Source organism: Vulcanococcus sp. DEBay_Sum29NL08_54, from assembly GCF_017859255.1.
Taxonomy (GTDB): Bacteria; Cyanobacteriota; Cyanobacteriia; order PCC-6307; family Cyanobiaceae; genus Vulcanococcus.
In genome coordinates this window covers 1-54,285 of the sequence record NZ_JAFMNJ010000003.1, presented here as the reverse complement: position 1 = coordinate 54,285, position 54,285 = coordinate 1, and the positions used below count along the sequence as shown (strand labels likewise).

The window sequence follows — 54,285 nt, the reverse complement described above, 5'->3', positions numbered from 1 at the left end:
GCCGCTTGTGGGGTGGCGCCCCTTCACATCAACATGTCTAGATCAGATCTCCGGTTCGGTCAGCATGAGCGGCGACGCGACTCCGTTTCCCCAGGACTCCGCCCCGGCCCCAGCTGAGGCCGCGGCAGCGCCAGAAGCCACTCCTGCAGTGGATTCGGCCCCAGCTGAGGTGGCGGCTGAGCCCAGCGCCGATCCCGAACAGCGGGTCCGGGAACTGGAGGCCGAGCTGACGGCTCTGAAGGCCGAGCACGAGAGCGTCCGCAGTCAGTACATGCGGATTGCGGCGGACTTCGACAACTTCCGTAAGCGCCAGAGCCGCGATCAAGAGGACCAGCGCACCCTGATCGCCTGCTCCACCCTGAGCGAGATCCTGCCGGTGGTGGACAACTTCGAGCGGGCCCGCCAGCAGCTGGATCCCCAGGCCGAGGAGGCCCAGGCCATCCACCGCAGCTACCAGGGGCTCTACAAGCAACTGGTCGATGTGTTCAAGCAGTTGGGCGTCTCACCGATGCGGGTTGAAGGCGAGCCCTTCGATCCCACCCTCCATGAGGCGGTTCTGCGGGAACCCAGCGACGAGCACGCCGAGGACCTGGTGATCGCTGAACTGCAGCGGGGCTATCACCTGAACGATCGCGTGCTGCGGCACGCCCTGGTCAAAGTCTCGATGGGTCCAGGCCCCAGTGGTGATGCCGCACCGGCCAGCTCCACGGATGACGCTGCACCCTCCGAAGAGGGCTGAGCATGGCCGATTTTTATGACCTCCTTGGGGTCAGCCGCGACGCTGATGCGGACACGCTGAAGCGGTCCTATCGCCGCCTGGCGCGTCAGTACCACCCGGACATCAACAAAGATCCCGGCGCGGAAGACAAGTTCAAGGAGATCGGCCGCGCCTATGAGGTGCTGAGCGATCCCCAGACCCGGGCCCGCTACGACCAGTTCGGCGAAGCCGGCTTGGGCGGCGCCGCGGGGATGCCCGACATGGGCGACATGGGCGGCTTCGCTGACCTGTTCGAAACCTTCTTCAGCGGTTTCGGCGGGGGCATGGGCGGCCCCTCCGCCGGTGGTGCCCGTCGCCGCGGTCCCCGCCAGGGCGATGACCTGCGGTTTGACCTGACCATCAGCTTCAGCGAAGCGGTTTTTGGTCAAGAGAAGGAAATTCAGATCCGTCACCTGGAGACCTGCAACAGCTGCAGTGGCTCCGGGGCGAAGAGCGGCAGCGGTCCCACCAGCTGCGGCACCTGTGGTGGTGCGGGCCAGGTTCGCCGCGCGACGCGGACGCCCTTTGGCAGCTTCACCCAGGTGGCGCCCTGTCCCACCTGTGAAGGAACCGGCCAGGTGATTGCCGATCCCTGTGGCGCCTGCGGCGGCCAGGGCCTGCAGCAGGTTCGCAAAAAGCTGCGCATCAATATCCCTGCGGGTGTCGACACCGGCACGCGGCTACGGGTGGCCGACGAGGGCAACGCCGGACAGCGGGGCGGCCCCGCCGGCGACCTCTACGTCTTCCTGACGGTTCAGTCCCACCCGAGCCTCCGCCGCGACGGGATCAACATCCACTCCGAGGTGACGGTCAACTACCTCCAGGCGATCCTCGGCGACACCATTGAGGTGGAGACCGTCGATGGTCCTGAGCAGTTGGAGATTCCGGCAGGCACCCAGCCCGGAGCGGTCCTGACCCTGACGGGTAAGGGTGTTCCGAAGCTGGGCAATCCCGTGGCGCGCGGCAACCACCTGATCCAGATCAAGGTGCAGCTCCCCACCAAGGTCAACCGCGAGGAGCGTGAACTGCTCGAGCAGTTGGCGGGGCACCACACGGCCAAGGGGCAGAAGCACCCCCACAAGAGCGGGCTGTTTGGCGGTTTGTTTGGCTAGGTCAGTGATGACCCAGCTCGACCTGCGCGGTACCCCCTGCCCGCTCAATTTCATTCGCACCAAACTGGCCCTCGAGAAGCTGTCCGCAGGCGAGTGGCTTCAGGTTGATTTGGATGCCGGAGAGCCCGAGCAGATGGTGGCCAGCGGCTTGCGGGAGGCCGGACATCGCGTTGAGCTGGAGGCCTTGGAACCCGGGGCGGTGCGTTTGTTGATCTGTCGCTGTGGCTGAAGCCCTGGTGATGGCCCTTGAGGCCAACTTCTGCCGGGTGCAACTGGATCGGCCTGGCCCCGGAGGGGTGGACCAACTGCTCTGTGTGCGCCGCACGCGGCTGGGCAAGACCGGACAGCAGATCTGCGTTGGAGATCGGGTCGAGGTGGAGGGCATCGACTGGCCGGAAGCCCGGGCGGCGATTGCGGCGGTGGCCCCCCGCAGCAGCCTGCTGGAGCGTCCTGCTGTGGCGAACTGCAGCCGGGTTGTTGTGGTGGTGGCGTTGGCTCAGCCGGAGTTGGATCCACTGCAACTCACCCGTTTTTTGCTGACGGCGGAGCGCACGGGTGTGGCGGTGGAGCTGGTTCTCACCAAGGCGGACCTGCTGAGCGCATCGGAACAAGAGCAGTGGCGTGAACGGCTCACGGCTTGGGGGTATGTCCCCCAGCTGGTCTCCTCCCAGAGTGGGCTTGGTCTGGCTGCGCTGCGGGAGCGTCTGGCGCAACCGGGGGTCTCAGTGCTGTGTGGCCCATCGGGGGTGGGCAAGAGCAGCTTGATCAACGCCCTGTTGCCGCAGCTGCGTTTGCGGGTGAGTGCCGTCTCAGGCCGCCTGCAGCGGGGACGGCACACCACGCGGCATGTGGAACTGTTCCCGGTGGAGCCCGGTGCACTGCTGGCGGATTCACCGGGCTTCAACCGCCCGTCCTTGCCGGCGGAGCCCACGGAGCTGGGGAGCCTCTTCCCGGAAATTCGGCAGCGGCTCGAGAGCTCGGCCTGTCAGTTCAAAAATTGCTTGCATCAGGGCGATCCGGGCTGCGCCGTCGGCAGCGATTGGGATCGCCATGGTCTGTATCTCAACTGCCTGGAGTCCGTGCAGCAGCAGGTGGCGCGCCAACCCCGCCCCCGCAGTGGCGGCCTGAAGCAGCGGGGAGGAAAGCAGGAGCCCCTGCTCGATCAGCGCCTGCGTCAGAGCTCAAGGCGCCGCTTGCGGCAGGAGGAGCCCGACGAGGAGGGCTAGGCCTAGCCCATGCCGGGCAGGTTCAGGTTGAGCCCGCCGGTGAGCTCTTCCATCCGCTCTTTCATGGTCCCGGTGGAGTTGTCGTAGGCCGAGCGCAGGGCCTCGAGGGTGGCGTTTTCCGTTGTGGAGGCGCCCTCGGCGAGCAGGGCAGGGTCGAGGCGGACCTTCAGGGGCTGCTGGTTACCCGAGAGCCAAACGCTGGCCCGGCCGCAGCTGCTTTGCCCCTCGATTTCCATCGCATCCAGCTCCTCCTGGAGCTTCGCGGCGTCCTGTTGGATCTGCTGGGCCTTCTTGAAGGCTTCGGTGAGCTGGCCGAAATTGGGGAGACCGAAACCGGCCATGCCTGCACTGTTGAAGTGGGCGCAGGCTACGCCGCCAGGGCGAGGTCTTCGAAGCGTCCCAGCCGTTTCACCTCGGTGTGGAGGGCGATGCTGTGCTGCTCCAGCACCCGCTCTTGGACCAGGGCAATGAGTTGATCAATCTCCCCGGCGCTGGCGCTGCCGGTGTTGACGATGAAGTTGGCGTGGATCGGGGAGATCTGGGCGCCCCCCAGGCTGAATCCCTTGAGGCCGAGGGCTTCGATCAGTTGTCCGGCTTTCTGCGGTTCGGGGTTGCGAAAGACGCTGCCGCAGCTGGGTTGCTGGTAGGGCTGACTGCTGGTTCTGCTGTGGAGGTTGGCGCTGGTGCGCTGGCTGACGCTGCGGGGATCGTGGCCGGGGGAGAGGCGAAAGCGAGCCGAGAGGACCACCAGGGGTTCCGCTTGAAGGCGGCTATGGCGGTAGTCAAAGTCCAGTGCTGCGGCAGAGATTGTGTGGGTCTGGCTGGGCTGCTCCGGGTCCACCACCGTGACGCTCTCGAGGATGTCGGCGGTGCAGCCCCCTTGGGCGCCTGCATTCATCACCGCCGCGCCTCCCACCGTTCCTGGGATGCCCACGGCCCACTCCAGGCCCGAGAGGCCGGCCCGGGCTGCCCGCCGCGCCAGGGTGGGAATCGGTTCTCCCGCCTGGGCTTCGATCAGGCCGCTGCTGGCCTCCAGGTCAGCCCCTTGGAGGTGGCGGGTGCAGAGGGTGAGTCCCTCCAGTCCTTGATCGCTGACCAGCAGGTTGGAGCCTGCTCCAATGACCCGCTGGATGCAGCCCTGGGATGCAGCCCAGCGCAGCAGGGCCAGTAGCTCGTCCGTTGATTCCGGTTCGGCGAAGTAATCGGCCGCTCCCCCCACTTTCCAGGTGGTGTAGTCGGCCAGAGCAACCGCCGAACGCAGCCCCAGAGGGAGGGAGAGGGCCATCGCTAGGCCACAAGGGGAAGGGCGGCGGCGGGATCGCTGCGGCCTTCCAGGCGACTCCAGAGGCTGTTGACATCACCGGCACCCATGGCCAGCACCAAGTCGCCCGCTTGGCTGGTTTGGCCGATGGCATCCGCCAGGGTCTCCAGGTCATCGAAGGCGCTGACGGGTAGCCCAGGGGAAATCCGCTGGATTTCAGCGGCGAGGGCCGCGCTGGAGATCCCTGGGATCGGCGCTTCGCCAGCCGCATAGAGGGGGGCGATCAGCACCGCATCGGCCTGGCTCAGGGCCTGGGCAAAGTCGCTGAGGAACTCCGCCGTCCGGCTGTAGCGGTGCGGCTGAAAGACGGCTAGGAGCCGTTGGGGCGCCTCTGGCAAAGGGCTGCGCCCACTGCTGACCATCAGGCGGGCCATCGCCAAGGTGGCCTGCACCTCGCTGGGGTGATGGGCGTAGTCGTCGACCACCTGGCGGCCCCACCAATTACCCCGGTAGTCGAAACGGCGTCCAGGGGCCTGGAGGCCCTCCACGGCCCGTTGCAGCTCGGCAAAGGAGACGCCATGGAGACGGCAGGCGGCCATGGCGGCGGTGGCATTGCTCAGGTTGTGGAGCCCGGGCAAGGGCAGCCGGAATTGCCCGAGGGCCTCACCCTGCTCATAGAAGGTGGCCAGGGTGCCGTCGCCATCGAGCTCATCGGCGATAGCCGCGAAGTCCACCCCTTCGCTGCTCTGGATGGACCACCAGTGGTGGGCTTGAAAGTGTTCCCGCAGCACCGGACAGTCGCGGTTGGCCAGCAGCTGTTCGCTGCCTTTGGCGAAGCGCTGGAGGGTGGTGATCAGGGAGGCCAGATCGCTGTAGTGGTCGGTGTGATCCAGCTCGAGGTTGGTGATCACACCAAGCCAGGACTGGAACTTCACCAGGGAGCCATCCGACTCATCCGCTTCCGCCACCAACAAGGGGCCATCGCCATTGCGGCCGTTGCTGGCGAAGGCGGGCACCACCCCACCAATGACGGCCGTGGGGTCGTGGTTGGTGGCGTGCAGCAGGCTGGCCACCAGGGTGCTGGTGGTGGTCTTGCCGTGGCTGCCAGCCACGGAGATCGAGGGCTGGGCGGCAATCAAAGCCGCCAAGACATCTGAGCGGTGCCAGACCTTCAGCCCGGCGCGCTCGGCTTCCAAGAGTTCGGGGTTGTTCGCCGGCACAGCAGAGCTGACGACGACGGCTGGCGGGCAGGAGGTGCCGCTGCGAATGGCGTCGATGGTGGCGGGGCTTTGCTCGCGAAACACCCGGACACCGCGGCTGCGCAGGTTCTGCAGCACGGCGTTGTCCCTGGGGTCGGAGCCGCTGACGCTGTGGCCGCGGTCCGCCAGGATCCCGGCGATGGCAGACATGCCGATGCCGCCAACTCCAATGAAATGGAGAGGTTGGTGGCGATCAAGCGTCAGGACCAATGGCGTATCCAAGCCTGGCCAGAAATTAAGACCGAACGGGTCGCTTGTCCTCTTCTCAAGCACGATTTGAGTGCTTTTGACAGGTGGTGACCTTTTGTCCCCAGATGGGGAGGGTCAGGCAATTTCGGTATGATCGGCGGCCAAATCCTCCTTGCTAGCGGGTTCGCCCGCCATACGCCATGACCCTGAAGGTTGCGATCAACGGATTCGGCCGCATCGGTCGCAACTTCATGCGTTGCTGGCTGAGCCGCGGAAGCAATACCGGCATCGAGATTGTCGGCATCAACGGCTCCGGTGACACCAACACCAACGCCCACCTGCTGAAGTACGACTCGATGCTCGGCCCCCTGCGTAACGCAGAGGTGACCACCACCGAGAACACGATCGTCATCAACGGCAAGACGATCAAGACCTTCTACGACCGCAACCCCGCCAACCTCCCCTGGAAGGAGTGGGGCGTGGATCTGGTGATCGAATCCACCGGTGTCTTCAACGACGACGTCGGCGCCAGCAAGCACTTCGAAGCCGGTGCCAAGAAGGTGATCCTGACCGCCCCTGGTAAGGGTGCCAAGGTCGGCACCTTTGTGGTGGGCGTGAACGCCGATCAGTACCGCCACGAGGATTACGACATCCTCAGCAACGCCAGCTGCACCACCAACTGCATGGCGCCTGTGGTCAAGGTCCTGGATCAGGCCTTCGGCATCGTCAAAGGCACGATGACCACCACCCACAGCTACACCGGTGACCAGCGCATCCTCGATGCCTCCCACCGTGACCTGCGCCGCGCCCGTGCCGCTGCTGTGAACATCGTTCCCACCAGCACCGGTGCAGCCAAGGCCGTGGCTCTGGTCTACCCCGAGGTGAAGGGCAAGCTCAGCGGCATCGCCCTGCGCGTCCCCACCCCCAACGTGTCCGTCGTCGACATGGTGCTCGAGATGAGCCGCGAGACCACCAAAGAGGAGGTCAACGCAGTGCTCAAGGCCGCCTCTGAGAACGGCATGAAGGGCATCATCAAGTACACCGACCTGCCCCTGGTCTCCAGCGACCACGCCGGTACCGATGAGAGCACCATCGTTGACTCCGACCTCACCCTGGTGATGGGCGGCAACATGGTCAAAGTCATCTGCTGGTACGACAACGAGTGGGGCTACAGCCAGCGCGTCGTTGACCTGGCCGAGATCGTTGCCAAGAACTGGAAGTGATCTGAGCGCCCGCTCAACCTCTTTCCATCAGCCGCCCTTCGGGGCGGCTTTTTGATGGTTGTGCGATCAGCTGAAGTGCCGGTAGCCCGGATCGCTCTCCTGAAGGGGCAGCCCGGTTTCGCTCCAGGTCAGGGTTGGGGAGGAGTGCTCCACCAGTTCGCCAATCACCTGGCAGCCCGGTAGTGCAGCGCAGAGCCGCTCGGCCCAGGTCGGCTCCAGGGCGAGGACCAGCTCAAAGTCTTCGCCCCCATTCAGGCACCAGCGCTCTGCATCGGCGAGCGGCGCCATGGCGGGGTCAAGGGGCAGGCCTGTGTGCCGTAGTTGTGCCCCACAGCCACTGGCCTTGGCCAGGTTCAGCAGCGCGCGTTGCAGGCCATCGCTGCTGTCGGTGCCAGCGACTCGCCATGGGCTCCCCTGGGGCTGGCTTGCTTCGAGGGCTGGGATGGCATCGAGCCGGGGGAGCGGCCTTTGGTGGGCTCGAATGGCGCGCTCCCGCAGGGCCTCGGGAATCGCTGCACTGTGCTCGCCTTGCAGCAGCGCTAGCCCCAAGCGGCTGAGGCCATGGGGGCCGGTGCTCAGGAGCCAATCGCCGGGTTGGCCGTCGCCGCGGCGGATGGCGCCAGGCCCCAGCCGGCCAAGGGCCGTGATGGCGAGGAGGCGCTGGCTGCCGCTACTGCAGTCACCGCCGAGCAAGGTGCCGCCAAAACGAGCCAGGGCTTCGGAGAGTCCCTGGTAGACCCCATCGACCCAGCTCCAGGGGGTCGCTCCTGGTGCCACGAGGCCAACCGTGAGGCCGATCACGTCGCTGCAGCCCATGGCCGCCAGGTCGGAGAGGTTGGCCGCTGCCGCCCGCCAGCCCAAGTCCTGGGCCGACATGGTGGCGTCACTGAAGTGGACCGTGTCCACCAGGACGTCGGTGTTGACCACCACGGCTCCCGGCAAGATCGCCGCGTCGTCAGCCAGCTGGCCGGGGGGCGCGTAGGCCGAGAGCCGGTCGATCAGCTCCCATTCGCCGAGCTGATCGAGTCGCATCTAGGCGTGGGCTTTGAGGTTCTCGGCTCCGTCGAGCACCCGGGCGCGGACGATGCCGTCATCGATGCCCAGTTCCTCGAGCACCTCAAACCCATCCACCACGTAACCAAAGGCGCTGTAGCGGCCATCGACGAGGTTCAGGCCTGCGGGGGTCAGTTCGGCCTCGTAGAGGAAGAAGAAGAACTGGGAGGAACCATCGGCGAGGGATTCATCCGAGTGGGCCCAACCCATGGTCCCGAGGGTCGCGAAGGGAAGGACCGGGGTGGCTTCGAAACGGCCCAGGTCTTCAAAGGTGGCGTTGTAGAAGGGCTCGGCTTCACCGGGCACCTTGATCTCCAGCGGCACCTGGCGCTCGCCCTTGGTCTTGGGGTCGATGTAGCCGGTCTCAGGACCCTTGGGGTCTCCGGTCTGGAGAACGTAGAAGTCCTCGGCTCGGGTGAAGGGCAGTCCGTCATAGAAGCCTTGCTTCACCAGGTCCACAAAGGCCCCGGCCGTCAGTGGTGCGTTGTAGCCGTCCACCACAGCGGTGAGCATCCCTTTGGTGGTCTCGATCTCAACGGTGGCGCGGCCCAGCAGCCTGGGCAGGGCGTCGAACTCGCTGGGGATTTGGAAGGGGAAGTCACCCACGAGCAGTGCTTCCAGGTCCCCGACGGTGCTGAGGGCAGCGCGCCGGTCGTCGAGGAATCGATCGCGGTCAGAGCTCTCGCTGCTCTCCACGAGGGTCTCCATCTGGCTTTGCAGGGCGGCCATCAAGGCCTTGCCCTCGGCCTGCTTGGCTTCAGGGAGGCTCGCCACGATGGAGTCGGCGCGGGTCTTGAGCAGCGCCTGACTCCGATTGACCGTATTGACCAGGGCGCTCCAGCGCTTGGCTCTGAGGTCGTCGCTGGTGCTCTCCAGCCTGTGCTGCAGCGTCTGCAGATCCGACTGGTCGATCGGCAGAGCGTTACGAAGGATGGCAGCGGGATCCTTGACGGCATTGCCAGGCGGCAGCGCAGCCTGGGCCGGTGGCACCAGCGGGAAGGCAGCGAAAGCAATTGCGATCAGCAGGGCGGGCACCCAGCGATCCAGCCAGCGCTTCAGATCCATGCTGCAGCCTTGTCTCTGCCGGGACTCTGCCACAGCCGTACAATCCCGCCTGAACCGTTATGCCGGAATGATCTCGAGCAACGACTTTCGTACCGGTACGACGATCGAGATCGACGGTCAGGTCTGGCGCGTTGTTGAGTTCCTGCATGTGAAGCCCGGCAAGGGCTCCGCCTTTGTCCGCACCAAGCTCAAGGCCGTGCAGTCCGGCAACGTCGTTGAGAAAACCTTCCGCGCTGGTGAAACCGTTCCCCAGGCGGTTCTCGAGAAGGCTGTGCTTCAGCACACCTACATGGAGGCTGATGACTTTGTCTTCATGGACATGTCCACCTATGAGGAGACCCGTCTGACCGCCAAGCAGATCGGCGATCAGCGCAAGTACCTCAAGGAAGGCATGGAGGTGAATGTCGTCTATTGGAACGGGAAGCCTTTGGAAGTGGAACTCCCGAATTCCGTTGTTCTGGAAATCACCCAAACTGACCCCGGTGTGAAGGGCGATACCGCCACGGGCGGCACAAAACCCGCCATCGTCGAGACCGGCGCTCAGGTGATGGTTCCCTTGTTCCTCTCGATCGGCGAAAAGATCAAGATCGACACCCGCACCGACAGCTACCTGGGCCGCGAGAACTGATCCCATGCAACTTGACCACAACCAGCTGCGTGAGCTGATTGCCCTGCTTGGGGACAGCGACATCCAAGAGCTCAAGCTCGAAGGTGATGACTTCCGCTTGGAATTGCGTCGCAATCTTCCGGGGGTCCAGCCCCAGGTTGTGATGCAGGCCGCCGCTCCGGTTGCGGCTCCTGCTGCAGCAGCACCTGCCGCTGCCCCCTCCGCGGCTCCCCCGGCCGCCGCTGCGGCCCGCAGTGATCTGATTGAGATCACCGCTCCGATGGTGGCGACCTTCTACCGCTCCCCCGCTCCCGGCGAGTCGGCATTCGTGGAGCTCGGCGCCAAGATCAATGTCGGCCAGACCGTCTGCATCCTCGAGGCGATGAAGCTCATGAACGAGCTCGAGTCCGAGGTGAGCGGTGAGGTGGTGGAGATCCTGGTCGAGAACGGCACCCCGGTTGAATTTGGCCAGGTGCTGATGCGGGTGAAACCCGCCTAGCCCAAGTCTTCAGCGGCCTCCAAGGCCGCCACCATGCTGGCTGCGCGGGCAATGCCAAGGCCGGCGATGTCGAACCCGGTTCCGTGATCCGGTGAGGTCCTCAGGAAGGGCAGGCCCAGGCTGGTGTTGACCGCCTGGTCAAAGGCCAGCAGCTTGACGGGGATCAGGCCCTGATCGTGGTAGAGCGCGAGGAAGCCATCGGGAGCTCGTCCGCCCTGCTGCCAGGCCATGCCCGCGCTCAGCCAGCAGGTGTCAGGTGGAAGTGGCCCCAGCAGGGTGACCTCAGGGTGCCGCGCGCTCCACTCCTCAAGCGTGGCCTCAAGCCAGTCCCGCTCCTCTCGTCCAAGACGTCCGGCCTCGCCCGCATGGGGGTTGAGTCCTGCGACGGCCAGGGTCGGCTCGTGGCGAAAGCGACGGCAAAACGCCAGCAAGACGTCGAGCTTGGCCAGCACCCGCTCAGGGTTCAGGGCCTGGGGAACCTGCTGAAGCGGAATGTGGGTGGTGGCGAGCAGGGTGTTGAGCCGCCAGCCGCTCTGGGGGGAGCGGGCGGTGAAGAGCATCGAGGCTTCCTTGGCTCCAGCCAGTTCAGCCAAGCGTTCGGTTTGACCGGGGTAGTCATGGCCTGCCGCGTGCCAGTGCTGTTTGGCGATCGGGGCAGTGACAAGGGCTTGGCCGGAGCCCCGTTGCACCAGCTCAACGGCCTGGGTGAGCCAGCGGAAACTGGCTTCACCACTGATGGCGCTGGGGGTCCCTGGTTTGACGGGTTGCTCGAGCGGGCAATCCACCACCTCGAGCTGGGCGGGGTCCGCCAGGGGGGCGTCTGTCTGCCCCTTGAGTTGCGTGTAGGTCTCCTCCAGCCAGCGGCGGCAACCCACCAGCAGCGGCGGCTGGGCAGCGGGGGTCCAGCGGGCCAGGGCTTTGAGCGTGACCTCGCCTCCGATGCCGGCGGGATCGCCAAGGGAGACGATCAAGCGGGGGCGCTTAGCGTTGCTGTCGCTTGGCGGATCACCCATGTTGCGTTGGCTGTTGCTGATCGGGATGGGCTTTGCCCTGGTGAAGGGTGTGCAGAACGGCTGGGTGGAGTTGCACTGGAATCGTCTCTTCCACGATGCCGGGGTGCCGTTCGTTCCGGACCCGGATCAAGGTCCGGCGGGTTCAGGCGCAAACCGCATCTAAGGGTTATTCCATCACTTGGGACGGTTCTGCTCCTCCTCCCAGCTGGCGGCAAATCCTTCCCGATAGCTGGGGTAACGCAGTTGGTAGCCCAGGTCCTGGCACAGCCGCGTATTGCTGACGCGGCGGTTGTCGGCCCAAAAGCTCAGGGCCATCGCACTCATCTCTGCCTGGGCGTCGCGGAAGTTGCGTACGGCTGGCAATTTGCAACCCAGCAGGTGGGCGGCATAGCCGAGCGTTTCACTCGAGGGGCAGGGCAGATCGTCGCTGACGTTGAGCACCGCTGGCCTGGCCTCCGGGGGTAGGCCGCAGCAGTGCAGCAAGGCGCCAACGATGTCATCGACATGGATCCGGCAGAACACCTGCTTGGGCTTGTGGATCAAGCGGGCCTGGCCCTGTTGCAGCTGCTGAAAGGGGCAACGACCCGGTCCGTAGATCGCGGGCAGCCGAAAACTCTGTAGGGGGAGAGCGCTGGCCAGCCAGCGTTGCTCGCACTGCAGGCGGGATTGGCTGCGGCGCAGGCCTGGCTCTGTTGGGCTCTGTTCATCGGCCCAGCGTCCTTGGGTGTCGCCGTAGACCCCCGTGGTCGATAGGTAACCCACCCACTGGAGGGGCTGGTGCCGGAGGGACTCCCCCAGAAGGTTGTAGGCGTCGTCCTCGCCGTTCTTGTTGGGCGGAAGGGTGATCAGCACATGGCTGAGGCCTTCAGGAAGCTGCGGGACGGCCCCCTCGCCCGCATTGAAGTGCAGCCACTGCGAGCCCTCCTTGATCGAGCGCGAGGTCAGCCAGACCTGGGCCCCGCGTGCTCTGGCTGCATCGGCAAAGCGTTGGCCTGTGTATCCCCCGCCGAGGACCAGCACGCGGGAGGAGGGGTTGACACCGCGAGCCGTCATGAGTACACCTGTATTACTCGCCCGCTGATCAATGACTGCATCTTGCTTCCCCGCCCCTCTTGCGTCCTCCTTCGTGGGCCAGGTCCCTGGGCGTGTGCGTCCTCGGCGGCGTTCGCAGGTTGGCGCCCCGCGTCGCCTGATTGGCCTGACGGCTTTGGCGCTGACGCTGTTCTCGGCCCTGCTGCTGGCTCCCGACCAGCCCCAGGCTCAGGCGGAGATTTGCCAGCGCCATAACGGCGCTGCGGCCTGCCGGATCTGGTGACTTAGGCGGCCTGCAGGTACGGCTGCATGGGATTGAAGCCGGAGTCAGGCGCTGCGGGCGCGGGAATGGCGCCTGGGCTCGCCCACTGCAGCAGGCGCAGGGCCAGGCGCAGGTCACCGTCGGTCCAGGCGCGGATGGCCATGGCTCGGCGGGGGTCGTAGAAGCGCTGCTGCCGGTACCACTCGAAAGCGTCAGCGTCGCTCTTGCGGCCATTGCAGGCCAGGCAAGCGGGAACGCAGTTTTCTGTCACGCTTAAGCCACCGCGACTTTGCGGGAAAACGTGATCAATGGATTCAGAAGGTTTGCCGCAGTAGATGCACGTTTTTCCGGTGTAAGTGTGGAGGGATTGTCTCCACCGGCGAACACGAAGTTTGGGGCACAAGTCTTCAAGGAAAACGGCATCCCTGCTGTGCATCCGAATAATTCGGTTGCAGGGAGTCTGACCTGAGTGGCTGGGATGTCAATGTGTCGAACGATGCATTTTGCAAGGCTTATTGCAGCTGTTGCGCCCGCCCTGAGCTTCGCTAAATTATGAGTTGCTGCCCCAGCTCAGACGGCCCAGCAACGCACCTCGCGCTGCCTGATGCGGTTGGGAGCATCAGGGGCCATCGAGTTGGTTCTGCCCTTTGATGCGGTCACCCAGGCCCAGCTCAGGGCGGTGCGCCCCCGAGGCTTTTGGCGCTCGAAGCAGGGCTGCTGGGAGTTCCCGCTGGAAGCGGCCTTGGTCCTGCGTCAGCACTTCGGCAAGCGCTTCGCGATGGAGCCGCCGTTGCCCCAGTGGTGCAGCTGGCTCGAGCAGCCTCTGCCCCCCTTGCCGCCCCATCGCGAGCTGATTGCCAGCGCCGGATTAGCGGAACCCTTGCCGGACGGCCGGGAGCTGTTTGCCCATCAGCGGGCTGCAGTGCGCTGGTTGCTGGCGCGGCGTGGTGCGGTGCTGGCCGATGCCATGGGCCTGGGAAAAACCCTGACGGCGCTTGTGGCCGCGCGCGCGATGGTCCGGGCGGCGGATTGCTGCGTGGTGGTGATCGCTCCCACGGGGCTCCATCGCCATTGGCGCCAGGAGGCGGCGGCCTTGCAACTGCAGATCACCCTGCTCAGTTGGGCGGCGCTCCCGCAGGAGCTGCCGGAGGCCGGCACGGTTCTGATCGCGGACGAGGCCCACTACGCCCAGAACTTGTCCGCTGCGCGCACCCAGGCCTTCCTGCGTCTGGCGCGCCATCCGCGGCTGCGGGTGGCGTGGTTGCTCAGCGGCACTCCGATGAAAAACGGCCGCCCAGCGCAGCTGTTCCCCTTGCTGGCGGCCATCGGCCACCCCCTGGCGAAGGACCAGCGCGCCTTCGAGGAGCGCTACTGCCTTGGCCATTGGCATGAACGCTCGGGCACCCGGCAGTGGAGTGCGACCGGGGCCACCCACCTGCCGGAGCTGCAGCGCCTGGTCAGGCCCCTGCTGCTGCATCGCCGCAAACAGGACTGTCTGGATCTCCCCCCGAAACGCCGGCAGATGCTTCCCGTCAGCCTGTCGGAGGCGGAGGGTCAGGGCTTTCAGCACCGCCTGCAACTGAAGGTGGATGACTATCGCCGCCGCGCCGCTGCGGGTTTGGTGCGCCGCGATGCCGAGGCCCTAGCCGTACTGACCGCCCTGCGTCAGATCGGCTCGGAGTACAAGCTCCCCGCCGCCGCCGCCCTGCTGGCCAGGCTGCAGGCCGAGGGGCAGGCCGTTGTGGTCTTCACGGCCTTTGTGACGGCGGCCCAGTTGTTGCAGCAGCGACTGGGGGGTGCCCTGCTGACCGGACGCCTGGCCGCCGCAGAGCGCCAAGGTGTGGTGGATCGCTTTCAGGCTGGCCACGAGCAGCTGCTGATCAGCACCTACGGCGTTGGAGGCCTGGGCTTCACCCTGCATCGGGCCAAGCATGTGGTCCTGCTGGAGAGGCCCTGGACCCCCGGCGACGCCGAGCAGGCCGAGGACCGTTGCCACCGCATTGGTATGCAGGGGACCCTGGAGTGCCATTGGCTTCAGCTTGGCGTCGCGGATCAGCTGGTGGACGGGCTGATTGCCGATAAGGCCGAGCGCATTGCCCTGTTGCTCAGTCGCGGCCAGGCTCAGCTGGAGCGTCAGCCGCTGCCGCGGATGGTGCAGCAGCTGCTCGATCAGTGGTGAGGCGGATGCAGTTGCGCCGCCGCAAGTCGATCTCGTCGCGCATCAGGGCGTCGACGGGGTGTTTGCCTTCTTTCACCAGGGCCGCGGCTTTGAGGCTGTCGCGGCAGGCCTCCTGTGGCTTGCCCGCCAATTTCAGCAGCAGGGCCCGCTCGTTGCGGGGTTGCGGGTGTTCAGGGAAGGCCTCCACTACGGCATCGCAGTGCTTGAGCAAGGCCGGCAACCGATCAAGGTTGACGTTGCGTAGGCAGTCATCAACCTTGGTTTGACTCTGGCCGGGCTCGGGTGGAGCGCTGCAGCTGCTGAGGACGAGCCAGAGCAGACCCGCCCCCAGGGATGGCGGTAGCCAGGAGCGGGTGCGGGTTGCCATCAGCCTCAGTAGGCGTAGCGGTTCGAGCTGCCGCTGGCGCCGGTGTCACTGGTGATGCCGGCGCTGGTGCTGGTGCGGTTGGTGCTGTCGGGGTGGGTGGACTGGCTCTTCTCTTCGTTGGTGTCCACCGCCTTGACGTAGAGATCGCCCAGGTAGCGACCGCAGTCGTTGAATTTGCCGGGATCGGCGACGACGGCTTCGGTGATCATCACCGCGGCGTGCTCAGGCGAGGTCTTGAAGACCGAGGCGCTCTGACGCTTGATGACCGCGTAGGCCGCTTTCCAGCTCACTTCGTGGTTGTTGCCGCTGCTGCGCATGAAGCAATAGATCTGTGCTCCTTTGGCACCGGTTTCATTGCCGGCCAGAGCGGCGGTCGGCAGCGCAGACCAGCCCAGGGCAGCAAGCGGAAGGGCTGCAGCCAGCCGAAGCAGCCGGCCGTTGAGGGACAGGGAAAGACGCATGCCGAAGCAGGGGAATGGGTCCCACCGTATCGATCGTTTCCCCCTGGATCCAGGTGCCGATCAATCAGCTGGCAGGCGGCGGCAGGTCCCCGTGGCCCAGGAGCAGCCTGACCGCCAGCGGCAGCACCAGCAGCACCGTGATCAAGCGGACGGCGTGAAGGGCAGCAACGGCCGCACCGACTCCGAATTCGGCGCCCACCAGACTCATGCCGCTGATTCCCCCTGGTGCGGCTCCCAAGAGGGCGATGAGCGGGTCCATTCCCAGCAGACGGCTGCACCAGAGCCCCACCACCAGGCCGGTCATCACCAGGGTGAGCGTGATCAAGAGGGCCGGCCGCCAGAGCTGCTTGAGCTCGCTGAAGGCCGTCGCTGTTAATCCGGTGCCGATGACGGTTCCGATGCCAATTTCCAGGGCAGTCCGGGTGCCTGCGGGCCAGTTGGCGGCCTCGAGCTTGCCGCTCATGCTCAGCAGTCCCGCTCCCAGCAGCGCGCCAGCGAGGGGTGCGGCGGGGATCCCCGTGCGCAGCGCCAGCAAACCGCCGCCAATGCCCGCCAGGACATAGGCCAGCAGGTGGAGGCTTGATGGCATCGCCGGGCTGCCCTGGAATGCCTTCAGTCTGCTTGGCCGCTTGGGCTTGAGAACTGCCCAGGGCTGTGGTGTTATCGGGCGAGTTGAACCCTGTCCATGGCTGGCGAATCGGTCTCGTTTCGCATCACGCGCACCACAGAGGACCTCGCTCAGACCGTCGCGGCCCTCTCGCAGCGGCTGGTGAAGTTGGAGCAGCGCCTCAATGCGATGGAGCTGCAACTGGACCAGGTCTCCTTTGTTGAGACGCCTGATCCTGAGGAGCTGAGCCGTCTCGACCATGTGGAGACGCTGTTGGCCGACTGCCGCAGCCTCCTGCAGGACGGCGTGAGCGAGGAGGAGGTCCCTGCGTCGGTGAATCCTCACGAGGATGAGTTCATGGCTGCATGACCCCTTGCGCCGGGGGCACAATGGAAAGAAAGCGAACCATGGCCTTCTCCAACAGCCATCGCTCTGTTCCCGTTGCCCCTGCCGCCTCGGGTACACCTGCCTGCGCCAGCCGTTCTTTTGCTGAGGGCGGCCATCAGCTCGAGAAACTCGAGTTCGCCCTCGCCGTCGCCATCACCCGTGGTGATGCTTCAAGAGTGAGGCAACTGCGTGATCAGATCGCAGCACTGGGCGGCAATCGCGAGGAACCGGGCACCTAAAACCACTCGGCCGATCCGTTTCAGTTGTGTCAGGGCAGCCCCACCGTTCGGGGTCGCTTCAACGTGGCGACTAATATTTATTCAGGCAAGATCAAATAAATGCAAGCCAGCCAGCAGGCACCTGTAGCCGAGCGACGAGACGATTTGATGCGTGCAGCCGCCGCTTTTTCGGCTTCGGCTGAGCAGGCCGCATCCAGCGGTGAAATTGAACAGTCAGCGCGCGATATTCTCCGTTCCCTCGATTGCGAGCGCCGCGCAGGAAGCGTGGGGCCGCAGGTGATGCAGCTGATTAAGCCCAGAAACTAATTCTCAAGCGGATGACCGGGCTCGAACCGGCGACGTTCAGCTTGGGAAGCTGACATTCTACCACTGAATTACATCCGCAATTTGATAGTCAAAAGCCGTGATCAAGGCTTTTCTCTATCCCAATCAACCTAGCAAGGGAGCCCTGCTGAAGGGGCTCCCCTGTGGTCGCCTGCTTCAGCTGGCCAGGGCGGCTGCGCAGGCTGCCACGCCAGAACCAGGGGTCCCCTTGTGCAGTCCGAGTTCCTGCAGGGTGGCTTCAATCGCTGCGACGGCGGTCAGCACATCGCGATCGCAAACGAAGCCCAGGTGGCCGATGCGGAAGACCTTGCCCTTGAGGTGGTCTTGGCCACCGGCCAGAAGGATGTCAAAGCGATCCTTGACCTTCTTGCGAAGGGTCTCGGCATCGATCCCCTCGGGAGCCACGGCGGTGATGGCCGGGCTGCCGCAGCCTTCGGCGGCATAGAGGGGCAGGCCGATGGCCTTCATGCCCGCTTGGGCGGCGGCGCGATGACGAGCATGGCGGGCAAAGATGCCCTCGAGCCCTTCGGCCTGCATCATCTCGAGCGCCGCTTCCAGGGCGAAGTAGAGGTTGATCGCCGGGGTGAAGGGGTTGCTGTTGGCTTGCGCCGATTTCCGGTACTTGCCCAGATCCAGATAGAACTTCGGCAGGTCGGAGCGGCCGTAGGCCTCCCAGGCCTTGTCGCTCATGGCCACGAAGGCCAGACCCGGGGGCATCATGTAGCCCTTCTGGGACCCGGATCCGATGATGTCGATCCCCCAGGCGTCCATGGGCACGTTGCAGGCGCCGAGGCTGGTGACGCAGTCAGCGATCGTCAGCGCTGTGCCATGGGCTTTGACGTGCTTGGCGATGGTCTCGAGGTCATTGATGACCCCGGTGGAGGTTTCCGAGTGGGTCAGGATCACGGCCTTGATCGCCTTGCTGGAGTCGGCCTCCAGGGCGGCACGGAATGCCTCGGGATCCAACGGGGAGCCCCACTCCGCCTTGATCACCTCCACCTCCAGGCCGTAGGCCTGAGCCACCTTCACCCAGCGCTCGCCAAATTTGCCGTTATCGCCGCAGAGGACCTTGTCCCCTTTGCTCAGCACATTGATGATTCCGGCTTCCATGGCGGCGGTGCCGCTGCCGGTGATCACCAGAACGTCATTGCTGGTTTGATGCAGCCACTTGAGTTGGGCGGTGGTGCGCTCAACGATTTTCTGGAAGTCCGCGCTGCGGTGTCCAATGGGGTGACGCCCCATGGACTGCAGGACGCTTTCCGGCACCGGTGTGGGGCCGGGGATCATCAGAGTCAGCTTGTCCTGCATGGTGGGTGAGCCGGGGCGATCGCTGCCCGTTGGATCAGCAGCGCAATCGACCAACATAAAAAACGGACCTCACCCTTCCCTGGCCCATGGCTGAGTGCGGCTACACCCTGCCGGTCTGGGTTGCGGCTGCAGCGGTCGCGGCGGTTCGAGAGTTGCTTGGCCAGCCTTTTCAAGCGCAGGTTCCGCTCCTGCTGGATCCAGAAGCGGGCCTTGAAGCCACGGCGATTCCGGTCCAGGCCGCCGCACGGTTGGGCCCGGGGCGGGCCTTGGCCACCAGTTGCTGTGACCCCGGAGAGGTGCTGGACCTCACCCGCGGCCTGCAGGTTTGGGTGGAGGCCAGTTGGACGGATGCTGAGGGGGAACAGCCTTGGCTGGAGTTGCTGGCTGGGGAGGGTGTGGGTGTGCACGCGGCCTCCGGCGAGGCCTGCCTCTCGGCCTATGCCAGGCAATTGCTCGAGAGCAACCTTCGCCCGCTCCTGCTGGATCGCCGGGGTTTGCGGCTGACGCTCACCTTCCCGGAGGGGCGCCAACGGGCGGCGCGCACCAGCAATGCGGCCTTTGGTGTGGTGGATGGTTTGGCCCTGATTGGGACCCAGGCCCTGGTGCAGCGCAGTGCCGCGCCTGATCAACTGGACCAGGCCCGTCAGGAGTTGGCGCGTCGCAGTCAGGAGCCGGGCTGGAGCGGCGATCTGGTGCTCGTCTTGGGGGAAAACGGGCTGGATCTGGCCCCGCAGCAGGGGCTGCCTCCTGGCCTGTTGCTCAAGGCTGGCAACTGGATTGGGCCGCTGCTGGTGGCTGCCGCTGAGGCAGGGGTCAGGCGCCTGCTCTTGTTTGGCTACCAGGGCAAGTTGATCAAGCTGGCGGGGGGCATCTTTCACACCCATCACCATCTGGCCGATGGACGGTTGGAGATCCTGGCGGCCCAGGCGGCCCAGCACGGGTGTTCCCTGGAGCAGATCCGGCTGCTTCTAGAGGCGGCCAGCGTTGATCAGGCCATCGCTGCGTTGGCCGAGCGTGATTCCGCCCTGGCCACTGGCTTGCAGCAGCGCTTGGCCGCCGTGATTGAGCAGCGGGCAGGGGCCTACCTGGCCAAGCACCATGACGCGGCTCCCCAGCTTGGGGCTGTCCTGTTTGATCGCAGCCGCAGCATCTGTGCCTGCGGCCCGGTCGGGGCTGCGCTGCTGGAGGGCTTTCGGGCCTGAGATCTAGGGTGATCTGAATGCCTGGGCCACAGCTGCTGGCCGCTCCATGTCAGACGTGACTCCAACCTCAATCGGTGAAACCAATCGTCATCCGGCGATTGTGATCCTTGATTTTGGTTCTCAATATTCCGAGCTGATCGCCCGTCGGGTCAGGGAAACCGAGGTGTATTCCCTGGTGATGGGGTACTCCACCAGCGCGGCTGAATTGAAGGCGCTGAATCCCAAGGGGATCATCCTGAGTGGTGGTCCCAGCTCGGTGTATGCCGAGCACGCCCCGAAGTGCGATCCAGAGATTTGGGATCTGGGCATTCCGGTCCTGGGGGTTTGCTACGGCATGCAGCTGATGGTGCAGCAGCTGGGCGGCTCTGTGGTGGCTGCCGGCCGCGCCGAGTACGGCAAGGCACCTTTATTTGTCGACGACCCCACCGACCTGCTCACCAACGTCGACGAGGGCTCGACGATGTGGATGAGCCATGGCGACTCCGTCGAGCGCTTGCCCGAAGGCTTCGTCCGTCTGGCCCACACCGAGAACACGCCTGAGGCCGCCGTCGCGGATCACCAGCGGCGTCTCTACGGCGTTCAGTTCCACCCCGAAGTGGTCCATTCCGAATGCGGAATGGCCCTGATTCGCAACTTCGTCTATCACGTTTGCGGCTGCCTGCCGGATTGGACGACGGCCGCCTTCATCGATGAGGCGGTGGCGGATGTGCGCCGTCAGGTTGGCGATAAGCGCGTCTTGCTCGCTCTCTCCGGTGGTGTCGACTCCTCCACCCTCGCCTTTCTCTTGCACAAGGCGATCGGTGATCAGTTGACCTGCATGTTCATTGATCAGGGCTTCATGCGTAAAGGGGAGCCTGAATTCCTCATGGACTTCTTCGACAAGAAGTTCCACATCAGGGTCGAATACATCAACGCCCGTGAGCGCTTCATCAACAAACTCGCTGGGGTCACCGATCCCGAGGAGAAGCGCAAGCTGATTGGCACCGAATTCATTCGGGTTTTCGAGGAAGAGAGCAAGCGCCTTGGGCCCTTTGATTACCTCGCCCAGGGAACTCTGTATCCCGATGTGATCGAGAGCGCTGGCACCAACGTCGATCCCAAAACGGGCGAGCGGGTGGCGGTGAAGATCAAGAGCCACCACAACGTGGGCGGCTTGCCGAAGGATCTCCAGTTCAAGTTGGTGGAGCCCCTCCGGCGTCTGTTTAAAGACGAGGTCCGCAAGGTGGGCCGGACACTGGGACTTCCCGAGGAGATCGTCGGCCGCCACCCCTTCCCCGGTCCTGGCCTGGCGATCCGCATCCTCGGTGAGGTGACGGACGACAAGCTCGACATCCTGCGCGATGCCGATCTGGTGGTGCGCGAAGAGATCAAAAACGCTGGTCTCTATCACGACATCTGGCAGGCCTTCGCGGTGCTGCTGCCGGTGCGCAGTGTTGGTGTGATGGGTGACAAGCGCACCTATGCCTTCCCCATTGTTCTGCGCTGTGTCTCCTCTGAAGACGGCATGACGGCGGATTGGTCCCGCTTGCCCTACGACCTGCTGGAGAAGATCTCCAACCGGATCGTGAATGAGGTGAAGGGCGTGAACCGGGTGGTGCTCGACATCACCAGCAAGCCCCCCGGCACCATCGAGTGGGAATAATTCCCACCCCTTGAGCCATGGCCTAGGCCGGGTGACTCCGTTACCCTCGGGTCCCCCGGCCTAGGAGCCTTGACTGCCGCCCCACAGCAGGACATCCAGCTGCAGCGCCGCCTTCAGCAGGACAGCATTCAGCTGGCAGGGAAGGTGGTGTATCTGAATCCCTTCCTTTATTGGCGCCGTTTTGACGCCAATACCGATCGCTGGCTGCGGGAACCGGGTCAGCTGGCGGAGGATCAGATCACGACCAACCGGGTGCGCTTCTACCCCGAGTTGGATTGGGAGCTGCTCAACGAGACCGACCGTGCCGTGAAGGACGGGGCTGTTGAGATGTTCCTCAAGAGCCTGGAGCTGATCAGCACCTTTAACCCTGAGCTCACCCCCGGCCAGCTGCTGGAGGTGGAGCGCAAGATGGCCGTCACCAAGAAGAAGGCCTTTGAGCGTTGGGTCTCCAAGTCGCTCAAGCGTCGTCTGCAGCAGGAGGCCAGCGAGCGCCGTCGCTTCGATCGCGAACGCCTGATCCGTGACTGGAGCGAGTGGATGGTGCTGCCGGTGACGCGGCAGGCTTTGCTTCCCCTCTCGGCCTTGATGGTGATCGCGGTGGGTGCGGGCTGGTGGCTTGGCTCCCAGCAGTTCTGCCGTCAGCAGATCGTCCAGCCGGCCATCTCGCGCAGCGCGGGCTAGGCCAGCCAGATCGGGGATCAGGCGCCAGACTGGGCGCACTCAATGCCTCACTTCATGGGTTCCGACCCCCTCGACAGCCTGCGTTTGACCCTGATGCAGGAGGTCCTGCCGGTCGGGATGGCTGCGGTCGAGCGGGCCAAGCGTGGTGGCGCCCGTGATCTGGCTGATGCACTCTCCAAGGGTCCAGAGGGCCTCACGGAGCTCCGGGAGGAAGGGGCAGAGGCGGCCCGTCAGGTTCGTGAGCGTCTCGATCGGATCCAGCCTGGTTTGGGGAATCCGGTGATGAAGGTGCAGGTCACGGACGTGCCGGTGGAGCCGGCCCTGGCGAAGGATGCCGGAGAGGAGGAGTTGCAGCTGGCCCTGGCACGCATCTCCGAGCGGTTGACGTTGCTGGAGCAACGGCTCACGGAAGGGAGCTGAACCATTGGCCATCGCCTCCAACCCTCACCGCAGTGCCGGGCTCCAGCGTCAGCCCGCGATTCTGCTGGGTTTGGTGCTGTTCTTCGCTTCGGCGATGGTCGTGCGTCTGGGTTGGTTGCAGCTGCTCCATGGCAGCGAAAACCGGGAGCGCGCTGACGAGAACCGCATCCGCTTGCTGGCGCGTAACCCCGTCCGTGGCCGGATCTTGGACCGCCATGGACAGGTCCTGGTCTCGAGCCGCCTGATCTACAGCCTGTATCTGCAGCCCAAGGATCTGCCGAAGGGTTCCTGGCCAGCTCTGCGGGAGCGGCTGAGCGCTCTGATGAACATCCCCCAGAAGCAACTGGAGCAGCGCAAGCGTCGCGGTCCCGGCAAGCAGGAATACCGCATTGAGCTCGCCAGTGAACTGACGCCGGAGCAGGTCCTGCGCTTCCGGGAGCAGGCCGGCGACCTGCGGGGAGCCCAGGTGGATCTGGATGTGGTGCGCAGCTACCCCCACGGCTCACTTGGGGCCCACACCTTGGGCTACACCCAGCCCATCACTGAGCAGGAATACAAGGTTCTGGCCAAGCGGGGCTACAAGATCCGCGATCGCATTGGCCGCATTGGTGTGGAGGCCGCCTATGAGCAACACCTGCGGGGCACCTGGGGCGGCCAGATGGTCGAGGTCAACGCCATGGGTGAGATCCAGCGCGTCCTCGGCGATCGCCCCTCCAAGGCCGGCAAGGACTTGGTGGTCACGCTTGATCTCCCGCTGCAGCGGGCGGCTGAGGCGGCCCTGAAGGGCAAGCCCGGCGGCGCCATCGTTGCCCTGAATCCCAGGACCGGGGCGATCTTGGCCTTGGCCAGTCGCCCCAATTTCGATCCCAACTTCTTCTCCAAGACCGTCACGACCCAGCGGGAGTACGACGCCCTCTTTGCCTCTCCCTCTAAGCCTCTCTTCAGCCGGGCGATGAATGCCTATGACCCCGGCAGCACCTGGAAGCCGGTGACGGCCTTCGCCGGGATGGCCTCGGGCAAGTTTCCGGCGAACACCAAGCTGATGACCCGCGGCTGCATCACCTACGGCGGGCACTGTTTCCCGGACCACAACGGTGCCGGCTTTGGCCTGATCGGCTATGAGGATGCCCTGCGCTTCTCAAGCAACACCTTCTATTACCAAGTCGGTGTTGGGGTGGGCTCGATGCCCCTCTATGACGCCGCGGTGAAGTTGGGATTCACGAAGCCCACGGGCATTGAGATCGGCTACGAGGAAAGCACCGGTCTGGTGGGCAATGAGCAGTGGGCCGCCAAGGGACGCACCTGGGGTAAGCCCGGCACCACCCCTTGGATCCCCGAGGACATGGCGAGCATGTCGATTGGCCAGTCGGTGGTCCAGGTCACCCCTTTGCAGTTGGCTCGGGCCTACGCCGTCTTTGCCAATGGCGGTTATCTGATCACCCCCCACTTGGTTGATCGCGGTTTGGATTGGACCGCTCCGCCTCGCCGCACCAAGGTGGACATCAAGCCCTCGACCCTGGCCACGATCAACCGCGGCTTGCGCAAGGTGGTTCAGGAGGGCACGGGCTATGCCATGAACCAGGCGGCGGAGTTGCCGCCCGTGGCGGGCAAGACCGGAACCGCCGAGGACAGCACAGGTGGCCCTGACCACGCCTGGTTTGCCTGTTTTGCCCCGTATCCCAACGGCGAGATTGTCGTGGTCGCCTTTGCCCAGAACACCCCTGGCGGTGGTTCAGTGCATGCCTTGCCCATGGCCCGCCAGGTGCTGCAGGTCTGGGCCCAGCAACGCAGCCGCTAGGCGAGGCTTGGTGCTGGTGCGTTGAGCACCTGGCGGTAGTAGCCACGCAGCTGCTCGGTGGCACCGGCCCAACCCCAGCGCTCGGCCTCTTCTCGGGCGTTGCGGCGCAGCTGTTCCCGCTGTCCTGGATCTCCGAGGAGCCGTTGGGTGGCGGCGCTCAGGCTTCCGGCCCCGCCATCGGCTCCATCGGGTTCATAGAGGCAGCCATTGACTCCATCGCTGACGATGTCCGGGATCCCGCCGCGGTTCGCTCCGACCACGGGGCAGCCCGCCGCCATTGCTTCGAGCAGCACCAACCCCAGGGTCTCGGTGCTGCTGGGGAAGAGGAAGGCATCGGCGCTGGCGTAGGCGCTGGCCAGCTCTTCACCGGCGAGATAGCCCACGAAGTGGGTGGCACTGCCGGCGAACAAGGTCTCGAGTTGTTGGCGATAGGGGCCATCTCCCACCAGCGCCAGGCGTGCATCGGGCATCGCATCGAGGACGGGGCGAATGCGCTCGATCTGCTTTTCGGCCGACAGGCGTCCGATGTAGAGCAGCAGCTTGCCGGTGTCGCTGCGGCCCGCCAGGAGACGATCGCGCATGGCCTGGCTGCGCAGCTCGGGCCGGAAGAGATCGGTGTCGACCCCCCGTTGCCAAAGATCCGTGTGCTGGATGCCCTTCTCACTCAGCTCGGCCACCATCGCGGTGGAGGTGCAGAGGTTCAGCTGAGCCTGGTTGTGGGCCATTTTCAGCAGCTCCCAGAGCACCGGCTCGAGCATGCCCAGGCCGTAGTGCTCCAGGTATTTGGGTAGGTGCGTGTGATAACTCGCCACCAGGGGATACCCCTTGGTCTTGGCGAGCCAGATTCCCCCCAGGCCGAGCACGGCAGGGTTGACGACGTGCACCAGATCAGGGGCAAAGGCCTCCAGCGCGTCGGAGACCGACGGCCTTGGCAACGCCAACTTCAGTTCTGGGTAGAGCGGGAGGGGCATGGCCGGAACCCCCACCACCTGGGCCCCCATGTAGGACTCAGGCGCCCCCTCAGGGCAGAAGATCATGACCTCGTCACCGGCCGCAACAAGGTGCTGCACCGTTTTGGTGAGCCGGGTCACGATCCCATCAACCTTCGGCAGGAAGGTCTCGGTGAAGAGGGCGATTTTCAAGGCAATCAGGTGGCCTTAATGGCTTGCTCCTGGGTCTTGGTCCAGGCGGAGGTGCAGAGGATGCGGTTGCGGTCGCAGCGATCGGCGTAGCGGGTGGCGATCTCCACCACTTCCTTCAGCAGACCGTCATCCAGGGTGGTGGGGTTGAGGCCCAGCTCGATGAAGCAGCGGTTATCAACGATCAGGTCGTTTTCCACCGCCTCGTTGCGGGGGTTGGGGAGGTTGTTGACCTGGGCTCCGGTCAGGGCGGCGACTTTCTTGGCGAGCTCACCCACCTGATGGCTTTCGGTCATCTGGTTGAAGATCTTCACCCGCTCTCCCTTGCTGGGGGGGTTCTCCAGGGCCAGCTGGACGCACTTCACCGAGTCACGGATGTGGATGAAGGCGCGGGTCTGGCCGCCGGTGCCGTGCACGGTTAGGGGATAGCCGATGGCCGCCTGCATCAAGAAGCGGTTGAGCACCGTGCCGTAGTCGCCGTCGTAGTCGAAGCGGTTGGTCAGGCGCGGGTCGCGGTCGGTGGCTTCGGTGTTGGTGCCCCAGACGATGCCCTGGTGCAGGTCGGTGATGCGGACCTGGTCGTTTTTGTTGTAGTAGAGGAAGAGCAGCTGATCCAGCGTCTTGGTCATGTGATAGACGCTGCCCGGGCTGGCCGGGTGGAGGATTTCCTCCTCGAAGCGGCTGCCATCGGGCTGGGGCACCTCCACCTTCAGGTAGCCCTCGGGGATGGTGGCGCCGCGGTGGGAGCCATAGCCATAGACGCCCATGGTGCCCAGGTGCACGACATGGCAATCGAGGCCGGTCTCAACGATGGCGGCCAGCAGGTTGTGGGTGCCGTTGACGTTGTTGTCGACGGTGTAGCGCTTGGTGGCGCTGCTCTTCATCGAGTAGGGCGCAGCCCGCTGCTCGGCGAAGTGCACCACGGAGTCGGGTCGCTCAGCCAGCAGCAGATCCACCAAACGCTGGTACTCATGGGCGATGTCCATGTGCACGAAGCGCATGGGCTTGCCGCCGATCTCCTCCCAGGCCTTCAGCCGCTCGCCAATGCTGGTGATGGGAGTCAGGGACTCCACTTCCAGGTCAATATCGATCTTGCGGCGGCTCAGGTTGTCGACGATGACCACATCGTGGCCCTGGTCGGCCAGGTTCACGGCACAAGGCCAGCCACAGAAGCCGTCACCGCCGAGAACGAAAACCTTCACCGCTGGACTCCTGCTGAACGAGCATTTGCTCCGTCAGGGCAAGCTACTACAGGGATTCAGCTGATTCCTACCGCAACGGCCATCATCAGGATCACCAACAGAGCGCCGCCGATCAGGAGCACTTTGCTGTTGGCGCCACGGGCTTCACCGGCCTCGATCACCTCCATCCGGGGCTCCCGGGCGAAGGCATTGAGCCTGCCGCCGTCCTCTTCTGTGACCTGCATCGCATGGGCAAGTGGTTGAGGCGACAGTACGGACGAAGTCGGGACTTGACTCGCACCTGTGCGGAAGCTTTATGTGCCGACCCGTCCGCCCGTGGGGGAACTGGGGTTGGCCTCGCCGCGGATGGGCAGACGGCCGGCATGAAAGGCGGTGCGCCCGGCTTCGCAGGCCATGGCCATCGCCCGGGCCATGGCCGCTGGATTCCCAGCTAGGGCGATGGCGCTGTTGATGAGCAGCGCATCGGCTCCCATTTCCATCGCTTGGGCGGCTTCGCTTGGAACCCCCAGGCCGGCATCGACGACGACCGGAACCGAAGCGTTCTCGATGATCAGGGCGATGTTGGCGGCATTGCGGATGCCTTGACCGGAACCAATCGGTGAGCCCAGGGGCATGACCGTCGCGCAGCCGGCCTCCTCCAGCCGTTTGGCCAAGAGGGGATCGGCATTGATATAGGGAAGAACGGTGAAGCCCTCCTTCACCAGCTGTTCCGCGGCCTCCAGGGTCCCGATTGGATCGGGCAGCAGGTGTTTGGAGTCGGGGATCACCTCCAGCTTGACGAAGGTGTTGTCCTCTTGTCCGGCCAACTTCGCGAGTTCTCGCCCCAGTCGGGCCACGCGAATGGCTTCCTCGGCGGTGGCACAGCCGGCGGTGTTGGGGAGCATCCAGATTCGACTCCAATCCACCGCTTCCATCAGGCCCTCATGGCCGGCGGCTTGGGACTGCACCCGTCGCACGGCCACGGTGACGATCTCGCAGGCGCTTGATTCGAGGCTGGCCTGCATGGCCTGCAGGCTGGGGTACTTACCCGTGCCCGTCATCAAACGGCTGCGGAAGCGTCGCCCGCCGATGATCAGGTCGTCAGCGTGCAGCGGCTCTGCAGACACAGGGATGTGATCAGCTGTGTTGAGACCGTACCGCGCAGCCCTGTCGTCCTTAGCGTGGGGCCACTTGATGGCGCCACCGTGATCCCTTTGCTGTTGGCTGCAGTCCCGCTGACCACCGAGGCCATTGCTCCCAGTCAGAGCACTCCATACGAGGAAAACTTCGGCATGGCGGCCACCGTCCGCCAATTTGATCCGGTCGCGCGTGCGGCGCAGTTGGTGCAGGAGCTGCCTCGGATTTGGTCGGGTAGCTACACGCCTTTTGGCACCGCTCAAGCGGCCAGCGCACGGTTGACCCTTTCGTCGCTGAGGGCCTTAGGGCAAATGGTGGATGTCCGAGGCGAGATCACCCTTGGGTCCTCCACCATTCCTGTGCAAGGCAACTTGAATGCGGCGTCGGATCAACTGGACTTGTTGCTGCTTGGGAATTACCCCAGCGCAGATCTCCAGGACGGCGGCTCGTTCGCGGGTCTGCAGGGCTTCACCTTGTCTGGATGGTCTGCCCCTCGGCTGACCAACCCTGGAGGACAACTCGTGATGACTCCGGAGACCAGCGCCGCTCCTGCGATTCGCGGCCTGTGGTGATTTAGGCGGCCGTGCGCTCCAGGCGCTTGAGCCGACGCTTTGCTGTTTTGTTGGCGGCGTCGAGCTCGAGCACCTTGGCGTAGGTCTCTTTGGCCTCGTCGCTTTTCTGTTGCTTTTCCAGCGCGAAGGCCAGGTTGTTGAGGGCGACGGGGTAGTCCGACTTGGCCCGCAGGGCTGCGCGGTAGTGCTTGATCGCGCCGCTGTAATTGCTTTGGGCCGCCAGGGCAAAGCCCAGGGCGTTTTCGATCAGGGCCTGGGCCTCGCTGGGTTCGCCGCTGGCTCGCTTGGCGGCGAGCTTCAGGTTTTCCGTGGCTTGCCCGTAGAGGCGTTTGCGCAGCTGGACTGAGGCCAATTCGTAGAGGTCGCCGGCACTCTTGTCGCCGGCCTTGGCCTGGGCTTCGAGGCGTGCCAGGGCGGACTCGTCGCGGCGGACCCGCAGGATCTGCCGTGCGACGAGCACCGCAGCGGTGCCGAGCAACAACAAAAGCCCAATCAGGTAGGCCTGTGGGAGTGAAACATCCATGGACCGACCGGACTGGGCTTAGTTGTGATTGAAGGGGGCGTTCAGCTCTTGGCGGCGCCCACGACAGTGGCGAAGCTGGTGGGATCCAGCACGGCCAGCTGGGCCAGCATCTTGCGGTTCAGCTGCACGTCAGCCTTCTTCAGGCCACCGATCAGACGGCTGTAGCTCAGGCCATTCAGGCGAGCAGCAGCGTTGATACGGGCGATCCAAAGACGACGGAAGTCGCGCTTGCGGCGGCGACGGTCGCGGTAGGCGTTGCAGAGCGCCTTCATCACCCGCTGGTTGGCGGTCCGGAACAGGGTGCCGTTGCCACCACGGAAGCCACGCGCAAGGCGAAGGATCTTGTTGCGGCGTTTACGGGCGACGTTGCCCCTCTTAACGCGGGCCATGAATAGTTCTCAGTGAATGTTGAAACTGCTGTGAGGTGAAGCGATCAGCTGTAAGGGAGCATGGCCTTCACGTTGTCCGCATCACGCTCGTCAACCACGGCCATGGTGCCGAGGAAGCGCTTGCGCTTAGGGCTCTTGTGATCGAGCAGGTGATTGCGGAAAGCGTGCCGGCGCATGAACTTCCCGGTGCCGGTCGCTTTGAACCGCTTGGCGGCTGCTTTGCGGGTCTTGAGCTTCGGCATTGTCTACGCGCTCGTGCACAAACGATGAGAGTAAGACTTCAGAGTGCCTTCCGCCAACTCCCCCTAGGGTTTGGCCTGGATCCAGTCAGGCGATGCAGCGTTCCTTGATGGCGGTCCTCGCCGCGTCCTGTCTCCTGGCGGGCTGCCAAGGAACGGATGCCCAGGCCCAGGCCCTGACCCACCGGCCAGTGCCCGCCCCGCCAAGGGTGGATGGTGCCCAGCCCGTGCTCTGGGTGGCTCTAGCGGACCATCTGGGGGCCGCGCCGCTGCAGCTGGTGGCGGCTGCTTCTGTGGTGAGGCTCAGCGATGCCTCCGGCTTTCAAGCCAGTGGCCAGCGCCTGTCCTTGCGCTGGAGACCCAAGCCGCTGAGCGAGCCGCTCACGATTCGCCGGCGGGTGCTGGGGCCGTTCTCCAGCTTTGAGACCGCTGAGCAGGCCGCCCTGGCTTGGCGTCGTCTCGGAGCGAAGGCTGTGGTCGCCCACCCCGGGGAGTGGGAGGTCTGGGCTGCCCCGGACCAGCCTGTTCCGCCGGCCTACGGCTCCAAGGTTGAAGAGAAGGTTGTCAGTGAGGTCCTGACCCTGCAGCTGGAACGGCCCGATGGCTGGAGGGATCTCCAGGGGCCTGTTCGGATTGAAGCCTCCGCTGGCCTGCGCTGGCAGGGCGGGGTCTTCCAGGGGCCCTTCCGCCTGCAGCCCGACGCCTATGGCAGTTGGACCCTGGTGGAGCAGGTGCCCTTAGAGCGCTATCTCCACGGTGTGGTGCCCCATGAGATCGGTGCTGGAGCGCCGCCTGCGGCTTTGGCTGCCCAGGCGGTGTTGGCGCGCACCTGGGCCCTGGGCAATCAGCATCGTTTTGCCCTGGATGGCTACCACCTTTGCTCGGATACCCAGTGCCAGGTCTATAGCGATCCACGCCTGGCCCGCGCGGGGGTGAAGCAGGCCATTCGATCGACCCAGGGCCAGGTGCTGACCTGGCAGGGGCAACCGATCCATGCCGTCTATCACGCCAGTAACGGAGGAGTCAGTGCAGATGAGGACGAGGCCTGGACCTTGCCCGAACTCGCCTATCTGGAGCCCGCTTTTGATCGGGCCGGAGGCCCTCCCCAGGGATTGGCTTTGCCCCTCACCCAGCGTCAGCAGGTTCGATCGGTCTTGGCGGCGACAGCGGGTGTCTATGGCCAGAACCACCCCTACTTCCGCTGGCAGCGCGTCCTCGGGCAGGACACCTTTGCCCGTGCCCTGGGTACGGGAGCGGCCGCCGTTGGATCGCCGGTGAAGCCGGTTGTTCTGGAGCGGGGCCCGAGTGGTCGCGTGGTGCGGTTGGCCCTCAGGGGGCCCCTGGGAGAAAAGGTGCTGGTGCGGGATGCCATCCGCCGCACCCTGCGTCGCTTACCCAGCACCCTCTTTGTGATTGAACCCGCCGGGGCAGGTCTTTGGCGCTTCGAGGGAGGTGGTTTTGGCCATGGCGCTGGTTTGTCTCAGGCCGGCGCCATCGATTTGGGAGGACGGGGTTGGAGCGTGAAGCAGATCCTTCGTCACTACTACCCGGGAACGGAGTTGGTTCCTCTGCCAGCCATCAAGGCTGCGAAGGGGGGCTCTTAGAGTCCGCACATCCTTGGGATCGCCATGGCCGCTGGGGGCACAGCCACAGGAGCGCGCCGACTGCAGGCCTCCCTCTTTCTCCTCTGCTGTTGCGGTGCGGCAGCGGTTCCCCATCGTCTGCCTGCCTCCCAGGCCCTCTGGCCTGCCACGGCCCTGACGCTGCTGCTGGGTCTGTACGTCCTGCGCGCTGTCTTTCTTCCAGCGCTGAGAGGTGCGAAGGCGGAAGGCCCAGCCGTCTTGGAGGCGTTGCCCGCCGTTGATCTGGTGGTGGCAGCCCGCGATGAGGAGGCCGTGATTGGTCGCTTGGTGGAGCGACTGGCCGCCCTGAGTTACCCGGCCGATCGCCTCAAGATTTGGATCGTCGATGACGGCAGCGAAGACCGCACCCCAGAGGTCCTGAGCGAGTACCAGACCCGATTTCCTCAGCTCCAGGTCCTGCGCCGTCCCCGCGATGCGGGCGGCGGCAAGTCGGGCGCTCTGAACGCGGTGCTGCCGAACCTCCAGGGGCGTTGGCTCTTGGTCCTGGATGCCGATGCCCAGTTGCAGCCGGATCTGCTGGAGCGGTTGGTTCGCTTTGCCGAGCAGGGCGGTTGGTCCGCCGTGCAGCTGCGCAAGTCCGTGGTCAATCCCGACCTCAATTGGCTGACCCGCGCCCAGGCCATGGAGATGGCCCTCGATGCCGTCATCCAGCAGGGCCGACTGTTCTCCGGCGGTGTTGTTGAGCTTCGGGGCAATGGTCAACTGCTCCAGCGGGAGGCGGTGCTCAGCTGCGAAGGCTTCAACGAAGCCACCGTCACCGATGACCTCGACTTGAGTTTCCGTCTGCTGGTGCAGCAGCAACCCGTTGCCCTGCTCTGGGATCCCCCGGTGCAAGAGGAGGCGGTGACCGCCTGGAGTGCCCTCTGGCGCCAGCGGCAACGTTGGGCCGAGGGGGGACTGCAGCGTTTCTTCGATTACTGGCCTCAGCTGACCGGAAGCGAGGTCTCTGCGGCGCGCAAGCTCGATCTGAGCTGCTTTTTTCTGCTGCAATACGCCCTGCCCGTGATGGCCGCAGCCGATGCCCTCACGGCCCTGATCACGCGCACGCCACCGCTGAGTTGGCCCCTGTCCTTTGTGGCCTTTGGCCTCTCGGGCGGAGCGATTTTGGCGGGCTGCTCCCGCCGCTCCGAAGGACCGGACCTACCCGCGATGGGCCCGATCAACCTGGCCTGGGGCATTGCCTATCTGGGCCACTGGTTCGTGGTGATTCCCTACACCACCCTCCGGATGGCGCTCCTGCCCAAGCGGCTGGTCTGGGCCAAGACCCTGCATGTAGGGGCTGAGCCTGATCAGGCCGCGGCTTGATCGTCGCTGAGTTCCGGCAGGGGATCCTGCAGGTCCACCACTTCGCCGTTGAAGAATTCGGCTAGCCGCTTGGCCTGGTCATCGATCAGCCCATGGGGTTTCCGTTCAGGCGGCGCTGCTGGTGTTGCTGCCGGTGCTGCTGACGTGGGTGCCGGAGTCGGAGCCTCAGCTGGAGCTGGAGCTGGAGCTGGAGTCTGGGGTTGGGGAGGGGTAGCAGCGGCTGGAGGTGCCTGCGGAGGCTCCGGTGGTGGCGGCGGTGTCTGAGCTTGAGGCGCGGGAACGGGCGGGGCTGGCGCTACAGGTGCTGCTGGTGCTGCGCCGGCCTCGAGAACCACCTGCCTTGGGCTGCCCAGGGCGGAGGCGACGGCTTTCTCCAGCAGGGGTAGGCGGCTCTGGACCATGGCGGTCCAGTTGCCGGCGACCTGAACGACGGCGCGCTGGCTGTCGAGGCGGGCCAGGGAGGCCTGCTGGGAGAGGAGCATGCGGGTCGAGGGCAGCTCCAGCCCCGCCAGGATCTGCTGCCAGAGGGCGGCCAGATCTGGGGTCTCCGTGCTGGTTGCCGTGACCGGTTCAGGGGCAGGAGCGGCAGCCGGCGGAGCTATGGGCTCAACGACGACGTCTGGGGCAGGCGGTGCGGGAGCCGGGGCTGCTGGTGTGGGGGCTGTCGCCTGCGGGATCGGGCGGGGACTGGTCGTGGGGACACTGGTGGCGACGGCGACGGCGGGTTCAGCCAAGAGACCCAGGAGAAGCACCTCAAGCCAGAGCCGGGGCTGCACGCTTTGGCGCAGTTGCTGTTCGCTGCCTTTGAGTTGCGCCTGCCAGCGCAGCAGGGTCGCTTTGCCGATGCTGCGGGCGAGGTCCGGCAGCTCCCCTCGGATTTGGGGCGAGAAGCTCGTGAGCTCCAGGCGATTGGGGGCAACCCCCGCGAGCACCAGATCCCGCAGCAGGCCGGCCATTCCCTGGAGCACGGCACCGGGTTCGCGGCCGCGCTCGAGCAGGTTGCGGATCGCTTCGATCACCCCCAGCGGCTCGGCCCCGGCGAGGGCCTGGGCCAGTTGCAGCAGTTCCTGCTCGGGCACGGCCCCCAGCAACTCCCAGACCGCCGTCGGTTCGACCGGCCCGGGTAGCAAGCTCAGCTGATCCAGCAGGCTTTCGGCATCCCGCAGGCCCCCCTGGGCCCGCTGGGCCACCACATGCAGGGCTTCTGGCGTGATTTGGATGTTCTCTTCCTTGGCAATCCAGCCCAGGTGTTGCTCGAGGGCATCGAGGGGAATGCGCCGGTAGTCGAAGCGTTGACAGCGGCTGAGGATCGTGGGCAGCACCCGCTGCGGGTCGGTGGTCGCCAGGACGAAGACCACCCGCGGGGGCGGCTCCTCCAGGGTCTTCAGCAGGGCGTTGAAGGCCGCGGTCGAGAGCATGTGGCACTCGTCGACCACATAGACCTTCCAGCGGGCCTGAACCGGGGCGAATCGAGAGCGTTCAATCAGCTCGCGGATGTTGTCGACCCCGGTGTTGGAGGCGGCGTCGATCTCGATGACATCGAGGGCATTGCCGTTGGCAATGGAGGTGCAGAGCTCACAGCTGCCGCAGGGCTCTGGGGTCGGGTGATCCGAGCTGAGGCAGTTGAGGGAGCGCGCCAGGATGCGGGCGCTGGAGGTTTTCCCCGTTCCTCGGGGACCACTAAAGAGGTAGGCCGGCGCAATGCGACCGGAGCGCAGGGCATTGCCCAAGGTCGCGGCGATCGCCTCTTGCCCCACAAGCTGGTCAAACCGCTGCGGGCGGTACTTGTGGTGGAGCGGTTGGTAGGCGGCCGGCATCGCTGGAGGCTACTGGCCCTCGACGCCTCTGTTCGGGTTTGAATCCTGCTGCTGATCTGTCAGGAGGCGCTCGAGCTTGGCTTCCATCTCCTCCACCTCGCTGAGCTGATCCGCCAGGGTCTGAGCAGCCAGGCGCAGTCGCTGGAATTGGGGTTGCTCAGCTCCGGCCCCCCAGCGCTCTTCGGCGCGGGACAGCTCGGACTCCAGTTTGGTTTGCAGCTTCAGCCGCAGGGCATCGAGTTGCTCCAGGCTGCGTCTGACGAGTTCGCGTCCCTTCTCCAGCTGGCTCGCCTCCAGGCGTCGCCCCTGACGCAGGAGCAGCTTGGCGCCGCTCAGGACCGCAGCAGGCATGAACTGGCCCAGGGCGAGGGCCCCCCAGCTGCCGGCCTGGAGGACCTCCTCCACCTGGGCGCTGCGATGGCGTCCGGTTTTGCACCAGTGGGCGAAGTGTTCGCAGTTGTTGAAGAGCAGGTTGTAGTTCTGCTCCCCCAGTCGCCCCATGGCTCGGCGCAGGGTTTGCCCTGCCGGCAAACAGGCCCCCTCGGGGTAGGACACCACCGTTAAGGGCTGGCCGCGGCTGAATGCGTCGAGGGGGCTGCGCAGAATCTCACGCCCCTCGAGGTAGTGGGCGACGCTGCCGTCCCCGAGGTCGATGCCGTGGTGATTGAAGAGGCCGTGCTGCCGCGGCACCTCAAGGTGATCAGCGGCAGCCACGGAGCCCTAGGCCGATTCCTGTTGCGCGGACTCGCTGCCCGGAAGAGGGAGGATCTTGGCCTGGGTGCGTTCCTCCACCAGGGCCCGGGTGACCGTGAAGGCCTTGGTGCTCTTGTCGGACGGCAGCTCGTACATCAGGTCGAGCATCAGTTCCTCGACGATCCCGCGCAACGCCCGGGCGCCGGTCTTGCGGCGGTGGGCCTCGGCGGCGATGGCTTCAACGGCCCCGGGCTCAAACTCCAGCCGCACGTCGTCCATGCTCAGCAGCGTCTGGAACTGCTTCACCAGGGCATCGCGGGGCTCGGTGAGAATCGCCTCGAGTGCGTGGTTGTCGAGGGGCTCGAGCACGGCGTTCACCGGCATGCGGCCGATGAACTCGGGGATCAGGCCGTACTTGACCAGGTCGTCGGGCTGGAGGTGGCGCAGGACCTGGGCGGCCTGTTGGTCCTTGCTCTGGCGGCCGCGGCGGCCGCCTTCGGGGATGAAGCCGATGGCGTTCCGGCCCATCCGGCGCTGGACCACGTCATCGAGGCCGACGAAGGCACCACCGCAGATGAACAGGATCTGGCTGGTGTCGATCTGAATGCAGTCTTGGTAGGGATGCTTGCGGCCCCCTTGGGGGGGGACGTTGGCCACGGTGCCCTCCAGCAGTTTCAGCAACGCCTGCTGAACGCCCTCCCCGGAGACATCGCGGGTGATCGAAGGGTTCTCGCTCTTGCGGGCGATCTTGTCGATCTCGTCGATGTAGATGATTCCGCGCTGGGCCTGGTCAACGTCCAGGTCAGCTTTCTGCAGCAACCGCAGCAGGATGTTCTCGACGTCCTCCCCGACGTAGCCGGCTTCGGTCAAGGTCGTGGCATCGGCCACGGCGAAGGGCACATCCAGTAACTCGGCCAGGGTCTGCGCCAGCAGGGTTTTGCCGCAGCCCGTGGGGCCGATCAGGAGGATGTTGCTCTTGTGCAGCTTGGTGGCGGTTTCGTTGCTCTCGCCCTTGCCGTCGCCCTGCCAGGCCAAGCGCTTGTAGTGGTTGTAGACCGCAACGGAGAGGACCTTCTTGGCTTCCTCCTGCCCCACGACCTGGGCGTCGAGGTGGGCCTTGATGTCTTGGGGTTTGGGGATTTCGGCCAGCGTCGGAGCAGGCTTGCTGGCTTTTTTGGCGGGAGCTTTGCCCTTGGCTTCCTGGGCTTGGCGGCCAGCGCCGGCGCCACCATGGCCCTCAACCAGCTCTTCGTCGAGGATCTCGTTGCAGAGATCGATGCACTCGTCGCAGATGTAGACGCCAGGGCCGGCGATCAGTTTGCGCACCTGGTCTTGCGACTTCCCGCAGAAAGAGCACTTCAGGTGGGCGTCGAACTTGGCCATCGGGCAAGGGCTGTGGCGGCGTTGAGCGGGAGGGCTTCGGGGCGGTGTCCCGAAACTTCAGGATCGGTGCGATCCAGCGCTTCGTCAGCCGTCCTTAAGGATCAAACCGGGGTCGTATCGGTGACGACACGATCGATCAGGCCGTATTGAACCGCTTCTGCCGGGGAAAGGAAGTAGTCGCGGTCGGTGTCTTCAGCGATTTTCTCCAGGGGTTGGCCGGTGTGTTCGGACATCAGGCCGTTGAGGGTCTCCTTCAAATAGAGAATTTCCTTGGCCTGGATTTCGATGTCGACAGCCTGTCCCTGGGCTCCGCCAAGGGGTTGGTGGATCATGATCCGCGCGTTCGGGAGCGCCAGGCGCTTGCCCTTGGTGCCGCCGGAGAGCAGAAAAGCTCCCATGGAGGCGGCCAGGCCGTAGCAGATGGTGACGACGTCGGGCGCGACCTGCTGCATGGTGTCGTAGATCGCCAGACCCGCTGTCACTGATCCCCCAGGGGAGTTGACGTAGATCTGAATGTCTTTCTCGGGGTCCTCTGCCTCGAGAAACAGAAGCTGGGCAACCATGGCGTCGGCCACCTGGTCATCAATGCCGCTGCCCAGAAAGATGATGCGTTCCCGCAGCAGACGGGAATAGATGTCAAAGGCCCGATCGCCTCGGCCGGATTGCTCAACCACGGTGGGGAGCACACCCGGTGCGGCGGTCGGACCAGTGACGATCGAGGATTGGGGCCCTTGGCCCAGCCAGCGGTTCTGGATTGGGTGAGGAGTGCTGGCGTTGATCACTCGGCCGGACTGGAGTCAGTCCGGCCAATCTATGGGGATCAGGCCTCGGTGGTGGCCGCCTCGGCGTCGTCGGCCTTGGCTTTTTTCTTCGCAGCCGGCTTGGCTTTGGCCTTGGGCTTCTCCTCGGAGGCCTCAGCCGCCTTCTCCGTGACGGTGGAGTTGCTCTCGAGCCAGCCCAGGAGCTTCTCGCGCATCAGATCCTCCTGAACCGCTTGGCGCAGACGGTTGGGATCAATCCGGGAGCTGTCGCTGAAGCCCCGGCTCAGTTCCTTGACCTTGGCGTCGATCTCGCTGGCTTCCAGTTCCAATTTCTCGGCCGCGGCGAGGGCCTTGAGGGCCAGGCTGCGCTTGAGGCGCTCCTCGGCTTCAGGGCGGGAGCTTTCGCGCAGGCTTTGGATCAGCTGAGGGGTGAAGAGCTTTTTGACGTCCATCCCTTGCTGGGCCAGTTGGCCAGCGGTTTGCTCCAGGAGGGTGACGATTTCCTCTTGGACGAGGGTCTCGGGCAGTTCCACCTCCAGTTGCTCCACCAGGGCGGCGAGCAGGGCGTCGTGGCGGTTGGACTGGTGGCGGCGCTCGGCGTCTTCCTTCAGCCGGGTCTCCAGATCGCTGCGCAGTTCGGCCAGGGTTTCTTTGTCGCTGGCCTGCTGGGCGAAGGCGTCATCGAGGGCCGGCAGCTCACGGCTCTTCAGCTCGCTCAGGGTGATGTCGAAGCTGGCTTTGCGGCCGGCTGCATCCTCCTGGGCGTAATCCTCGGGGAACTCGCACTTGATGGTTTTGCTGTCGCCAGCCTTCATGCCGATCACCCCTTCCACGAAGCCGGGGATCATGCGGCCCTCTTCCAGTTCCACCTCCATGGCGTCGCCGCTTCCGCCTTCGATGGCTTCGCCGTTGTCGCTGTAGGTGCCCTTGAAGCTCAGGACCGCCACATCACCGGCGGCCGCGGCGCGGCCTTCGACCGGCACCAGGGTGGCCATCTGACGGCGGGACTGCTCGATCAGCTCATCGACGCGAGCTGGATCGAAGCTCACGGATTCAGCTTCAGCCTTCAGACCTTTGGTGCTTTTGAGCTTCGGAGTGGGCTCCACATCCATCTCAAGGGTCAAGGTCAGTTCTTGACCGGGCTCAAAGCGCTCGAGCAGGGACTCGAAGCCACCGTCCAGGGCGGGTTGGCCGATGGCGGGGATCTCGGCTTGCTTCAGGGCGTCCTTGAAAACGCTGTCGACCAGAGACTCCAGGGCAGTGGCCCGAATCTGCAGGGGGCCGATTTGCTGCATCAGCACAGCGCGGGGCACCTTGCCCTTGCGGAAGCCGGGGAGTTTCACGCTGCGGCTCAGCTTCTCGACAGCCGCGTTGTGGCTCCCTTGGGTGCGTTCACCAGGAACGGCGATCTCGATGGCCATCCGGCTGCCGGGACGGGCGCTGGTGCTCAGCTTCAGGTCTGCCTGTTTGGCAGTGGCTTTACTGGCGGTGCTAGCGGCAGGGCTCATGGATGTGATCGAGACGGCGGGCCGATGGGTCGGCTGGGGCAGCCCACGATCCTAATTAGTCACCTGTGACGAGCTCCAACAGGGCTGTACGCCCTCGGCCTTGGCCACGTATTGTCTTGAGCAAGAACCAGTGACCTGAAGAGTTTTGTGGCGGTGTCCCTCGGGACTCCGAACAGCTTCTGCAGGTTGTGCATCCGCCTTTACCGGGATGCTCCACCGTTCGTCTTTCTCGGTCTTGGGTTCGTTGATCGCGCTCACCGTTGATTTTTCGCTCCACCTCTTCTCTCCTTCCACCCCCCTCTGCTGATCGACGCTTCTGATTCAGCCTTTCCCCGTTTCAGCCCTTCTCTCTGTTTGACGGATTCCGCCTCCGAGTGAGGCCCTGTTCAGATCCCAAGGCATAGAGCTCTCCTTATCCCTTGCACCTCCGTTGACTTCCACCGACGTCCGTTCGCTACCCAGCCGTCCCCTGCATGTCGCCGTTCTTGGGGCGACGGGTGCCGTCGGCCAAGAGTTGTTGACCCTGCTCCAAGAGCGGGCGTTCCCCGTCGGTCAACTCACCCTGCTGGCCTCGCCGCGTTCGGCCGGACAAACCCTGGAATGGAACGGCCAGGTCCTGACGATTCAGCCCGTGAGTGCTGAGGCCTTCGCGGGCGTTGATGTGGTCCTGGCTTCGGCCGGTGGCTCCGTGTCCAAGCAGTGGGCGCCTGTGGCGGCTGCGGCTGGTGCAGTGGTCATCGACAACTCCAGCGCCTTTCGCATGGATGCTGGGGTTCCTCTGGTGGTGCCAGAGGTGAATCCCCATGAGGCTTTCCGCCATCAAGGGGTGATCGCGAATCCCAACTGCACCACGATTTTGATGACCCTGGCCTTGGCGCCTTTGGCCGCCCGCCGGGCCATGCGCCGTGTTGTGGTCAGCACCTACCAATCCGCCAGTGGTGCCGGAGCCCGTGCCATGGAGGAGCTCAGTGAGCTCAGTCGCACTGTCCTCGACGGTGGCACGCCCATGAGCAGTGTTCTGCCCTACTCCCTGGCGTTCAATCTCTTCCTGCACAACTCTCCTCTTCAGGACAACGGCTACTGCGAAGAGGAGCTCAAGATGGTCAATGAAACCCGCAAGATCATGGGTCTGCCGGATCTGCGTATTTCGGCCACCTGCGTTCGCGTTCCGGTTCTGCGGGCCCACTCCGAGGCGATCAACATCGAGTTCTGCGAGCCCTTCCCCGTCGAGGAGGCGCGGACGTTGCTCAAGGACGCCCCCGGCGTTGAGCTGATTGAAGACTTCAGCTCGAATCGCTTCCCCATGCCCACGGACGTCACCGGGCGTGATCCGGTGGCCGTTGGACGTATCCGCCAGGACCTCAGCGAACCCAACGCCCTCGAGCTCTGGCTGTGCGGTGACCAGATCCGCAAGGGGGCGGCCCTCAACGCGATTCAGATCGCTGAGTTACTGCTTGATCCGGTGGCCGCTGCCGCCGCTGCTCAGGCCCCAGCTGGAGCGTCGGCATGAGCAAGGCCTTGACCCCAGGCGCCCACTCCCCTGCCCCCTTTGGTCGTGTGATCACCGCGATGATCACTCCCTTCGCGGCCGATGGCTCGGTGGACCTGCCGATGGCGGCCAAGCTGGCGAGCCATCTGGTGGATCACGGTTCCGATGGTCTGGTGATTTGTGGCACCACCGGCGAGTCCCCCACCCTGAGTTGGGATGAACAGCACCAACTGTTCTCCGCCGTGAAGGAGGCCGTCGGTGCCCGCGCCAAGGTGTTGGCGGGAACGGGCAGTAATTGCACGGCCGAGGCCGTGGAGGCCATCGGTGAAGCGGCAGCCCTCGGTGCCGATGGCGCCCTGGTCGTCGTGCCCTACTACAACAAGCCTCCCCAGGAAGGCCTTGAGGCCCATTTCCGGGCCGTGGCCCAGGCGGCGCCCCAGACGCCACTGATGCTTTACAACATTCCTGGCCGCACCGGTTGCAGCCTCAATCCAGAGACCGCCGCACGGTTGATGGATTGTCCGAACGTGGTCAGCTTCAAGGCCGCGAGCGGCACGACTGAGGAGGTCAGCGCCCTGCGTGCGGTCTGCGGCGAGCGTCTGGCGATCTACAGCGGTGACGATGCGCTGACGCTGCCGATGATGGCCGTCGGCGCCGTTGGCGTGGTCAGCGTGGCTAGCCACATTGCAGGCGATCAGATCCAGCGCATGGTCCAGGCCTTCCTGGCCGGAGAACTCAGTGCCGCCCTGGCCGTGCATGAGCAACTGCTTCCGCTCTGCAAGGCCCTCTTCTGCACCACCAATCCCATTCCCGTGAAGGCGGCTTTGGAACTGAGCGGTTGGCCCGTTGGTGCCCCACGTCTTCCTTTGGTTTCTGCATCGAGCGATGTGCGCGAACAACTCACCTCCGTCCTGGCAGCCCTGCGTCCCACTTGACGCCAAGGCCGACCTGACCTGTTGCTGAGCAACCCCTTTCTCAACGTTTGTTCCCCGTGCGGCTGAGCCGCCTCCCCTTTTCTGAATGACTTCTCAAACCCCTGGCCGTAACGGCGCCGCCAAGCAGCCCCACCTGCGGGTGATCCCCCTCGGTGGCCTGCACGAGATCGGCAAGAACACCTGTGTGTTCGAGTACGGCGACGACATCATGCTCGTGGATGCCGGCCTGGCCTTCCCCAGTGATGGCATGCACGGCGTGAACGTCGTGATGCCAGACACCAGCTATCTCAAGGAGAACCAGAAGCGCATCCGCGGAATGATCGTGACCCACGGTCACGAGGACCACATCGGTGGTATTTCCCACCACCTCAAGAACTTCAACATCCCGGTGATCTATGGCCCCCGGCTGGCCATGTCGATGCTCCAGGGAAAGATGGAAGAGGCCGGCGTCACCGACCGCACCACCATTCAGACCGTGGGTCCGCGGGACGTGGTGAAGGTGGGCCAGCACTTCTCGGTGGAGTTCATCCGCAACACCCACTCGATGGCGGACAGCTTCTCGCTGGCCATCACCACTCCGGTGGGAACGATCATCTTCACGGGTGACTTCAAGTTCGACCACACCCCGGTCGATGGTGAGTATTTCGATATGGCCCGCCTCGCCCACCACGGCGAGCAGGGTGTCCTCTGCCTGTTCAGTGACTCCACCAACGCTGAGGTCCCTGGCTTCTGTCCTCCTGAGCGCTCGGTCTTCCCGGCCCTCGATCGCCATATCGCCCAGGCCGAAGGCCGGGTGATCATCACCACCTTTGCGAGCTCCATCCATCGCGTCGCGATGATCCTCGAGCTGGCCATGAAGAACGGCCGCAAGGTCGGCCTCCTGGGCCGCTCCATGCTCAACGTGATCGCCAAGGCCCGTGAATTGGGCTACATGCGCGCTCCGGATGATCTGTTTGTCCCGATCAAGCAAATCCGTGATCTGCCCGATCGCGAGACCCTGTTGCTGATGACCGGTAGCCAGGGTGAGCCCTTGGCTGCCCTGAGCCGCATCTCCCGTGGCGAGCACCCCCAGGTGCAGGTCAAGAGCAGCGACACGATCATCTTCTCCGCCAGCCCGATCCCGGGGAACACCATCTCCGTGGTGAACACCATCGACCGGCTGATGATGCTGGGCGCCAAGGTCGTCTACGGCAAGGGCGAGGGCATCCACGTCTCTGGCCACGGCTTCCAGGAGGACCAGAAGCTGATGCTGGCCCTCACCCGTCCCAAGTTCTTCGTGCCGGTGCACGGCGAGCACCGCATGCTCGTCTGCCACAGCAAGACCGCCCAGTCCATGGGCGTTCCGGCCGACAACATGCTGATCATCGACAACGGAGATGTTGTTGAACTGACGGCCGATTCGATCAAGAAGGGCGAGCCCGTTAAGGCGGGCATCGAACTGCTCGACGCCTCCCGTAATGGCATCGTCGACGCCCGTGTTCTCAAAGAGCGTCAGCAGCTCGCCGACGACGGCGTCATCACGATGCTCGCCGTGATCAGCACCGACGGTGTGATGGCAGCGCCTCCGCGGGTCAACCTGCGGGGCGTGGTCACCGCCGCGGATCCCCGCAAGCTCAGCCTCTGGACCGAGCGGGAAATCACCTGGGTGCTCGAGAACCGCTGGCAGCAACTGTCCCGGAACACCGGCGGCAAGGCTCCGGAAGTCGACTGGATGGGCGTCCAGCGCGAAATCGAAGTGGGTCTGCAGCGTCGCCTGCGCCGCGAATTGCAAGTTGAGCCGCTGATCATCTGCCTGGTGCAGCCCGCCCCTGGTGGCACCCCGGCCTACAAGGGCCGTGCGGATGCAGAGCCCGACACCCGTCCGGCCCCCCGCGGTCGCCGCGACGGCAACCGTGATGGCAACCGCGACCGGGATCGGGATCGCACGCCCCGCCGTGAACTGGCCCCCGTCGGTGCTGCCGCCTCCGCCGCTTCGGCTGCCCCTGCGCCTGCGCCGGTGAAGGCTGCTCCTGTTGCGGCTGCTCCCAAGGTCGAGGAACCTGAAATCGCCGGCCGCACCCGTCGTCGCCGCTCCGCCGCGAGCTGACTGCTGCTGCGGCCCTAGGGCCGTTTCAGCCTGAAGAACCGTCTCCAGTTGCTCCCCTCATGGAGGGGCTCCTGGGGGCGGTTTTCGCTGAAGGGCAGCTCCACCACCAGGTTTCCTTGGCTGTAGTCGGGCCACTCACGCTCGGCTGGCGCCGCGTCGTCCGTTGGCTGAGGCTCAAGCTCAGGTTCATCGGCGAGGACCTCGACGTTGGGTGCGGCATCGCCCCAGGGCGTTGCCGGCGAGCCGTTAAGCACCGTCGGCGTTGCGATGACGGGTGTTGGTCCACTGGCGGGCACCTCAGTCCAGGCCGCCTGCAGGGCGGTGAGGGCCTCCTGGGGTTCGCTGAGTTGGTTGAGCCAGGGGGTGGCAGGAAGTTCGGGCAGATCCCCAATGGCTTGCTGGGAGCTGGGCTCCTCCTGGGCTGCTGGTTGCAGTTGACAGCGCTGGAGCCCGGCCTGGGCGAGGTCCACCAGGGTGGAGGGGGCCGTGCTGTCCGCGACCGCTTGGTAGTAGGCCTGCGCGTCCTGGGGCTGCCCCAGTCCGTAGAGGTGAATGTGACCCGTTAGTAGCTGGAGCCGGCTGAGGGCGGTCTCTGACTCAGGCCCAGAGGCGCTGGCTTGCAGCTCGTGCAGCAAGGCCTCAGCCCCCTGGAGCGCATCGCTGAAGCGCCCTTCTCCGTAGGCCCGTTCGATGGCTGCGTAGCGATCACTGCTTGCGCTGCTCATGGCGTTGCGCCGTTCCCGCTCCGGTTTAGGTCGTTTTGCCAGACCTGGCCGCGCTTCTTCAGGGCTCCAGCCAGATCAGCTCGCGGTTCCAGCGCAGGGAGCGCCCCCGGCTGAGATCCCACTGGCCAGGACCGCAGTGGGGCGGCAGGCGATGGAGAAGCTGCTCCAACTGTTCCGCGTTGCCCAGGCTGAGGCCCTGGCGGGTCAGCCAGTGGTGCAGCAGCAGCCGTTGATTGCTGAGGGTCAGGCCGCTGAGGGGGCGTCGCTTTAACGCCGGCTGAGCCTGGGCCGTTTCGGTTTGCAGGCTGCCCAGGGCGAGATCCACCAACTGCTCGCCGCCGTCCTGCTCTTGGGCCAGCCGTTCGCTCAGTTGGCTGATGCGTTCGCTGGCTCCGGGGTGGAGGGCCTCAAGCACAGGCAGCACCTCGTGGCGGATCCGATTGCGACTGAAGCGCGGGTCGCTGTTGCTGGGGTCCAGCCAAATCGGCAGACCCAGCTGCTGGCAGATCTGGACGGTGTCACTGCGGGAGAACCCCAGCAGTGGGCGGACCAGCTCAATCGTGCCGCTGAGCGTGCGCCGTTGCCGGAGGCTGGAGAGGCCGCGGCGATGGCTGCCGCGGGCGAGCTGGAGCAGGACCGTCTCGCTGCGGTCGCTGGCGGTGTGTCCGGTGACGACCCTGCGGCAGCCCAGGCGCTGGGCGTGGGTCTGGAGCTGCCCATAGCGCCAGTCGCGGGCTGAGGCTTCATCCCTCTTTGGACTCTCCCAGTCGTCGACCTGGATCGGCAGGCCCTGGTCCTGGGCCCAGGCCTGGAGTTCGCGGGCTTGCTGCTCGGCTTCAGGGCGCCAACCGTGGTTGCCATGCCAGAGCTGCAGCGGCCAGTGGTGGAGACGTTTCAGGTCGTTCAGGAGCCCCACCAAGGCCATGGAGTCTTGGCCACCGGAGACGGCCAGTAGCAGGGGCTCCCCATCGGGCAGCAGATCCTGCTGCTGGAGCAGCTGCTGATGCAGGCGCCGATGCAGATCACTCCAGCGTTCAGCCATGCCCCCAGCCTGATTCGCCCTGGCTCAGCGTGTGAGAATCGCAAAACTCCATCTGTACTGGCATGTCCCGCCTCGATCGGCTGCCCGCTTCCCTGCGCATGGCCCTGGCCGAGAAGCGCGCTCTCAAGGTGATTGCTGGCCTCACCAACTTTGACGCCGCCAGCGTCGAGCGCATCAGCCGTGCGGCTGGCCTCGGTGGTGCGGATCTGATCGACGTGGCCTGTGATGCTGAGCTGGTGCAGCTGGCCGCCTCGGTCTCGGGCCTGCCCATCTGCGTGAGCGCTGTCGATCCTGAGCTGTTCCCCGCCGCCGTGGCCGCCGGTGCCGCCATGGTCGAGATCGGCAACTACGACGCCTTCTATCCCCTCGGCCGCATCTTTGATGCCGCTGAGGTGCTCTCCATCACCCGCCGCACCCGCGAGCTGCTGCCCGAGGTGGTGCTGAGCGTGACCGTCCCCCACGTGCTGCCCATCGACCAACAGGAGCAGCTCGCCGCTGATCTGGTGGCCGCCGGTGCCGACATCATCCAGACCGAAGGTGGCACCAGTGCCAAGCCCTTCAGTGCCGGCAGCCTCGGCCTGATCGAGAAGGCCGCTCCCACCCTGGCCGCTGCCCACAGCATCAGCCGCGCCGTCTCGGTGCCGGTGCTCTGCGCTTCTGGACTGTCTTCCGTCACCGTGCCGATGGCCATCGCCTCCGGTGCCGCTGGCGTGGGCGTGGGCTCCGCCGTCAACAAGCTCAACGATCAGCTGGCCATGGTCGCCGTGGTTCGTGGCCTGCGCGAGGCCCTGGGCAGCGCCGTCAAGGCAGCCGTCTGATCCTCAAGGCATCACCGCTTTGGACGTCACCCATGCCCTCCGGGGCATGGGTTTTTTGTTGGTTCGGCAGCCACGCCGCCTGGGCGGTTGTCCGAGAATGCCCCGATGCCTAACCCGTTTGAAATCCACGCTCCCTACGAGCCCAAGGGGGATCAGCCCGAGGCGATCAAGGCGCTGGTGGCTGGCGTGGAATCAGGCGAGCGCTATCAGACCCTGTTGGGTGCGACGGGAACCGGCAAGACCTTCACCATCGCCAATGTGATTGCCAAGACCGGCCGGCCGGCCTTGGTCTTGGCCCATAACAAAACCCTGGCGGCCCAGCTCTGCAATGAGCTCAGGGAGTTCTTCCCGAAGAACGCCGTTGAGTACTTCATCTCCTACTACGACTATTACCAGCCGGAGGCCTATGTGCCGGTCTCCGATACCTACATCGCCAAAACAGCCTCGATCAACGAAGAGATCGACATGCTGCGGCACTCCGCGACCCGCTCTCTCTTTGAGCGCCGCGATGTGATCGTGGTGGCCTCCATTAGCTGTATCTACGGCCTGGGAATCCCCAGTGAGTACCTCAAGGCCGCCGTCAAATTTGAGGTGGGCGAGACCCTCAATCTCAGGAGTTCCCTGCGGGACTTGGTCAACAACCAGTACTCCCGCAACGACCTGGAGATCTCCCGTGGACGCTTCCGGGTGCGGGGGGACGTGCTGGAGATCGGCCCCGCCTACGAGGACCGCCTGGTGCGGATTGAACTCTTTGGTGATGAGGTCGAGGCCATTCGCTATGTGGACCCCACTACCGGGGAAATCCTGCAGAGCCTGGAATCGATCAGCATCTATCCGGCCAAGCACTTCGTGACTCCCAAGGAGCGCCTGGAGGATGCGATCAAGGCCATTCGCTCGGAGCTGCGGGAGCGCCTGGACGTGCTCAACGAGCAGGGGAAATTGTTGGAGGCACAGCGCCTGGAGCAGCGCACCACCTACGACCTGGAGATGCTCGAGCAGGTCGGCTACTGCAATGGCGTTGAGAACTATGCGCGCCATCTGGCGGGCCGCGAGGCGGGCACACCGCCGGAGTGCCTGATCGACTATTTCCCTGAGGACTGGTTGCTGGTGGTGGATGAGTCCCACGTCACCTGCTCCCAGCTGCAGGCGATGTACAACGGCGACCAAGCGCGCAAGGGCGTGCTGATTGAGCACGGCTTCCGGCTTCCCAGTGCTGCAGACAACCGTCCGCTCAAGGGGGATGAGTTCTGGGAGAAGGCCCGGCAGAGCATTTTTGTCAGCGCCACACCCGGGGATTGGGAGCTCAAGCAGAGCGATTCCGAGGTCGTCCAACAGGTGATCCGTCCGACCGGGGTGCTGGATCCCATCGTTGAGGTGCGTCCCACCGATGGCCAGGTGGATGACCTCTTGGGTGAAATTCGTACCCGTGCCGAGAAGAAGGAGCGGGTCTTGGTCACGACCCTGACCAAGCGGATGGCGGAAGACCTCACGGACTACCTCGCTGAGAACGGCGTCCGGGTTCGCTATCTCCACTCGGAGATCCACTCGATCGAGCGGATCGAGATCATCCAGGACCTGCGCAATGGCGAGTACGACGTGCTGGTGGGTGTGAACCTCCTGCGGGAGGGCCTGGATCTGCCCGAGGTCTCCCTGGTGGCGATCCTGGATGCCGACAAGGAGGGGTTCCTGCGGGCTGAGCGCTCCTTGATTCAGACCATCGGCCGGGCCGCTCGTCACGTGGAGGGGGTGGCCCTGCTCTACGCCGACAACCTGACGGATTCGATGGCCAAGGCCATCTCAGAAACCGAGCGCAGACGTGCGATTCAGCAGGCCTACAACGAGAAGCACGGAATCACGCCGACGCCCGCTGGTAAGCGGGGCGGCAATTCGATCCTGGCCTTCTTGGAGGTTTCCAGGCGCCTGAACGACGAGCAGTTGGAGCAGGCCACCGAGCAGGCCGAGCACAACGATGTGCCGCTCGATGCCCTGCCGGAGCTGATTCAACAGCTCGAGGACAAGATGAAATCAGCGGCAAAAAATCTTGACTTTGAGGAAGCCGCCAACCTGCGCGATCGCATCAAAAGCCTGCGCCAAAAGCTTGTAGGGAAGCCCTAAGTCAGCGAAAACCGTGACGCGATCTCTGCTTGATCTTTCCCTTTTCTTCCGACTTCGCCCCTGGAATCGCGGCTAAAGGTGAGCTAATCGCCGAGGAGGCGAATTGGGTTACTACTTGCTCCATCTCCATTTGCATGGCCTGTTCCGCGGCCATGACCTGGAGCTGGGACGTGATGCAGATACCGGTGGTCAGACCACCTATGTGCTCGAGCTGGCCAGAGGATTAGCTGCTCGCCCGGAGGTCGACCGCGTCGATGTGGTCACCCGTTTGATTCAGGACAAGCGGGTTTCCGCTGATTACGCCCAGGCCCATGAACCGCTGGCTGACGGCGCCAGCATCGTTCGCTTCCCCTGCGGACCGCGGCGCTACCTGCGCAAGGAACTGCTCTGGCCCTATCTCGACGAGATGGCCGATGCGGTCACGGCCCACATTGCGGCCCAGCCGCAGCGTCCGAATTGGATCCACGCCCACTACGCCGATGCCGGCTATGTGGGGGCCTTGGTATCCCAAAGGCTTGGGATCCCCTTGGTCTTCACCGGGCACTCCCTGGGCCGCGAGAAGCAGCGGCGCCTGCTCGAAGGCGGCCTGACCCATGAGCAGATCGAGCAGACCTATGCCATTGGCCGTCGCATTGACGCCGAAGAGCGTGCCTTGGCCCAGGCCTCCCTGGTGATCACCAGCACCCAGCAGGAAGCCCAGCAGCAGTACGCCCGCTACAACCGCTTTGAGGCGGAGCAGGCCTGTGTCGTGCCCCCTGGGGTGGACGCCCAGCGCTTCCACCCGGTGGCGATGCCTGGCGAGGCGTCCGATGTGGAGGCCCTGATGGAGCCATTCCTGCGGGAGCCCAACAAGTCACCCCTACTCACGATCTGCCGCGCGGTTCGGCGCAAGAACGTCCCGGCTCTGGTGGAGGCCTATGGCCGCTCCGCCCTACTGCAGGAGCGCCACAACCTCGTCCTGGTGCTGGGTTGCCGTGAGGATCCCCGCTCGCTCGAGAAGCAGCAGCGGGATCAGTTCCAGCAGATTTTTGAGCTGGTGGATCGCTTTGATCTCTACGGCAAGGTCGCCTATCCCAAGCACCATCGCGGTGAGCAGATCCCTGCGATCTATCGCTGGGCGGCACAGCGCTGCGGGATCTTCGTCAACCCGGCCCTGACGGAGCCCTTTGGTTTGACCCTGCTGGAGGCGGCGGCCTGCGGGCTGCCCTTGGTCAGCACCGATGACGGGGGGCCGCGGGACATCCTTCAGCGCTGCTCCAACGGCCAGCTGGCGGATGTGACCGATCTGGATGTGCTGCAGCAAGCCCTGGAAGAGGCGGGTGCGGATCTCGATCGCTGGCGCTCCTGGCGCGACAACGGCATCGAGGCCATCAGCCGCAATTTCAGTTGGGATGCCCATGTCTGCAGCTACCTCGGGGAGGGCGACCGTCGTTGCACCCCCGGGGTGGTGGCTGCGTCCCCGGCCCAACCGGTGAAGGTCGAGGCTCCTCCGGTGCAACGGTTGCTCTTGCTCGATCTCGATGTCTGCCTGCAGTCGGCGCAGCCGGCTGGCCTCGAGGATCTCCGCCGCCGACTGGCCGCTGATCCCCAGTGCGGCATCGGCATGTTGAGCGGTCGCCACTTCGCTTCAGCGCGGCTGCGCTTTGCCGAATTGCATCTGCCAGAACCCCAGGTCTGGATCCTGGAGGCCGGGGCGGACCTGCGCTTTGGCGCTGAGGGCCGGCCAGATCTCAGTTGGCACCAGCACATCGCCCAGGGCTGGCAGCGCAAACGGGTCGAGCAGGTGCTCGAAGGCCTCAGCCCCCGCCTGTCGCTGCAGCCGGAGGTCAATCAAGGCAGTTACAAGGTCAGCTACACCCTGGAGGCGCCCACCGCGGGGGTGCTCGAGATGGTGCGGCAGCGGTTGCGCCAGCACCGGCTGGAGGCTCGAGCCCACCTCTTCCACCATTGGTTCTTGGATGTGCTGCCGATGCGGGCGTCCAAGGCGGATGCCATTCGTCACCTCTGCCTGAACTGGGGCCTACCCCTGGATCAGGTGCTGGTGGTGGCGGCCCAGCAGGGTGATGCGGAGCTCCTGAACGGCAGCTCGCTTGGCCTGGTGGCCTCCGAGCACGACCACTCCCTGGATCAGCTGCGCCGCCGTCCGAAGGTCTTTTTCGCCTCCAGGCCTCAGGCTTGGGGCGTGCTGGAGGGTCTAGACCACTACCGCTTCTTGAGCCGCTAGGGCAGCAGGGCGTCTGGGTCTTGGCTCAGGTAGCTCTGGCGATTGGGGTTGCTGTCGGGCATCCAATAGCTGATCTCCTGGTGCCAGAACGGGACCCCCTCGACCCGGCTGGAGGCCAGTTTGGTCGTGGCCATGGCCGTGATCAGCTTGCCCATGTCGATTGGGGAGAGGTCCGTTCGCATGTCCTTGCCAGCGATCTCCATCAACTCGGGAAGTCGGGTCGCCATGACTGGGTTGGCCAGTTTGCGGAAGACCTCCGCCAGCACCAGCTTTTGGCGCTCCATTCGGCCGATGTCACCCAGCTGGTCGTGGCGGAAGCGCAGGAATCCTTCCAGTGCCTCCCCTTTGAGCAGTTGCCGTCCGGGATAGAGGTCGATGTAGAGGCCTTGGCTGTTGTCGACGTAGGCCATCCGTTTGGGGACGTCGACCTCGACGCCGCCGATGGCATCCGCCAGTCGCTGAACGGCGTTCAGGTTCAGCACCAGATAGCGGTCGACCTTGGCGGAGAGGAGCTTGCTGAGCTCCGCCTTGACCATCTCGGGGCCGCCACTGCTGTAGAGGGCGTTGGCCTTCATCACTCCGTAGCGCTCGGAGTCGATGAAGGTGTCCCTGGGGACCTGGGTGAGCTTGGTGCGGCCGTCGTCGAGATGCATCGTCAGCATCACGTCGGTGTTGGTGCTGACGTCGTCGGTCCCCAGGACGACGATGCGTCGATCGCCCGAGGCCACCGGGGCCACCAGGGATCCGATCAGCTGTTTGGGCTGATCAAAGGCTCCCATCACCACGGCGGGCAGGCCATGCAGGGCGTAGCCCAGTCCAAGGCCGGCCACGAACAGGGGCAGGCGGGGGAGCCCCTGCCTGCGCTTGACGGGTTTGGTCGGTGCTGCGGCTGGTCGCCGGCGATCCAGCTGCGTCACGTTGTCGCGGCGGACGCGGCGCTCAGCAGGTTGGAGATCCGCTTTCCCCCGCCTGGGGTCCCGCTGCGGACTGCGCCCTTGGCGCCGGGGATTGGATTGGGCGGGGGACATAAGGCACTCAGATGAGCGCAAAGTACCTCGCGTTATCCCTTGGAGCTAGAGGGGTTTGGGCCTCTAGATCACCTGGATCTTGCCGGCGGCTTGATCGGCTTTTTGCTGTGCGTCCTTGAGGTCCGCACCGCGGGCCAGGGCCACCCCCATGCGCCGGTAGGGACGGGCGTCGGGTTTGCCAAACAGCAGCACCTGCACATCGGTTTCGGCCAGGGCCTCGTCCAGACCGCTGAAGGCCACGCTGTCGCTTTGTCGCTCAGCCAGGATCACGCGGCTGGCGGCTGCCCCCTCGGAGCGGATCTCAGGGATGGGCAGCCCCAGGACGGCCCGCAGGTGCAGTTCAAATTCGCTCAGGTTTTGTCCGGCCAGGGTCACCAGGCCGGTGTCGTGGGGGCGGGGCGAGAGCTCGGAGAAGACCACTTCGCTGCTGCCATCGGGTAGGCGGCAGACGAAAAACTCCACGCCAAAAATGCCAGCGCCCCCGAGGTTGTCGGTGACCTCCCGCGCCATGGTCTGGGCGGCGGCCAGTTGCTCCCACTCGAGCTGGGCGGGTTGCCAGCTGCACTGGTAGTCACCCCGCTCTTGGATATGGCCGATGGGCGGGCAGAACAGGGTGGGGCCGTTCCACTGCTTCACGGTCAGCAGGGTGATTTCCTGCTCAAAGTGGAGGAACTCCTCGACGATCACCCGGGCGCCGCTACCCCGGGCTCCGGCCATGGCGGCCTCCCAGGCGGCGGGAATGCCCTCGGGACCGTCCACCACACTTTGGCCTTTGCCGGAGGAGCTCATCACCGGCTTCACCACCACGGGCCAACCCAGGGGTGCGGCGGCCTGCGCCAACTCCTCGGCGCTGCTGGCGTAGGCGAACCGGGCCGTGCGTAGCCCCAGTTCCGTCGCGGCGAGGTCGCGGATGCGGTCGCGGTTCATGGTCACGGCCGTGGCGCGGGCCGTGGGGATCACGGTGGTGCCCTCGGCCTCCAGCTCCGCCAGGGCGTCCACGGCCAGGGCTTCGATCTCGGGGATCAGGACATCGGGTTGGTGCTGACGGACCACCGCCTTGAGCGCCTCCGGGTCCGTCATCGGTACGACCTCGGCCACATCGGCAACCTGCATCGCGGGGGCCCCGGCGTAGCGATCCACTGCGATCACACGGCAACCCAGGCGTTGCGCGGCGATGGCCACCTCTTTGCCCAATTCACCGCTGCCCAAGAGCATCAGGGTGCGGGGGAAGTTGGAGCTGGCCATGGCCGCCGCGGAGACGAGAGACTTGCGCGATCTTGCATCGCCGCGTGCCCGTGCTGTTGTTCGCCCCGTTTGCTTACGCCACTGCCGGTGATGCAGCGGATGGTCTGCTCAATGGTCTGAGCATTGAGGATCTCCAGCGTTGGACGCTGATCTATCTCGGGATTTCGGTGCTGGCGTTTGTGCTGGTGTGGCTCATCGGTTACCTGCGCCGCGCGGGCTGACCGTTCAGTCCAGTTCGATCAGGTTCAACTGCCGCACCGGTGACTGTTCATCGATGAAGCCATAGGCGGCAAAGACCCCGGCATCCCTGTGGGTGATGTGTTGGCCATCGCTATGGCGCTCCAGCACAAATCCCTCAGAGGCCATCCGACGCATCAGGGCCGCGGCTTCTTCAAAGCGCGAGGCCATCGCCTCGAGGCTGGCGCAGTCGCCTGTCAGTCCTGTTTCCTTCCAGGTGAAGTAGGCCATTATTGAAATACTCCGTACTGAACTCAGTAACTGGAAGGGTTGCGAGGGTTTGGAGTTCCGTGGAGCACAGTTGGTATGCCGTTGGTATTGCGGCGGCCTGTGGACTCGATACTCACTGCTTCAAACATGGCATGGTCCGATTGCCGTGAAACAGATCGCGGCTGCCTGAAACGGCGCTGCGCTTATGCAGTACGTGCATAAATCAGGTCTGTGTCCCGCGCCTGGGAACCCGTTGCACGGTCATCAGTGGGTATCCATTTCGTACGGAAGTAGCCGCAGTTCAGGTGCACAGCGGCATCCGAGCGCCCGTTGGTATGGATTGCCGCTGCTGCTGGTATGCACAGGTGAGCTGGAGCCTGAGGCAGGTCCACGGCGGTCCATAAAAAGGGCTGCCAAAGCAGCCCGAGAACCCATGCGAAGACGCTGGTCTTCTTGGTTCCATCAAGGCTCAGCGAGCTTCAAAGCGCCATAACCAATGCCTAACTCGGGCCAGTTCGCCGGGTGGCGTCAAGACCAAAGCTCAAAATCGCGCACTTTTTGGATCGGATAGCTGGGGCAGGGATGTAGCTAGGACCGCCAGGTCCGTTGTCGCGCGTTTTTGGATAGCCGTAGAAACACAGAATTCGTACGTCCCATGAACTGGGCTGGTACTTGCCTCCAGGATCGTCCGAGTGGCTGCGCCACCCCCTTTGCACTCTTGAGCTGACCACTCGGCAGCCCTTGCAACAGGCTCCGCCCAGGCCTAGACCAGTGATAGCCACGGAGAGGTAATGGACCCGCTCACCGACGGCATCCTGCTTGCCCTGCTCGTCACGGCCACAGTGGCGGCGGCTCACAAGGCAACGCGTAAGCAGGCTTCATCAGAAGACTCCTGCAAAGTCATCCTCCGCGAGGGGGATGACCATCCACTGCGCCACTGCTGAGCACTCCGCCACTGCTGAGCCACGCCGAAGCCGCATGGCGGACATGCCAATATAAAGATTCTCTTAAGGGTCTAGCGGTGAGAAAGGCGGTGCTCCTGGCGTCTTTTCTTGGCTTCGCGCATGGAGTATCTGCGCTGGCATTTCCGTTGATCGTGCCCTCAAGCCTGTTGTATAGCACTGAACATAACTTGCGCCGACAAGCGCAAATACTCACGCCAGCCTGGTAGCTGTGACTACATAAAGAGGGGAGAGTGAGGTTCTCTCCTTATGGCTAACAACTCCACGCTCCACCAATCCCAAGTCAATCCCTGGGCGATCGGCGGTGTTTTTGTCGGCGTATTTGCCTTGGTCTCGCTGGCTGTTCAATTGGTCGGCACCGGCATGAAGACGACTTCAGGTGGGGAATCCACGATCAGAAGAATTGGAAACCTCCCTCCATCAGCTCGGCAGGTCATGCAGTATCCAGCTGGAGTCCCGACAGGTATTGGTGGGGGTAACGCTGGTGCATCGACCAATCCAGGTCTTGCTCGCTAACCACTCGACCTAGACCAGCGCGTTCATCACTTCGTACGGAAGTCGCCGCAGTTCAGGTGCACAGGCGACCTGCAGCCTGAGGTGGGTCACCTGCGGTCCTGAGTCCTGCACAAAACGTTCAGCCGGTTACAAACGGCACATCACCGCTGAACTGGCTGCCGGATCATCTCCTCACGACCTTCGGGTCGGG

Annotated in this window: 57 protein-coding genes and 1 tRNA gene; 28 read left to right on the top strand and 30 right to left on the bottom strand. The window is 64.8% G+C overall.

Going from position 1 to position 54,285, the window contains the following annotated elements; translation table 11 throughout:
- Positions 1-64 precede the first annotated feature (64 nt).
- The 4 genes from grpE to rsgA are packed head-to-tail and all read left to right on the top strand — an operon-like array spanning position 65 to position 3,095.
- The gene (gene grpE / locus QZ186_RS01940; protein WP_296415483.1) at positions 65-739 is read left to right on the top strand and encodes a nucleotide exchange factor GrpE; all 675 of its coding nucleotides are present in this window, start codon (positions 65-67) and stop codon (positions 737-739) included.
- Positions 740-741: 2 nt separating this feature from the next.
- Positions 742-1,869 (top strand): molecular chaperone DnaJ, encoded by a 1,128-nt coding sequence (gene dnaJ / locus QZ186_RS01935; protein ID WP_029626065.1) that lies wholly within the window; start codon positions 742-744, stop codon positions 1,867-1,869.
- A gap of 7 nt (positions 1,870-1,876) precedes the next feature.
- Entirely contained in the window at positions 1,877-2,098 is a 222-nt protein-coding gene (locus tag QZ186_RS01930; protein WP_296415480.1) for a sulfurtransferase TusA family protein, read from the top strand.
- Positions 2,091-3,095: a ribosome small subunit-dependent GTPase A gene (rsgA, locus tag QZ186_RS01925; RefSeq protein ID WP_296415478.1), complete on the top strand. Its 1,005-nt coding sequence runs from the start codon at positions 2,091-2,093 to the stop codon at positions 3,093-3,095. The genes QZ186_RS01930 and rsgA overlap by 8 nt, the downstream gene beginning before the upstream one ends.
- 2 nt (positions 3,096-3,097) lie before the next feature.
- Here rsgA and QZ186_RS01920 read toward each other — a convergent pair whose 3' ends face one another.
- Genes QZ186_RS01920 through murC form a run of 3 tightly spaced genes read right to left on the bottom strand, consistent with a single transcriptional unit; the run spans position 3,098 to position 5,825 of the window.
- Positions 3,098-3,436 (bottom strand): YbaB/EbfC family nucleoid-associated protein, encoded by a 339-nt coding sequence (locus QZ186_RS01920; protein ID WP_010313981.1) that lies wholly within the window; start codon positions 3,434-3,436, stop codon positions 3,098-3,100.
- A gap of 26 nt (positions 3,437-3,462) precedes the next feature.
- Positions 3,463-4,380, bottom strand: coding sequence for a UDP-N-acetylmuramate dehydrogenase (murB, locus tag QZ186_RS01915; RefSeq protein WP_296415475.1), 918 nt, complete (start codon positions 4,378-4,380; stop codon positions 3,463-3,465).
- Between the two features lie 2 nt (positions 4,381-4,382).
- Positions 4,383-5,825, bottom strand: coding sequence for a UDP-N-acetylmuramate--L-alanine ligase (gene murC / locus QZ186_RS01910; protein WP_296415473.1), 1,443 nt, complete (start codon positions 5,823-5,825; stop codon positions 4,383-4,385).
- Between the two features lie 179 nt (positions 5,826-6,004).
- On the opposite strand from murC, the gene gap reads away from it, so the two are divergent.
- Positions 6,005-7,027, top strand: a complete 1,023-nt coding sequence (gap, locus tag QZ186_RS01905) for a type I glyceraldehyde-3-phosphate dehydrogenase (protein WP_296415471.1) — start codon at positions 6,005-6,007, stop codon at positions 7,025-7,027.
- Between the two features lie 66 nt (positions 7,028-7,093).
- On the opposite strand, the gene thiL is transcribed toward gap, so the two are convergent.
- Positions 7,094-8,059, bottom strand: a complete 966-nt coding sequence (gene thiL / locus QZ186_RS01900; protein ID WP_296415468.1) for a thiamine-phosphate kinase — start codon at positions 8,057-8,059, stop codon at positions 7,094-7,096.
- The gene (locus QZ186_RS01895; RefSeq protein ID WP_296415466.1) at positions 8,060-9,145 is read right to left on the bottom strand and encodes a peptidylprolyl isomerase; all 1,086 of its coding nucleotides are present in this window, start codon (positions 9,143-9,145) and stop codon (positions 8,060-8,062) included.
- A gap of 67 nt (positions 9,146-9,212) precedes the next feature.
- On the opposite strand from QZ186_RS01895, the gene efp reads away from it, so the two are divergent.
- Positions 9,213-9,773: an elongation factor P gene (efp, locus tag QZ186_RS01890; RefSeq protein WP_010313969.1), complete on the top strand. Its 561-nt coding sequence runs from the start codon at positions 9,213-9,215 to the stop codon at positions 9,771-9,773.
- 4 nt (positions 9,774-9,777) lie between these two features.
- Positions 9,778-10,251 (top strand): acetyl-CoA carboxylase biotin carboxyl carrier protein, encoded by a 474-nt coding sequence (accB, locus tag QZ186_RS01885; RefSeq protein ID WP_010313967.1) that lies wholly within the window; start codon positions 9,778-9,780, stop codon positions 10,249-10,251.
- Here the strand turns inward: accB and pdxA are convergent.
- The gene (gene pdxA / locus QZ186_RS01880) at positions 10,248-11,264 is read right to left on the bottom strand and encodes a 4-hydroxythreonine-4-phosphate dehydrogenase PdxA (RefSeq protein WP_296415463.1); all 1,017 of its coding nucleotides are present in this window, start codon (positions 11,262-11,264) and stop codon (positions 10,248-10,250) included. The two genes, accB and pdxA, sit on opposite strands and share 4 nt — an antisense overlap.
- Between pdxA and QZ186_RS01875 the strand changes: the two genes are divergently transcribed.
- On the top strand, positions 11,263-11,427 hold the full coding sequence (locus QZ186_RS01875; RefSeq protein ID WP_010313963.1) for a hypothetical protein: 165 nt from the start codon (positions 11,263-11,265) through the stop codon (positions 11,425-11,427). The genes pdxA and QZ186_RS01875 overlap by 2 nt on opposite strands.
- Positions 11,428-11,438: 11 nt before the next feature.
- On the opposite strand, the gene QZ186_RS01870 is transcribed toward QZ186_RS01875, so the two are convergent.
- The gene (locus QZ186_RS01870) at positions 11,439-12,317 is read right to left on the bottom strand and encodes an SDR family oxidoreductase (protein WP_296415461.1); all 879 of its coding nucleotides are present in this window, start codon (positions 12,315-12,317) and stop codon (positions 11,439-11,441) included.
- Between the two features lie 31 nt (positions 12,318-12,348).
- On the opposite strand from QZ186_RS01870, the gene QZ186_RS01865 reads away from it, so the two are divergent.
- A complete protein-coding gene (locus tag QZ186_RS01865; protein WP_156797764.1) occupies positions 12,349-12,579 on the top strand; it encodes a hypothetical protein in 231 nt (76 codons plus the stop codon).
- 1 nt (position 12,580) lies between these two features.
- Here the strand turns inward: QZ186_RS01865 and QZ186_RS01860 are convergent, their stop codons facing one another.
- The gene (locus QZ186_RS01860; protein WP_071777926.1) at positions 12,581-12,994 is read right to left on the bottom strand and encodes an HNH endonuclease; all 414 of its coding nucleotides are present in this window, start codon (positions 12,992-12,994) and stop codon (positions 12,581-12,583) included.
- 168 nt (positions 12,995-13,162) lie between these two features.
- Between QZ186_RS01860 and QZ186_RS01855 the strand changes: the two genes are divergently transcribed.
- Positions 13,163-14,737: a DEAD/DEAH box helicase gene (locus QZ186_RS01855; RefSeq protein WP_296415453.1), complete on the top strand. Its 1,575-nt coding sequence runs from the start codon at positions 13,163-13,165 to the stop codon at positions 14,735-14,737.
- On the opposite strand, the gene QZ186_RS01850 is transcribed toward QZ186_RS01855, so the two are convergent.
- The 3 genes from QZ186_RS01850 to QZ186_RS01840 all read right to left on the bottom strand — a co-directional run bounded on the left by QZ186_RS01850 (position 14,664) and on the right by QZ186_RS01840 (position 16,154).
- Positions 14,664-15,104 carry a hypothetical protein gene (locus tag QZ186_RS01850; protein WP_296415451.1) on the bottom strand — a complete coding sequence of 147 codons (441 nt, stop codon included), beginning with the start codon at positions 15,102-15,104 and terminating at the stop codon, positions 14,664-14,666. The genes QZ186_RS01855 and QZ186_RS01850 overlap by 74 nt on opposite strands.
- A 5-nt stretch (positions 15,105-15,109) precedes the next feature.
- Positions 15,110-15,565, bottom strand: coding sequence for a DUF6554 family protein (locus tag QZ186_RS01845; protein WP_296415449.1), 456 nt, complete (start codon positions 15,563-15,565; stop codon positions 15,110-15,112).
- Positions 15,566-15,629: 64 nt separating this feature from the next.
- Positions 15,630-16,154 carry an AbrB family transcriptional regulator gene (locus QZ186_RS01840; protein ID WP_296415445.1) on the bottom strand — a complete coding sequence of 175 codons (525 nt, stop codon included), beginning with the start codon at positions 16,152-16,154 and terminating at the stop codon, positions 15,630-15,632.
- Positions 16,155-16,250: 96 nt separating this feature from the next.
- Between QZ186_RS01840 and QZ186_RS01835 the strand changes: the two genes are divergently transcribed.
- The 3 genes from QZ186_RS01835 to QZ186_RS01825 all read left to right on the top strand — a co-directional run bounded on the left by QZ186_RS01835 (position 16,251) and on the right by QZ186_RS01825 (position 17,104).
- Positions 16,251-16,541 (top strand): hypothetical protein, encoded by a 291-nt coding sequence (locus QZ186_RS01835; RefSeq protein WP_247476609.1) that lies wholly within the window; start codon positions 16,251-16,253, stop codon positions 16,539-16,541.
- Positions 16,542-16,579: 38 nt separating this feature from the next.
- Entirely contained in the window at positions 16,580-16,798 is a 219-nt protein-coding gene (locus QZ186_RS01830) for a hypothetical protein (RefSeq protein WP_010313945.1), read from the top strand.
- Positions 16,799-16,897: 99 nt separating this feature from the next.
- Positions 16,898-17,104 carry a hypothetical protein gene (locus QZ186_RS01825; RefSeq protein ID WP_010313943.1) on the top strand — a complete coding sequence of 69 codons (207 nt, stop codon included), beginning with the start codon at positions 16,898-16,900 and terminating at the stop codon, positions 17,102-17,104.
- 6 nt (positions 17,105-17,110) lie between these two features.
- On the opposite strand, the gene QZ186_RS01820 is transcribed toward QZ186_RS01825, so the two are convergent.
- Positions 17,111-17,182, bottom strand: a tRNA-Gly gene (locus QZ186_RS01820).
- Between the two features lie 96 nt (positions 17,183-17,278).
- On the bottom strand, positions 17,279-18,430 hold the full coding sequence (locus tag QZ186_RS01815; protein ID WP_296415558.1) for an alanine--glyoxylate aminotransferase family protein: 1,152 nt from the start codon (positions 18,428-18,430) through the stop codon (positions 17,279-17,281).
- A gap of 86 nt (positions 18,431-18,516) precedes the next feature.
- On the opposite strand from QZ186_RS01815, the gene cbiD reads away from it, so the two are divergent.
- From cbiD to mrdA, 5 genes are all read left to right on the top strand, one after another.
- Positions 18,517-19,632, top strand: coding sequence for a cobalt-precorrin-5B (C(1))-methyltransferase CbiD (cbiD, locus tag QZ186_RS01810; protein WP_296415444.1), 1,116 nt, complete (start codon positions 18,517-18,519; stop codon positions 19,630-19,632).
- Positions 19,633-19,678: 46 nt separating this feature from the next.
- On the top strand, positions 19,679-21,274 hold the full coding sequence (guaA, locus tag QZ186_RS01805) for a glutamine-hydrolyzing GMP synthase (protein ID WP_296415441.1): 1,596 nt from the start codon (positions 19,679-19,681) through the stop codon (positions 21,272-21,274).
- Between the two features lie 69 nt (positions 21,275-21,343).
- The gene (locus tag QZ186_RS01800; protein WP_010313935.1) at positions 21,344-21,955 is read left to right on the top strand and encodes a hypothetical protein; all 612 of its coding nucleotides are present in this window, start codon (positions 21,344-21,346) and stop codon (positions 21,953-21,955) included.
- 54 nt (positions 21,956-22,009) lie between these two features.
- Positions 22,010-22,375, top strand: coding sequence for a hypothetical protein (locus tag QZ186_RS01795; protein ID WP_043705249.1), 366 nt, complete (start codon positions 22,010-22,012; stop codon positions 22,373-22,375).
- A gap of 4 nt (positions 22,376-22,379) precedes the next feature.
- Positions 22,380-24,173, top strand: a complete 1,794-nt coding sequence (gene mrdA / locus QZ186_RS01790) for a penicillin-binding protein 2 (RefSeq protein WP_247476622.1) — start codon at positions 22,380-22,382, stop codon at positions 24,171-24,173.
- Here the strand turns inward: mrdA and QZ186_RS01785 are convergent.
- The 4 genes from QZ186_RS01785 to QZ186_RS01770 form a co-directional block, all read right to left on the bottom strand.
- Complete coding sequence (locus QZ186_RS01785) at positions 24,170-25,315, bottom strand: glycosyltransferase family 1 protein (protein ID WP_296415436.1); 1,146 nt, start codon at positions 25,313-25,315, stop codon at positions 24,170-24,172. The genes mrdA and QZ186_RS01785 overlap by 4 nt on opposite strands.
- 5 nt (positions 25,316-25,320) lie before the next feature.
- Positions 25,321-26,514, bottom strand: a complete 1,194-nt coding sequence (locus QZ186_RS01780) for an NAD-dependent epimerase/dehydratase family protein (RefSeq protein WP_010313928.1) — start codon at positions 26,512-26,514, stop codon at positions 25,321-25,323.
- 56 nt (positions 26,515-26,570) lie between these two features.
- Positions 26,571-26,738, bottom strand: coding sequence for a ssl1498 family light-harvesting-like protein (locus QZ186_RS01775; protein WP_247476626.1), 168 nt, complete (start codon positions 26,736-26,738; stop codon positions 26,571-26,573).
- A gap of 69 nt (positions 26,739-26,807) precedes the next feature.
- A complete protein-coding gene (locus QZ186_RS01770) occupies positions 26,808-27,620 on the bottom strand; it encodes a thiazole synthase (protein ID WP_010313925.1) in 813 nt (270 codons plus the stop codon).
- Positions 27,621-27,698: 78 nt separating this feature from the next.
- On the opposite strand from QZ186_RS01770, the gene QZ186_RS01765 reads away from it, so the two are divergent.
- The gene (locus tag QZ186_RS01765; RefSeq protein WP_296415430.1) at positions 27,699-28,202 is read left to right on the top strand and encodes a hypothetical protein; all 504 of its coding nucleotides are present in this window, start codon (positions 27,699-27,701) and stop codon (positions 28,200-28,202) included.
- Position 28,203: 1 nt separating this feature from the next.
- On the opposite strand, the gene QZ186_RS01760 is transcribed toward QZ186_RS01765, so the two are convergent.
- The 3 genes from QZ186_RS01760 to rpmI are packed head-to-tail and all read right to left on the bottom strand — an operon-like array spanning position 28,204 to position 29,356.
- Positions 28,204-28,725 carry a tetratricopeptide repeat protein gene (locus QZ186_RS01760; protein WP_010313921.1) on the bottom strand — a complete coding sequence of 174 codons (522 nt, stop codon included), beginning with the start codon at positions 28,723-28,725 and terminating at the stop codon, positions 28,204-28,206.
- A 41-nt stretch (positions 28,726-28,766) separates the two neighbouring features.
- On the bottom strand, positions 28,767-29,114 hold the full coding sequence (rplT, locus tag QZ186_RS01755) for a 50S ribosomal protein L20 (protein ID WP_010313919.1): 348 nt from the start codon (positions 29,112-29,114) through the stop codon (positions 28,767-28,769).
- Positions 29,115-29,158: 44 nt separating this feature from the next.
- Positions 29,159-29,356 (bottom strand): 50S ribosomal protein L35, encoded by a 198-nt coding sequence (rpmI, locus tag QZ186_RS01750; protein WP_010313917.1) that lies wholly within the window; start codon positions 29,354-29,356, stop codon positions 29,159-29,161.
- Positions 29,357-29,448: 92 nt separating this feature from the next.
- Here rpmI and QZ186_RS01745 point away from each other — a divergent pair, with 92 nt between their 5' ends.
- On the top strand, positions 29,449-30,957 hold the full coding sequence (locus tag QZ186_RS01745) for a SpoIID/LytB domain-containing protein (RefSeq protein ID WP_296415425.1): 1,509 nt from the start codon (positions 29,449-29,451) through the stop codon (positions 30,955-30,957).
- Positions 30,958-30,981: 24 nt separating this feature from the next.
- Positions 30,982-32,301: a glycosyltransferase family 2 protein gene (locus tag QZ186_RS01740; protein WP_296415422.1), complete on the top strand. Its 1,320-nt coding sequence runs from the start codon at positions 30,982-30,984 to the stop codon at positions 32,299-32,301.
- On the opposite strand, the gene QZ186_RS01735 is transcribed toward QZ186_RS01740, so the two are convergent.
- From QZ186_RS01735 to tig, 5 genes are all read right to left on the bottom strand, one after another.
- Positions 32,286-34,118, bottom strand: a complete 1,833-nt coding sequence (locus QZ186_RS01735) for a DNA polymerase III subunit gamma/tau (protein ID WP_296415420.1) — start codon at positions 34,116-34,118, stop codon at positions 32,286-32,288. The two genes, QZ186_RS01740 and QZ186_RS01735, sit on opposite strands and share 16 nt — an antisense overlap.
- A gap of 9 nt (positions 34,119-34,127) precedes the next feature.
- Complete coding sequence (locus QZ186_RS01730; RefSeq protein ID WP_296415418.1) at positions 34,128-34,832, bottom strand: lecithin retinol acyltransferase family protein; 705 nt, start codon at positions 34,830-34,832, stop codon at positions 34,128-34,130.
- 6 nt (positions 34,833-34,838) lie between these two features.
- Positions 34,839-36,194: an ATP-dependent protease ATP-binding subunit ClpX gene (gene clpX / locus QZ186_RS01725; RefSeq protein ID WP_010313906.1), complete on the bottom strand. Its 1,356-nt coding sequence runs from the start codon at positions 36,192-36,194 to the stop codon at positions 34,839-34,841.
- A 101-nt stretch (positions 36,195-36,295) separates the two neighbouring features.
- Positions 36,296-36,976, bottom strand: a complete 681-nt coding sequence (gene clpP, locus QZ186_RS01720) for an ATP-dependent Clp endopeptidase proteolytic subunit ClpP (RefSeq protein WP_029626062.1) — start codon at positions 36,974-36,976, stop codon at positions 36,296-36,298.
- A 38-nt stretch (positions 36,977-37,014) separates the two neighbouring features.
- Positions 37,015-38,463 carry a trigger factor gene (gene tig / locus QZ186_RS01715; RefSeq protein WP_010313902.1) on the bottom strand — a complete coding sequence of 483 codons (1,449 nt, stop codon included), beginning with the start codon at positions 38,461-38,463 and terminating at the stop codon, positions 37,015-37,017.
- A gap of 430 nt (positions 38,464-38,893) precedes the next feature.
- Between tig and QZ186_RS01710 the strand changes: the two genes are divergently transcribed.
- The 3 genes from QZ186_RS01710 to QZ186_RS01700 all read left to right on the top strand — a co-directional run bounded on the left by QZ186_RS01710 (position 38,894) and on the right by QZ186_RS01700 (position 42,973).
- Positions 38,894-39,973, top strand: coding sequence for an aspartate-semialdehyde dehydrogenase (locus tag QZ186_RS01710; RefSeq protein WP_296415409.1), 1,080 nt, complete (start codon positions 38,894-38,896; stop codon positions 39,971-39,973).
- Positions 39,970-40,887, top strand: a complete 918-nt coding sequence (dapA, locus tag QZ186_RS01705; protein ID WP_247476638.1) for a 4-hydroxy-tetrahydrodipicolinate synthase — start codon at positions 39,970-39,972, stop codon at positions 40,885-40,887. The genes QZ186_RS01710 and dapA overlap by 4 nt, the downstream gene beginning before the upstream one ends.
- Before the next feature lie 85 nt (positions 40,888-40,972).
- Positions 40,973-42,973, top strand: coding sequence for a ribonuclease J (locus tag QZ186_RS01700; RefSeq protein WP_247476639.1), 2,001 nt, complete (start codon positions 40,973-40,975; stop codon positions 42,971-42,973).
- A 14-nt stretch (positions 42,974-42,987) separates the two neighbouring features.
- Here QZ186_RS01700 and QZ186_RS01695 read toward each other — a convergent pair whose 3' ends face one another.
- Positions 42,988-43,698: a hypothetical protein gene (locus tag QZ186_RS01695; RefSeq protein WP_296415403.1), complete on the bottom strand. Its 711-nt coding sequence runs from the start codon at positions 43,696-43,698 to the stop codon at positions 42,988-42,990.
- Between the two features lie 58 nt (positions 43,699-43,756).
- Positions 43,757-44,740, bottom strand: a complete 984-nt coding sequence (gene tilS / locus QZ186_RS01690; protein ID WP_296415401.1) for a tRNA lysidine(34) synthetase TilS — start codon at positions 44,738-44,740, stop codon at positions 43,757-43,759.
- 62 nt (positions 44,741-44,802) lie between these two features.
- On the opposite strand from tilS, the gene QZ186_RS01685 reads away from it, so the two are divergent.
- The 3 genes from QZ186_RS01685 (at position 44,803) to QZ186_RS01675 (ending at position 49,897) form a co-directional block, all read left to right on the top strand.
- Positions 44,803-45,558, top strand: coding sequence for a DUF561 domain-containing protein (locus tag QZ186_RS01685; RefSeq protein ID WP_247476642.1), 756 nt, complete (start codon positions 44,803-44,805; stop codon positions 45,556-45,558).
- 105 nt (positions 45,559-45,663) lie between these two features.
- Entirely contained in the window at positions 45,664-47,673 is a 2,010-nt protein-coding gene (uvrB, locus tag QZ186_RS01680; RefSeq protein ID WP_010313886.1) for an excinuclease ABC subunit UvrB, read from the top strand.
- A gap of 103 nt (positions 47,674-47,776) precedes the next feature.
- Positions 47,777-49,897, top strand: a complete 2,121-nt coding sequence (locus tag QZ186_RS01675) for an HAD family hydrolase (protein ID WP_296415393.1) — start codon at positions 47,777-47,779, stop codon at positions 49,895-49,897.
- On the opposite strand, the gene QZ186_RS01670 is transcribed toward QZ186_RS01675, so the two are convergent.
- Positions 49,894-50,925, bottom strand: a complete 1,032-nt coding sequence (locus QZ186_RS01670; protein ID WP_296415389.1) for an LCP family protein — start codon at positions 50,923-50,925, stop codon at positions 49,894-49,896. The two genes, QZ186_RS01675 and QZ186_RS01670, sit on opposite strands and share 4 nt — an antisense overlap.
- 63 nt (positions 50,926-50,988) lie before the next feature.
- Positions 50,989-52,170, bottom strand: a complete 1,182-nt coding sequence (gene purT, locus QZ186_RS01665) for a formate-dependent phosphoribosylglycinamide formyltransferase (protein WP_247476648.1) — start codon at positions 52,168-52,170, stop codon at positions 50,989-50,991.
- Positions 52,171-52,214: 44 nt separating this feature from the next.
- Between purT and QZ186_RS01660 the strand changes: the two genes are divergently transcribed.
- Entirely contained in the window at positions 52,215-52,391 is a 177-nt protein-coding gene (locus QZ186_RS01660; protein WP_247476649.1) for a cytochrome B6, read from the top strand.
- A gap of 4 nt (positions 52,392-52,395) precedes the next feature.
- Here the strand turns inward: QZ186_RS01660 and QZ186_RS01655 are convergent, their stop codons facing one another.
- The gene (locus tag QZ186_RS01655) at positions 52,396-52,638 is read right to left on the bottom strand and encodes a hypothetical protein (RefSeq protein ID WP_247476651.1); all 243 of its coding nucleotides are present in this window, start codon (positions 52,636-52,638) and stop codon (positions 52,396-52,398) included.
- Positions 52,639-54,285 lie beyond the last annotated feature (1,647 nt).

Coding starts and splice junctions, on each gene's coding strand:
- QZ186_RS01840 (WP_296415445.1), bottom strand. CDS start 16,154: ATGCCATCAAGCCTCCACCTGCTGGCCTATGTCCTGGCGGGCATTGGC.
- QZ186_RS01825 (WP_010313943.1), top strand. CDS start 16,898: ATGCAAGCCAGCCAGCAGGCACCTGTAGCCGAGCGACGAGACGATTTG.
- tig (WP_010313902.1), bottom strand. CDS start 38,463: ATGAGCCCTGCCGCTAGCACCGCCAGTAAAGCCACTGCCAAACAGGCA.
- QZ186_RS01845 (WP_296415449.1), bottom strand. CDS start 15,565: ATGCGTCTTTCCCTGTCCCTCAACGGCCGGCTGCTTCGGCTGGCTGCA.
- efp (WP_010313969.1), top strand. CDS start 9,213: ATGATCTCGAGCAACGACTTTCGTACCGGTACGACGATCGAGATCGAC.
- QZ186_RS01870 (WP_296415461.1), bottom strand. CDS start 12,317: ATGACGGCTCGCGGTGTCAACCCCTCCTCCCGCGTGCTGGTCCTCGGC.
- QZ186_RS01865 (WP_156797764.1), top strand. CDS start 12,349: ATGACTGCATCTTGCTTCCCCGCCCCTCTTGCGTCCTCCTTCGTGGGC.
- QZ186_RS01670 (WP_296415389.1), bottom strand. CDS start 50,925: ATGTCCCCCGCCCAATCCAATCCCCGGCGCCAAGGGCGCAGTCCGCAG.
- clpX (WP_010313906.1), bottom strand. CDS start 36,194: ATGGCCAAGTTCGACGCCCACCTGAAGTGCTCTTTCTGCGGGAAGTCG.
- dnaJ (WP_029626065.1), top strand. CDS start 742: ATGGCCGATTTTTATGACCTCCTTGGGGTCAGCCGCGACGCTGATGCG.
- QZ186_RS01830 (WP_010313945.1), top strand. CDS start 16,580: ATGGCCTTCTCCAACAGCCATCGCTCTGTTCCCGTTGCCCCTGCCGCC.
- pdxA (WP_296415463.1), bottom strand. CDS start 11,264: ATGGGTGATCCGCCAAGCGACAGCAACGCTAAGCGCCCCCGCTTGATC.
- QZ186_RS01760 (WP_010313921.1), bottom strand. CDS start 28,725: ATGGATGTTTCACTCCCACAGGCCTACCTGATTGGGCTTTTGTTGTTG.
- QZ186_RS01835 (WP_247476609.1), top strand. CDS start 16,251: ATGGCTGGCGAATCGGTCTCGTTTCGCATCACGCGCACCACAGAGGAC.
- QZ186_RS01735 (WP_296415420.1), bottom strand. CDS start 34,118: ATGCCGGCCGCCTACCAACCGCTCCACCACAAGTACCGCCCGCAGCGG.
- QZ186_RS01895 (WP_296415466.1), bottom strand. CDS start 9,145: ATGGATCTGAAGCGCTGGCTGGATCGCTGGGTGCCCGCCCTGCTGATC.
- QZ186_RS01700 (WP_247476639.1), top strand. CDS start 40,973: ATGACTTCTCAAACCCCTGGCCGTAACGGCGCCGCCAAGCAGCCCCAC.
- uvrB (WP_010313886.1), top strand. CDS start 45,664: ATGCCTAACCCGTTTGAAATCCACGCTCCCTACGAGCCCAAGGGGGAT.
- rpmI (WP_010313917.1), bottom strand. CDS start 29,356: ATGCCGAAGCTCAAGACCCGCAAAGCAGCCGCCAAGCGGTTCAAAGCG.
- accB (WP_010313967.1), top strand. CDS start 9,778: ATGCAACTTGACCACAACCAGCTGCGTGAGCTGATTGCCCTGCTTGGG.
- QZ186_RS01930 (WP_296415480.1), top strand. CDS start 1,877: ATGACCCAGCTCGACCTGCGCGGTACCCCCTGCCCGCTCAATTTCATT.
- purT (WP_247476648.1), bottom strand. CDS start 52,170: ATGGCCAGCTCCAACTTCCCCCGCACCCTGATGCTCTTGGGCAGCGGT.
- dapA (WP_247476638.1), top strand. CDS start 39,970: ATGAGCAAGGCCTTGACCCCAGGCGCCCACTCCCCTGCCCCCTTTGGT.
- QZ186_RS01795 (WP_043705249.1), top strand. CDS start 22,010: ATGGGTTCCGACCCCCTCGACAGCCTGCGTTTGACCCTGATGCAGGAG.
- murB (WP_296415475.1), bottom strand. CDS start 4,380: ATGGCCCTCTCCCTCCCTCTGGGGCTGCGTTCGGCGGTTGCTCTGGCC.
- tilS (WP_296415401.1), bottom strand. CDS start 44,740: ATGGCTGAACGCTGGAGTGATCTGCATCGGCGCCTGCATCAGCAGCTG.
- cbiD (WP_296415444.1), top strand. CDS start 18,517: ATGGCTGAGTGCGGCTACACCCTGCCGGTCTGGGTTGCGGCTGCAGCG.
- QZ186_RS01775 (WP_247476626.1), bottom strand. CDS start 26,738: ATGCAGGTCACAGAAGAGGACGGCGGCAGGCTCAATGCCTTCGCCCGG.
- QZ186_RS01685 (WP_247476642.1), top strand. CDS start 44,803: ATGTCCCGCCTCGATCGGCTGCCCGCTTCCCTGCGCATGGCCCTGGCC.
- rplT (WP_010313919.1), bottom strand. CDS start 29,114: ATGGCCCGCGTTAAGAGGGGCAACGTCGCCCGTAAACGCCGCAACAAG.
- gap (WP_296415471.1), top strand. CDS start 6,005: ATGACCCTGAAGGTTGCGATCAACGGATTCGGCCGCATCGGTCGCAAC.
- guaA (WP_296415441.1), top strand. CDS start 19,679: ATGTCAGACGTGACTCCAACCTCAATCGGTGAAACCAATCGTCATCCG.
- QZ186_RS01815 (WP_296415558.1), bottom strand. CDS start 18,430: ATGCAGGACAAGCTGACTCTGATGATCCCCGGCCCCACACCGGTGCCG.
- QZ186_RS01875 (WP_010313963.1), top strand. CDS start 11,263: ATGTTGCGTTGGCTGTTGCTGATCGGGATGGGCTTTGCCCTGGTGAAG.
- QZ186_RS01855 (WP_296415453.1), top strand. CDS start 13,163: ATGCGGTTGGGAGCATCAGGGGCCATCGAGTTGGTTCTGCCCTTTGAT.
- QZ186_RS01655 (WP_247476651.1), bottom strand. CDS start 52,638: ATGGCCTACTTCACCTGGAAGGAAACAGGACTGACAGGCGACTGCGCC.
- QZ186_RS01745 (WP_296415425.1), top strand. CDS start 29,449: ATGCAGCGTTCCTTGATGGCGGTCCTCGCCGCGTCCTGTCTCCTGGCG.
- QZ186_RS01850 (WP_296415451.1), bottom strand. CDS start 15,104: ATGGCAACCCGCACCCGCTCCTGGCTACCGCCATCCCTGGGGGCGGGT.
- QZ186_RS01695 (WP_296415403.1), bottom strand. CDS start 43,698: ATGAGCAGCGCAAGCAGTGATCGCTACGCAGCCATCGAACGGGCCTAC.
- grpE (WP_296415483.1), top strand. CDS start 65: ATGAGCGGCGACGCGACTCCGTTTCCCCAGGACTCCGCCCCGGCCCCA.
- QZ186_RS01920 (WP_010313981.1), bottom strand. CDS start 3,436: ATGGCCGGTTTCGGTCTCCCCAATTTCGGCCAGCTCACCGAAGCCTTC.
- QZ186_RS01740 (WP_296415422.1), top strand. CDS start 30,982: ATGGCCGCTGGGGGCACAGCCACAGGAGCGCGCCGACTGCAGGCCTCC.
- thiL (WP_296415468.1), bottom strand. CDS start 8,059: ATGCGACTCGATCAGCTCGGCGAATGGGAGCTGATCGACCGGCTCTCG.
- QZ186_RS01860 (WP_071777926.1), bottom strand. CDS start 12,994: ATGCACAGCAGGGATGCCGTTTTCCTTGAAGACTTGTGCCCCAAACTT.